The organism is Streptomyces sp. NPDC047880 (genome assembly GCF_040706515.1).
Taxonomy (GTDB): Bacteria; Actinomycetota; Actinomycetes; order Streptomycetales; family Streptomycetaceae; genus Streptomyces.
On record NZ_JBEZOK010000043.1, the window covers coordinates 1 to 43,054 of the forward strand.

Genomic DNA, 43,054 nt, shown 5'->3' on the forward strand with positions numbered 1-43,054 from the left:
GCCGAGTTCGGATTCCCGAACTCGGCCACGGGTGCACACCCCATAGTGTCGGCAGTCGTGCTCTCCGTAACGTACGAGTCATGCACCTCACGGTCCGTCGCAGGCGCGTGCCGTTCCGCGCCGTCGCACTCGTCCTCGCCGCCGCTGCCCTGCCCACGATGACCTGTGGCACCGGGACGCTCGGGAACGCGGCGTCTGCGAACCCGTCGTTGCAGGGACTATGGCAGAGCACCGGATACGGCACCGTCGTCTCGGTCCGCGGACACCACCTTCGCACCTACGAGACGACACGCGTCAGTTGCCTGCCCGGCAGCCTGGAAGCCGAGCAGAGCGGCTCGTCCCGGGCAGGCGGCGCCCTGGATTTCACGCCGGCCGACAGCGAGCAGGCCGGGCGCATCACGCTGGCTCCGGACACCGGTGACAACAGCGACGTCATCAGGCTTCGCTTCGCGGACAACGCGGGGTTCCGCACCCTGCACCGCATCCACGAGCTTCCCGCGAGGTGCGGTCGAAGGCCGCCGACGGACCCTCGCTCCGTCTTCGACACCTTCTGGCAGACGTACGCGGAGAACTACCCCTCATTCACAGCCAAGGGCATCGACTGGACCGCCGTACGTGACCACTACCGCCCCGCCGTCACCGCCGACACCACCGATGCCGAACTGTTCGGCATCCTCAAACGCATGATCGAGCCACTGCATGACGCCCACACCGCGATCGCCTCGGGCAGGCATCAGCACTTCACGGGCCATCAAGCAGGCACGAAGGCGCCCACGTCCGACACCGTCACGAGGATCGAGAAGGCGACGACCGCGAGCGTCGGCACGCCCCAACGACGCTGGGGGCGGGGCGCCATCGGCTACGCCGACCTGCCCCACCGCATCGGCTATCTGCGCATCACCCGTTTCTCCGGCTTCACCGAGAACGGCGACCACGCAAGGGACCGGGCCGAACTCGACAAGGCCCTCGACGCCGTCTTCACCGAAGCGCGCACCCGTGGCCCCCGGGCGCTGCGCGCACTCGTCATCGATCTGCGTTTCAACGGCGGCGGCTCCGACGCTCTCGGGCTGCGCATCGCCTCCCGACTCACCGCCCACCCGTACACCGCCTACACGAAGCGAGCCCGCGACAACACCGTGGGTGCGGAACGGTTCACCTCGGCCCAGCCGATCGGGGTGAGCCCGCGGTCAGGCGGTCCGGTCTACACCGGCCCGCTCGCCGTGCTCACCGGCCGCCTGACCGTCAGCGCGGGCGAGACCTTCACCCAGGCCCTCATGAACCGCACCCCGGCCCCCGTCCGCATCGGTGAGAACACCCAAGGAGCTCTCTCCGACACCATGGACCGTGTCCTGCCCAATGGCTGGTCCTTCACCCTGCCCAATGAGAAGTACCTCGCCTCGATGGGCGAGGCTTTCGACGGGGCCGGTATCCCTCCCACCATCCGCGTGCCCGTTTTCACCGATGCCGATTTCGCGGCCCGCCGCGACAGCGCACTCACCCGGGCGCGCGAACTTCTCGGCTGAGGCAGGCGTGCGCGTCCGGACTGTGCGCCGCATGCTTCGTCCACCTGACGCGCCCGCCTACTCGGGAGGAAGGCACATGTCTTCCAGGCTGTACAAGATCAGGCCGGAGGCAGGCTTCGGGCCGAAGGAGGTCGACTTCCGCGGCATCGTGATGCCTCTGCGCGCCAGGTCGTGAACTACTTCTTCGCGTACCGGATGCATCAGCACAGCGGTCGCGTCATGAAGCTCCGCCTGTTCGACCGCCGACTCCGCGTCGTGGAGGTACGCGATGGAGTCGGCATCGTCGGGGATGCACCACACCTGGGCCAGGAGGGTTTCGTGCAGCACCGCGGCATCCAGGGCGCGCCACTGCGCCGGACGATCCTGTCTCAGCGTACGGGCGAGAAGCGCTGGGTCCGGGCTGTCGAGGAGGTGATAGGAACCATCGCCGGCGAGAAGGAAGGCGTTGCCGGTGGAGGCGGCTTCCTCCAGGGCCGCCATGGCCTGGGCAAGGGACGTGTCCAGGCGTCGGACGCGGAAGGAGTTTCCCACCGCGTCCAGCGCCTCGGAGACCGGAAGCCGATGCAGGAGCCGGTGGATCGCGTTGACCTGAAGGGGGTACAGCGCCGTGTCCACGAGGAGGACAAGCCCGTAGTCCCAAGGGCTGGGCGTCACGGCCTGCTCCCGCTGCAGCCGTAGGTACGTGGCCCATCGGTGGTGGCCGTCGGCGATGAGAGCCTGATGGCCGGCGATGTGATCGGCCACTTCGCCGACATCGGTCTGGTCGGTGATCGACCACAGGCGATGCTGGAAGCCGTCCTCCGTGGTGGTGACCAGCAGGGGAGGACGGGCTGTCGCTCGCTCGACGACGGACGTGGCTCCCGTCGGTCCGGCAGTGCCCCGGTAGCTGAGCAGCAGTGGTTCGAGGTGGGCGGCGGTGGCCCGCACCAGGGCCGCCCGTTCCTCCAGGACGTGCACGATGACGTCCTCGTGGGGAAGGACGATGCCTTCCTCGGGTGGAGAGAGCGCCAGGGCCCCGATCACGCCGCGCTGCACGAAGTCGCCACGCGATTGCTCGTAGACATACAGGGCTGGTTCGGCGTCGGAGGCGAGGATGCCTTCGGCGAGCCACGCACGCAGCGTCCCTGATGCCTGCCGTCGGCGGCCCTCAGCCGTGTCAGCCTGCGGGAGGATCAGCCGGACGATGTGGTGCGGATGCGCGCAGGCTCGCTCGTCACCGCGGACCACGCCGTCGAGCGGTGGCGAGATCACGGCTTCCAGGCCGCCGACTTCCTCCGGGACATAGCGAACTCCGCGCAGCGGGAGCAGCCTCAAGCCGCGGGTCCATGGCGGCGGTGCGGGGTCGTCCTTTCCGGGAAGGAGATCAAGCACGGTCGTTCACCGTGCGCCGGTGAGGTCGCCGGGCGGGCGGCGGGACGGTCTCGTTTGCTCGAAGACGTGCGCCAGGCGGAACAGAACGGGTTCGCTGAACGCTCTTCCCGTGAAGGTGACACCGACGGGCAGGCCCTCCGTCCAGCCCGCCGGCACACTGATTGCGGGGTAGCCGGCCAGACCGGGCGCGAGTGCGGCTCCGTGCGGCTCGGGATCGCCCTCGACGACGTCGATCGGCCACGGCGGCGGGCAGGTGGGCATGACCAGCGCGTCGAGTCGGTGCTCGTCCATGACGGCGTCGATGCCTTCCGCTCGCGCCTTTCGCCGCACGGTGGCCAGCGCGTCGCGGTAGCCCGGGTCGTCCAGGTCCGGGGTGTGCGCGGCCAGCATCTCCAGGATGTCCTGCTCGTACAGCTCCAGCTCGACCGCGGCGTTCGCCCGGTTGGCCTCCACCAGGGCGGCGATGCTACGCGGGTGGCTGCCGGGTGTCCGGGCAAGGTACTGCCCCAGGCCGTGGGCGGTCTCGTTCACCACGACGCAGCCGAAGGACGGGTCGGTGGTGAGCTCGTCCGCCCCGGGAATGTCCGTCCCCTCGACGATGACCGCGCCGGCCCGGCTCAGGGCTTCCAGAGCGGACTCGGCAACCGCGTCGGCCGCTTCGCTGTAGCCGAAGAACATCTTGCGAGGCACACCGACGCGCACACCGCGCAGATCCGTGGCGCCGAGGAAGCTCACATAGTCAAGCGCGGGCACGCCGTCCGTTGCCGGGTCCAGCGGGTCGGGCCCGGCGATCACGGAGAGCACTTCCGCGGCGTCGGCGACCGAACGCGTCAGGGGTCCGATCGAGTCGAAGCTGGGGATGCCGGGGATCATGCCCGCCCGACTGGTGAGTCCGGTGGTCGGCTTCACTCCGACCAGGCAGTTCGCGGCGGCGGGCCCCAGGATCGACCCGATGGTCTCGGTGCCGAGCGCCACCGCGCACAGGTTCGCCGAGGCGCCCACCGCTGAGCCCGAACTCGACCCGTGTGGCGATCGCGTCAGGTCGTACGGATTGCGCGTCTGGCCACCCCGGGCGCTCCAGCCCGCGGGCCCGAGAATCCACGAAGTCTTGTTCGCCTTGCCGAGCAGCACGGCTCCGGCGGCTCGCAGCCGAGCCACGACGGTGGCGTCGCGTTCTGGCCGGGACCCGAGCATGACCGTCGAGCCGCTGGTGGTGTGCATGCGATCGGCGGTGTCCAGGTTGTCCTTGAGGAGGACGGGGATGCCGTGCAGCGGACCGCGGATCGGGCCGGCGTCAAGCCGGGCGGCCTCTGCCTCGGCGTCCGGATTGACCTCGATGACCGCGCACAGTTCGTCATTGAAACGCTGGATGCGGTCCAGGTACCAGCGGGTCAACTCGAGGGCGGTGAGACTCCCGTCGCCGAGCGCCTTCCGCAGTCGCGCCACTGTCGCTTCGGCCAGATCAAGCACGGGACACCGCCGGCAGCGAGGAGAGCTCACGCAGCAGTGCTGCCTCGTGGTCGGCCAGGTAGAAGTGGCCGCCGGGAAAACGGTGCGCCGTAAAGGGGCCTGTGCTGACCTCGGCCCAGGCGTCGACGTCGTGCGCCCGGGTATCGGCATCATCCTCGCCGTAGCAGGCGTGCACCGGGCAGTCGAGCAGGTTCGGACGGCCCGGGCGGTAGGTCCGTACGAGTGTGAAATCCGCCCGGATCGGCGGCAGGACGAGATCACGCAGCTCGGGGTCCTCGAAAAGCTGGGCGTCGTATCCGCCCAGCCGTTTGACCTCCTCGACGAGCACGTCGTCGCTGAACTCACCGCTGTGGTCGCCTCGGCGGGCCGAGCCGGGGCGCGCCGAATTCCTCCGGGAGGGCGGCACTTGGCCCGAGACGATCAACGCACGCACCGGCATCCGCTGCGCCACCTCGTACGCGATCCACGCGCCCATGCTGTGCCCGAACAGGACGAGCGGCCGGTCGAGCAGTGGCGTGAGTGCCTCCGTGACCGCCGCGACCATCGGCTCCATCCGATCGACGGAAGGTTCGGTCACACGGTCCTGACGCCCTGGATAGCGCACCGCGACCACCTCGACGTCGGACGGCAGCGCGGCAGGCCAGGTACGGAAGGCGCTCGGGCCGCCGCCGGCATGCGCGAAGCAGACCAGTCGGACCCGGGGCTGTTCCACCGGTCGGTATCTCCGCAACCAGGTGTTGGCCTGTTGAGCGGCAATCATGGTACGCCTCCGAAGAAGTGTTCGAGTGGGAGGTCGCGGCGTGGCCCGGACGCCCCCGCCGCTCATGAAGACCGGCGTCGCGGTCTGACCGCGGTGTCCGCCGCGCACGGAGGCGCGCCGGACCATCACCGTGGAAACCTGCCGAGTCGCGGGCTCGGCGAGAGGGCGGTCAGTCGACCATACGAAGGGCCGGTATCGCCCTGCTATCGGCCGGGCACTTCACGTGGGAGGAAGCGGCTGCCAGCACTCGGTCGCACGCCGCCTTCCGGACGGGTGCGGCCACCTCCGTATGAGCCGTCTCCTCCGCGTGCAGAGCATGCAGCGTGGGCAGACGGTAGCGGAACCAGCCGTCCGGGCCGGTGTCGGCCACTTCGAGCAACGTGGCGTCCACCAACTCCTCGAGCAGCCGCTGTGCGGCCATCGATCCGACATCGAGCAGGGCTTGGGCCTCCCAGACGGCTATGCACTCGCCATTGATGAGACCGAGCCGGGCGTACAGGCCGGCAGCCGCGGGCGACAGCGTCCGGTACACGCTGTCCAGGACCTGACGGAGAACGGGGGCACCCGTGCTGAGTTCCTCCAGGCGGTGCCGGCGATCGCCGAGCCGTGTCAACAGATGCGGAAAACGCCAGTGGGGCTTGGCGACGAGGCGTGCGGCCGCCGCGGACAGGGCCAGCGGCAAGTGGTCGCACAGCGAGGCGATGCGGTGCGCGGCGGCCGTGTCCTCTTCGGCCCGTCCGTCGTCCACCAGCGTGCCGAGCAGCGTCACGGAGTCCGCCGGGGTCAGTTCTTGCAGGCTCAGCCGGACCTGTGCCGCGGTCGCGAGTACGCGTCGGCTCGTCATCAGGACGCAGCACCTCCCCGCCTTGGGGAGGAAATCATGGGCGATGCTGTCATCGGGCACCCCATCGAGGATGACCAGAGCCCGCAGCTGCCCGATCTGCCGGTGGAACTCCTTGAGCCGGTCCTGGTAGTTGCGAGGTATCTCGGTATCCGACATGCCAAGGGCGCGCAGGAGGGCGGCAGGGGCGTCGGGGGTGCCGGTCCGTTCGAAGTCGACGTAGAGCTGCCCATCGGGAAACGCGTGGGCCGCTCTGCGTGCCCAGTGCAGCACAAGGGCGGTCTTGCCGATTCCGGGGCGACCCACCACCAGGCCCACGGACGATATGCCTTCGCGGGCCCGGCGAAGCAAGGCGTCGAGGGATTGGACATCGCCCTCCCGGCCTATGAACTCCGCTGCACCCAAGGGAAGTTGCGGCAAGGCAGCATGAGCGTTCAGCGATCCGGTCATGTCTGTGGGCGGCATCAGGTCGGAGGCCTCCTGAAGGATGGCCGTGTGCAGATCCTGAAGGACACTGCCGGGTTCGAGGCCGATCTCCTCGCGGAAGACGCGCTGCGCCTGACGGAAGAGAGCAAGAGCCTCGGACCGGTGGCCCGAACGGTAGTGGGCGAGCATGAGCGCGGCTCGCGCCTGCTCCCACAACGGCCGGTCGCGCACGAGGGTCGTCAGCTCGGAGATGACCTCACGATGCCGGCCGAGCTGCAGTTGCAGGGTTGCGTACTGCTCGTAGGCGGTGAGCCTCCGGTGATCCAGGAGTTCCGCCTCCGTCTCCAGGACGGCGCTGGACATGTCGGTCAGAACTGGTCCCCGCCACAGCGCGAGCGCCTGTCCGAGCCGGTCGGTGGCAGCGCCGACGTCCCCGTGACGTGCAAGCGTCTGCGCCGCGTCCACTCCGGCCGCGAACTCCATCGAGTCGATGTGATGTCCGGCCGAGCGCAACAGGTATCCGGGCGCGGAAGTGTCGATCAGCTCCCCTGTGTACCCAGCGGCCCGGAACGCCTTGCGCAGGCTGGCGACGCAGATGGCGATCTGAGTGCGGCATGTGGTCGGCGGCCGCCCGTTCCAGACGGCTTCGACCAGTTGATCGATCGATACGACCCGGTCCGGCGCGAGGAGCAGCATCGCCAGCACGATTCGCTGCCGGGGCCCGCCGATCTCGACCTTTCGCGGCCCCACCCACGCTTCCAGCGCGCCGAGGACCTGGAACGAGATGCTCGGCTCGGCCCGTTGGGCGCTTCTCTGCCGCGCCCGTACACGCGACGGCAATACCTCCGTTTTCGACCGTATCGTCAATGAAGCTGCAGCCACATTATGCACTACTAAAAGTCCCCGTTAAATTACCGAGCTCGAGCTGGTCTTGCTCAAGCTTGATGAATCACACACCTCCGCAAGCCGAAGAGAGCGCCGGACCAGTCCGGCGGCCACGCCGTTCCACCCTCTTCGACCGCTTCCACCCGGCGTCAGAGCGGATCAACAGGAAGAAACCATAACGCTTTCACCTGCTACACATGAAGGATGATGCGGCGGGGCCACCAGGCGTTCCCGAGAATCTCCGGAAGGGCGATTCTTCTGCCGCATTTCCCAGCCACTCCCCTATCTCGCCCGCCCGCTCGAGGCCGCCCCTCACCTGCACCGTCAGGACAACATCCATACCGGAGGGGGTAGTTCAGCATCACAACCTACTCCCACCGGTCGACCTGGTCGGCAGGGAGCAGCCCAAACCTTCGTGATCTTGGTCTCACGCTCCCCCTTCTCGCCGCCGCAGGTCTTTGCAGTTCACGGGCCCGACATTTTCAGTCCACTTCAAGGGCCGCCCGCCCCGGTGACCGTTGCGGCTACCACACGCCCTGGGCACCGGGGAACAAGGAAACGAGGTTCCGGCCGGGCGGCGCGCCCACTTCCGGGTGCGCCCGCCACCGAGACCCAACCACAACGGCACTGCTCGGACAAGTCATTCCACTCCACCGGCCGACTTTCGCACCCTACCCGAATCCGACCAACAGGAAAAAAATAGACCGGACGTCTCCTATCCCTCTTCGGCGACAAATCCGCGGTGTCATCAAAGAGTGAAGAACACCATCGGATTGTGACGACTCTCGCGAACAGGAGTGTCAAGCCGCAATTTCTTCTTCGTCTCGCTGAGGCGCTCGATGACTTCGGGAGCCTTCGCGGCCGAGGGGGTGAAAAAGCTCTTGTTCTTCCCGGCGAGCCACTTTATGAGAACCGAACCCTCGCTGATCGGCTTCGGCCGGCGACCGTGGAATACATCGTGCACACTGGTCGGGGTACCGGGGCGAACCATCGGGAAAACGTTCTCCACGTACCAGCGACCAAATCGAGCACCGTGGTCGGCGTCGATGAAGAGATAGTCCGCGCTGCCGACGACGTCTCCGAGCGTCTCCCGAACATCACCCTTGGTGAATGTCCAGCGGTTGGCAGAAAGATCAGCCGGAACATTACCGACCACGTGGTCGACGATGTCGAACGAATACAGGTGCCCCACGCCGTTGTCTCGCAAAGCACTGAGAATCCACATGGTGGACCAGCCGTAGAACGTGCCGATCTCGACCACCGTCTCAGGCCGGTACTCGCGCAGCAGCAGGTAGGTGATCTCCGCCTCGTAGTCGTCGAGTTGAGCCTTCATCGACTTGCCGCGCTGCCGAAGGAAGTCTCGCTGCTGATCCCTGACGGCACGCAGGTCGTCCTGGTACTTCTCATAGAGTTCTGAAACTGCTTGCACCGTGAGGTCTCGAAGTGAATGCACGGCACTACGCACTGAAGTCGCGTCAGCACTGCTGTCCACTGAGCCCTGAATATTGTTCGAGATGGTCATTAAATCCTCCTGATGCACGCTGCAGCGAATGGAAGTCCAGGAATGCTTGAAACCCTAGGCAAGTGCGGCATTATTCGATTATCGGCCGAATATCGACGGGTCGCCGAGCAGCCTTTTCCACGTCTTTGAAAGCCGCCCAGAAGACAACAAGAACGCATATGAAAACAGGAATCCAGAAAAGACGGAGAACCACCCAGTACGGGTCTTCCGGCGCCGTGTGGAGTCCGGGCCAGCGTTGTCCGAACCCGAGGGAGAACACGGTGGCGGCGAGCATGGACGTCTGGTGCCAGAGGAAGATCGTCATGGCCGAAAGGTTCAGCAACGCCACGGCCGCCCAGCAGAACTGTCCCGCGGTGGCACGTGCCCCTGCCGCGTAGGGCGCGCAGGCGGAGAGCGGCACAGCCGGCTCCGTCGGCTGTCCGGTCAGCCGGCGGAGCGGGCCGCACAACAGCAGTCCGAGACCGCACTGGGCCAGACCGAAGCAGACAGCCGCGAGGCTCGGCGGGTTGAGGTTGGACAGGACCGCCCCGGGAACGCCGACCATGCTGGCCGGATAGTCACACCACAGCACCAGGCCGGTCAGGCCGGCCGCACCACAGACGAGCATGCCGACCGCGTACCTGCGGCGGGCCAGGCCGCCTGCCGCCCAGAACACCCCCAGGGCGTAGGGCACCAGCCAGCCGGTGAAGACGTTCAGCCATCGCAGCGAACCGACCCATGCAAGGTCGCCGGCCAGCCCGCGGACCAGATCCGTGGCCATGACCAGCGCGATGGCCACCAGCACCAGCCGGCCCGCACCACACCGCCTGATGAGCGGAGTGGCCGCCGTGATCACCACGTAGACGCAGAGGAACCAGAGCGGGGACACCGCGAGCCGCAGCAGGGTACGGATCGTCTCGAACGCCACACCTTCAACCGCCAGCCCGATCAGCACCAGCAGCCACACACCCAGCAGAGCCGAGGCCGGACGCACCAACTGGCGTAGGCGCTGGGCCAACCAGGTCCGGTAGCGGGTCCCGGTCGCCACCGCGGAGGAGTAGCTCCGGGATCCGACCCGGCCGCCGACGAAGAAGAACAGAGCGAGCGGCTGCAACAGCCACGTCACCGGCGTGAGAGCCGGCATGTGGCGCAGGGGGCTGTCACCGGCCAGATGACCGCCTGCCCGTAACACCACCGCGCTCACCAGCCAGTGGCCGAGCACCACACCGAGGATGGAGTAGGCACGCAGGACATCGACCGCACGGTCGCGGGAAACCGGAGTTGCCGCATCGATACGCAGCACGGCTCGGTGCAGTCGCTGCACCGGAGTCAGCCGGACAGGCTGTACCGGTGCCAGGTCGCCCCAGACCACCGGAGCGGGGCGCTCGTTTCCCGTACTGACCCGTACATCAGCCACGGGACACCTGCCGGCCTCGGCCCAGGCCGATCAGCGCGATGCTTCGGAGCGAAAGGCTGCCCGGACGCAGGTAGTCGCCGTGCCGGCTCTCGCCGACAGGGAGCCGCCGGGCGCCGAACTCCACGGACGCCGGGTCCGGGCCGAACCCCACTGTCTCGCCGAACAAGCCGTACTGGGCGTGCGGCACGTGCGAGATCCAGTCCCTGCTGCCTCGCCCCGCCCACACCGGGATGCCGGCGCCCAATTCAACGGCCGACTCGACACCCATCCCCGGGCTGCCGAAGACTGCGAGACCCGTCAGCGTGGAGGGCGCGGACCGATTCATGCCGCGCACCGCGTCCCCGCACACCACGGACCCGTACGAATGGCACAACAGAGCCACGGAGGCATCGGGGTTGATTCCCTGTAGCCGGTCGATCTGGCGGCGGAGCAACTGCCCGCCCTCCTGCGCTCGTTCCTGGGTCACGGTGTCACGGCTCTTGGTGCGAGGCGCCCGGTATCCGTACCACCCGATGACGGCAACCCGCGTGTGCGGTGCGAGGGCTCGCATCTGCGCGTACAGCGCCCGGCTGCCGCCGGCCACCGAGCCGTGCCGGGAGCCGAGGTGGTCGAAGGTGTCGACGGTGGTGTCCGAGCCCGGAACCAGAAGGGCGATCCGCCGCGCGTGCGCCAGGTCTCCGAGAACCTCCACCGCCCGGCCGTCACCCTCGGCGGAGACCTCCAGGAAGTCGCGGTCGGGGGAGGCGAGATCGCCCAGGGCCCGGGCCCGCTCACCATCGCCCATCCGGCGTGCCGCATCGGCTGCGCGGGCGAGGTGCCTTCGGTTCTCGCCGTAGAGCTCGGGCAGTTCTTTCGCCGTGACGGCCACATGCCGGGGCGCGGCCGGCAGGTCGAGCACCGCGTTCGCAGTGGCGGCCGTGACGGACGCAACGATGCATCCGGCGACAGTGGCTATCAGCATTCCGAGTCTGATCCGCGCAGCGCGCATGGACAGCTCTCCTTCCTCTGGGCATGGGCCGGCGCGAAGCGTCGGACCGGGGGGAAAGCGGCGTCGAGGACGCCGTGGTGTTGAGGCGGGGTGAATCGGGCCGCGGCGAGACGTGCGCGGCCCGTCGTGCGCGGAAGGTCAGATCCGGACCGGCATCTCAAGCACGACGGTGGTCGGGCCCGCGGGCGGGCTGTCGAGACCGAGGGTGCCGTCGACCGCCGTCAGCCGTTCTCTCAGACCCGACAGGCCGCTGCCCGCACCGATCCTGGCTCCCCCGCCGCCGTCGTCCCGGACCTGGATCCGCAGCACGTTCCCGACGACACGGGCATCCACCGACGCCTTTGTCGCCCCGCTGTGCTTGGCGACGTTGGTGAGCAGCTCGGCGACACAGAAGTACGCCACCCGCTCGATCACCGGGTCCGGCCGCTGTGACATCTCCACCCGCAGATCCACGGGTACTCCGGCCTGGCCGGTCAACTGCGGCAGCGCGTCGGCGAGTCCCCGGTCGAGCGCGGCGGGGTTGATCCCGTCGATGAGACGCCTGAGTTCCGCAATGGCCGTGTCGGTCTGGGTGCGGGCCCGGGCGATGAGGGCGCCGGTACGGCCGGTGGACGATTCGCCTTCCAGAGTGTCGGTGGCCAACGACAGCGTCATGGCGATCGCGACCAGCTGGGCTTGCGTACCGTCGTGCAGGTCGCGCTCGACCTGTCTCAGGTCGCGAGTGCCCTCGGTGAACGCGACGCTGCGCGCCCGTTCCAGGGTCTTGACCCGCAGTTGGGAGGTGCTGGGACCGAGCAGCTTCCGGCCCAGCTGCCGGTGCAGCCGCATCATCGTGCGAGCCGCCACCGGGGCGAAGACCAGGACGATCAAGCCGCCCAGGACCGAAACAGCCGCCAGCCAGAGCTCCTGGCTTCCGATCACCGCCCATACGATCGACCACACACCGAAGGCGGGCAGCGCGAACGTCACCACGAAGGCGATCAGGTCGAGTGGGAGCCGCAGCATCAGGTAGAGCACGCTGCGCCAGGCGGTCACATCACTCAGATTGCTCCGGATCCAGCCCAGCGCGCCGGATGCCACCGCCGGTGGCACGGGGGGATCGATGTCCTCACCGAGCAGTGTTCTCATCAACCGGGCATGAGCCCGGCCGAGGTGGCGGGCCCCCCACAGCCCGAGCGCGAGTACCGGCAGCCCGATCACGGTCAGCGAGAGCAAGCCGCCGACGTAGAGGACCGCGAGGACGTAGACCATGCCCAAGAGGGAGAGCGGCACTCCGGTGATGGCGAAGACGATCGCTCCCGCCCGCGGCGTCCGTCGTCCGTCGCGGGCCTCGTCCGCAACGCGGGGCGCGGTCACTGCGCGGCCACAGCGGTGACCGCCGGCTCCGAGGTGGCCCGCGCACCGGTGAACAGGATCGTCAGCACAGTCAGCGCCACAGGTCCCAGCACCAGAGGGGCATACGTGTGGAACGCGATCGTGGGAAGCAACTCGCCCGTCGCCGCCCTCGCGAACGCCATGCTCATGGGCGCGGCGACCAGAATTCCGAGCACCACTCCGGCCAGGGCGGTCAGTGTCGCCTCCGTGCCGAGCATGCGCATCAGCTGACGCCGGGTCGCGCCGGTCAGGGCGAGCAGCGCGTACTCGCGCCGTCGCGCCGTGGTCAGTGAGGCGAGGGTGTTCACCGTGGCCACCGCTCCGAAGCCGGCCAGCATGGCGAGTTCCACCCCGCGGAGCCAGATGTCGCTCTCGGCATAGGCGCCGGGCGGAGCAACCTCCTCAAGGGTGCCGCTGACCGAGGCGAATGTGGTCGAGAGTCCGACCAGCAGCGCGATCGGCACCACCGCGGAAGACAAACGGTAGGCGTGCCCGCGCAGGTTGTCGGCGGCGAGAGCACCCCCGGCGTCTCCCCTGTGCCTGCGGCCCATCAGCCTGAACGGCACACCGAGCAGCACGATGGACAGCCGTGCCAGCAAGGGCCCGAGCAGTCCGGCAGCGACCAGGAAGAGCAGCGATCCGAGCAGCGCCAGTTGTGCGGACTTGTCGGCCGGTTGCCCGGAGGTGAACACCACGAGGGGCACCGAGCCCGCGATCACGAGCAGACCGGCAATGCCTCGAAGCCAGCCCATCTTCGTCTGCTCGGCCGTCTGCGCGAGCGCAGTGGACGGCCTGCCGCGGACGATCCGGCGTGCGGCGATCTTCGACGCACCGACTCCGACCAGCAGTGTCACCACCGTAGCGATCATCAGAGGCCAGGGAGCCCACACCGGGGCCGCGTCCGCCGGGACGATGTCCCTGGCGGCAAGCTCTTCCAGGAACCGGTCGGCACCCCACGATCCGAGCAACCACGCCGGCGGTGAGACGAAGAGGGTCAGCCAGAGCACCTGGCACCTGATCAGGCGCTTGATCTGGGCCGGCGTCGCCCCGCTCGAACGCAGCAGAGCCATGTCCCGGGCCTGCCCGCGCACGGAGAACGAGAGCGTGTTGGTGACCGTGAACAGCGCCATCAGCATGGCGATCTCGCCGAACGCCCCGCCGATCATTCCGAGCCGCGAGCCTGTGTGGCCACCGATCGCCGTGGCGATGAGGGATCCGAACATGGTGATCACGGCGACAGCCATCAGGAGGGCCGTGGCCGGTCCCGCGAACAGGGAGGGCCTGACCCGCAGCAGTCCGAGGGCGAGCCTCAGCATGCGAGCTCACTCAGCTTCTCGGAGATCTGCGCGGCGGACGGGCGTGTCAGTTCGTCGACCAGGACGCCATCGGCGAGAACGACCACGCGGTCCGCGAAACTCGCCGCGACCGGATCGTGCGTGACCATGACGCATGTGCGGCCTTCGTTCTCGACGCCCTCACGCAGGAGCCACAGCACCTCGCGCCCGGTCGCACGGTCGAGCGCGCCGGTCGGCTCATCGGCGAACAGGACGCGCGGCCGGGCGAACAATGCACGTGCCACGGCAACGCGTTGCTGCTGGCCACCGGAGAGACGGCCGGGCCGTTCCTTCCTCCGGTCGGCAAGACCCACCCGCTCGAGGCATTCGGTGACCGCTGCCCAATCCACCCGGTCGCCCGCCAGCCGAGAGGTCAGGGCGACGTTCTGCTCGACCGTCATGGCAGGCATCAGGTTGTACGACTGGAAGATGAATCCCGCCTCTGCGCGCCGCAGCTGAGCCAGGCGGCGTTCGGGCAGCGCGGTGATCTCGGTCGTGCCCCAGTGGACTGTTCCGGACGTCTGCCGGTCCATGCCCGCCACGCACTGCAGCAGAGTCGACTTGCCCGATCCGGACGGGCCCATCACCGCGGTGAAGGTGCCCGGCGCGAAGCCGATGTCCACCCCGCGCAGCGCGTGAACCGCGGCACGGCCACGGCCGTACGAGCGGTGCAGGTTCTGCGCGTGAATTCCCAGACCGCTTTCGGTGACTGGGCGGGCTTGGGCCCCGGTGCTCAGTGACATGCCTTCATTCTCGGCAACACGGCTGCTGAGGGCCATCGTGCTACCTCCCGACTACGGGGTTCGGATATCCGCCCCCCTCGCCGGCGTCCATGGCCGCACTCCTGGCCGGAGGTCAGGTCCTGGACTCCTGCAAGTACGCCACAACTGCCTTGACACGGCGGTTGTCCGCAGCCGTAGGAGGAAGATCGAACTTGGCGAAGATGGATGCCGCGTGCTTCTCCACCGCACGTTCGGAAATGACGAGCAGTTCGGCGATGGAGCGGTTCGAGTGGCCCTGGGCCATCAGGTCCAGGGCCACTCGTTCGCGCTCGGTCAGCCGGTCGAGGGGGCGGCTGCCGGTGTTGAGCATGCGGCTGACGATCTCCGGGTCGAGGGCCACCCCGCCGGCCGCGACCCTGCGCAACGCCTCGATGAAGTCGGCGGTGGCCGCGACGCGTTCCTTGAGCAGGTACCCGATGCCCGACGCCTCGCCGGCGAGCAGCCGGGCCGCCAAGGACGGCTCGGCATGCTGGGAGAAGACGAGAACGCCCACATCGGGGTGGTCCGCGCGGAGCTGGACGGCCGCTCGGATGCCCTCGTCCGTGTGGGTGGGCGGCATGCGGATGTCGACCACGGCGACATCCGGGGCGTGCGTGGCCACCGCGGTCAGCAGTCCGTCGGCGTCGTCCACGGTCGCGAGAACTTCACAGCCTCGGGCGGTCAGCAGTTCCACCATGCCCTCACGGAGAATGACCGAGTCCTCGGCGATGACCACTCGCACTGCGCACTCCCTCGTCGACGGCCGATCCCTCGCGCCGGCCTCATTTCATTCAACCAGCACGTAACCGTCGTCCGGACGCTGGCCCCGCGAGCGTCGAAGAGCCGTCAGCGCGAAGGTGCGCTGCAGCCAACGGTCCCGGCCGTCGTAACGAGGGGTGAACGCGGTGCGGCCGTGCGCGGTGACGTGGTTGTCGACGATGACCAGGTCGCCGGGGAGCAGTTGCGACGTCGTCGACACCTGCTCGAAGAGCGCGCCCAGTTCGGTGAGGGCGGTGGCCCCCTCCTCCGTGGTGGCCCGGGTGGCGGCGAAGTCGACGCGCAGATCCGGATCGGTCCACGAGCCACCCAGCACCGGGTGGTGGAACGCCCCCTGGCGACCGGATCCGAAGGACGGTGGAGCCTCGGTGGTGAATTCGGGGAGGCTCAGCGTCTTCCTGGCTGCCGGGCTGAGCAGGTCCAGGACCTCACGGACGCAGGCGGTACGCGTCCCCGCGACACCCTCGTGGTCGGTGCGCAGACACAGCAGCATGACGTAGTCCGGGCGGTGTTCGTGAAACGCGTTCTCCGTGTGGAAGGACAGGAGGACAGATCCCGCGTTTCCCTGGAATTCCTCACTGCCCGGGACGGGCACGACGTCCTGCACCAGGGCTCCGGACTTTTCCTGGAGATACGCGGCGGGGTCGCCGAGGCCACACGCCGCCATGAGGAGGATCGCGGCGGCGACTGAGGATTCCCTCTGGACCGAGTCCGCGGCCGACGGGGTGGGCCGCGATTCCTCGCCCACCGGAAGCCCCCGGATCAACAGGCGTCCGCGGAGGCCGGAGTGGCGGCGGAACCGGCGGATCTCCCGGCGAAGCGTGGCAGGGAGGCTGTCCCAGGCGTCCCTGGCGGCTGCCACGAACTCAGGTGAGTCGACCCGGCCGTCGGCGGCGCGGAGTATCTCCCGTGCGACAGCCTCCACGGTGGCGGCCTCGCCGCCGAGTGTGAAGGCGGCGTCGTCGCGGACACCGTTTTCCAGCAGCTCTGCCATCAGACAACACCTGTGGTGGACATCGTCGGAACTTCCTCGAGCTCTTCGGCTTCGTCGGCGAGCGCTGCTCTGCCGTAGATTTCCTCGACCCAGCCTGTGTGATAGACCGAGTCCAGATATCTGTCGCCCATGTCCGGTGCGACAGCCACGGCGGTGACGTCCGCACCTGGTGCGTACTCGTCGAGCCAGCGCAGGGCGCCGCTGATCACCGTCCCCGTGGATCCTCCGAAGAGGAAGCCGCGTCTGGCCAGTCGTCGGCAGGCTCGTATGGTGTCCACCTCGTGCACGTGGACCACGTCGTCGACGTAGGACCGGTCGAGCAACGGTGGGCGGACACCCGTGCCGAGGCCGGGGATCTGCCGCGGCAGGGCCGGCCCTCCGAAGGTCACCGAGCCGACTGCGTCGACCGCGACGACCTTGACATCAGGACGCTTTTCCTTGAAGTAGCGGGCGCACCCCATGAGCGTGCCGGTAGTGCCCGCACCGATGAAGGCCACGTGCAGGTCGGGGAAGCTCTCGACGATCGCCGGCGCCGTCGCCCAGTAGTGTGCGAGCGCGTTGTTCGGGTTCGCGTACTGATTGAGCCAGACATGGCGGTCGTCCGACTCGCACAGCTCCTTCACCAGGTGCAGCCTCGCGCCGAGAAAGCCGCCGTCAGCCGCAGGTTCCGTAACGGTGTGGACCGTACCGCCCATGGCCTCGATGAGTTGCTTCGTGGCCAGATTGCATCTGCTGTCCGTGACGCAGACGAAGCCGTAGCCCTTGCTGGCGGCGAGAATGCTCAGCGCGACGCCGAGGTTGCCCGACGACGACTCCACCAGAACCGAGCCGGGTCGCAGCACCCCGCCGGCCTCCGCCGCCTCGACCATCGCCCGAGCGGCCTTGAGCTTGATCGAACCCGCGAAGTTGAACCCTTCGCACTTCAGGTAGAGCCTGCGTCCGAAGGTCCGATGGAGGTCGACGAACAGATCGTTTTCGTGGTACTGCTGCGGCTCTGAAATTATTGGCACAGCTCTCTCCCGTTCCGGGCAGTCGCCCCTAGCCGCCGTACCGGTTCATCTCGTGGAAGAAGTCCTCGACCACGTGCAGGTCACCGCTTCGCGACACCTGGTCGTAGACGTGGGCGCTGACCGCCAGGTCGAGCACACCCAGGCCGAACGGGGAGAACACCACCGTGCGATCCGTCGGCACCTCGGAGCGACCCGTCATGACGTCGTAGAGGGTGCCGTCGAGGAAGTCCCTGTTGCCGGAGAGCTGTTCGGCCAGGTGCGGCGACGTGTCGGCCTTCAAGCAGTGCTCGACGTCGTCGACATAGTTGGCCGATTCGAGGATGATCTCCGGTGCCAGATCACGCAGCGAGACATGGAGCACGAGCGGGTGATGGGCGAACAGCCGCGGGTCGGTGACGTGCGGAGCACCCGCCACCGTGGCGAAGACGACCAGGTCGCTGGCGCGGATCAGATCATCCACTGAGTCGTACACGCTCACCCGGCCGTTCTCGTCCGAGCGGTCCAGGTAGTCGGCGAATCCGGCAGCGTGATCGTCGGACAGGTCGTGCACACCGACCTCGTCGAAGCTCCATCCCGTGCCTGCCAGATACGTGTGCAGATAGCGGGCGATCAGACCGGTTCCGACAAAACCCACCCGGGTGGGGCGGGCACGTCCGCGGGTGAGCCGATCGGCGGCCAGTGCGGCTGAGGCGGCCGTCCTGCTCGCGCTGATGATCGAGCTCTCCAGGCAGGCGTACGGATAGCCGGTGCGCGGGTCGTTGAGGATCAGGACGGCGGAAGCACGCGGCAGCCCTGACCCCACGTTCTCCGGGAAACTGGAGATCCACTTGAGTCCGTCCACGGCGTCGTCGCCGCCGAGCGACGCCGGAAGAGCGATGATCCGGGCCGTGGGCCGATCGGGGAATCGGAGGAAGTACGACGGCGGGTTGACCGTCTTCCCCGTGCCGTGCGCGATGTAGGCCGCTTCGACGATCTCTGTGACCAGCTTCTCCTGCCCGCTCAGTGCATGCTGCACCTGCCGGCCGGAGATCACTGCGAAATCTGGGCTGTGCTTGGTCATGTGGCTGCTGAACCTCTATACGGAACGGGTGGTGGGATTCGCCATGGCGACGAGCACCTCGCGGGCTCCGTCGTAGGGCAGCCGGCTGTGCGCCGTGCGGAGGTTGTCGACGAGCATCACGTCGCCCGGGCGCCACGGCTCGGCGACGGTGACGGAGTCGTACACCTTGTTGATGAGCGCGACGACATCCTCGGTGACCTCGCCACCGTCGCCGAAACTCGTGTTGAACGGCAGGCCTTCCGGGCCGTAGACGTCGACCAGGTACTCGCGTACCTCGGGCGCCATCGTCCACTGGTTGAGGAAGGCGATCTGGTTGAACCAGAGCCGCCGGCCGTCGGCAGGATGCTGAAGCACCGCCGGCCGGCGCTGGCTGGTGCGCAGTTCCTCGCCGCGCCACTCGAAGGAAATGTCGTTGGCCGCGCAGTACCTCTCGACCTCGGAGCGATCGGTGGTGCCGAACGCCTCCGACCACGGAACACCGATGTCCTCGTTGTAGCTGCGGGTGAGCAGCCACCCCTCCCGCTCGAAGCGCTCGACGAGATCGGTGGGCAGCTGCTGCAGGACCCGACCGGCGTCGGCCAGGGCGGTGGCCCCGCCGGCGATGGGTGCGCTGAGGCAGGCGAAGACCATGGTGGCCGGGAACTCGACGGCGTAGCTCAGCTCGTGGTGCATGCACATCGGCTGGTTCGGCGGCCACTTGGAGGATGAGTAGATGCGGTCGTCATACGTCCAGCGGGGCGCGAACGCCTCGCGTTCGGACATCAGGTCGTTGCCCAGGACTTTGAGAACCGCAGCGGCGCCGGCGGCGTCGGTCAGTCCCAGACCGCGCACGAGTACGGCGCCTTGTGAGGCGACGATTCGGTACAGCGCTTCCTGGTGCTGGGCGGCCCAGGCCGCCGGGTCCGACGCGTCGGCAACCGTGACGATGGCCGGACGGCCTTCGGCACAGTGCCCGTCGAGTCCGGCGAAGAGATCCGTATCAGTCGGCGGCACTTTCACACTCGCTCTCGTTGGTGCATGTCGTGGACGGCCCGCACGACGGCGGCGGTCTGCGCCGGCCTGGTGCGGAAGAAGTGGTGACCGCCATCGGGCAGCTCGCGGACCTGAACGGTCCGGGCGATGCCGCGCCAGGCGGGAAGGTCGCCCTCGTGGCCCTGGGTGGCGGGATCGTCGGCTGCGATGACGAGGGTCAGCGGGGCCTCGATGAGCGCGAGCGGGGGGTTCTCCACAGCGTCGGCGAAGAACGTGTTCGCTTCCAGGACGTCGTGCCGGTATGCCGCGCCGACCAGCGCAGCTCGGGTCGTGTCCGTCCCGGCGAGTTCGGCGTAGCCGCTGTCGCCGCTGAGCCGCGCCGCGACCTCCAGGGGCGTGAGCGCTTCGATCTCGGCGCTGGACCTCCGCCGCACGTCAGGGGCTCCGACGAGTTGGGCACCGATCAGGACGGCCCGCACGTCATGGCCCATCTGCTCGAGAAGGCGCGCGGTCACCACGGCCAGGGCCGCCCCGGATGAATGTCCCCACAACAGGATCGGGCCGGCGGCACATCGGTCGATCTCACTCGCCGTGGTCTTGGCGATCTGCTCCAGGGAGACGAACGGCTCGGCTTCGACCGTGAGGTCGTGTCCTGGCAGCTCCACTCCGTGCACGGCCAGCCCGCTGTCCGCCAACTCGCCTGCCAGATGATGGAAGTTGATGGCATTGCCGCCCGCATAGGGGAAGCAGACGAGAGTGCCGGCCGGGGAGGGAGGCAGGAGGAGTGGGTTCAGCACGCCCGTTGCGGAACCTGCCTGCTCGGGCTTGCCGGTCTGGTCGATGAACGCGGCCAGGTCACTCAGTCGCGGGTACCGGGTGAGATCTTTCAGCGACACGGCCCGATCGAGCTTCACGACGAGGCGTACGGCGGAGAGGGAGGTGCCGCCCGAGTCGAAGAAGTGGCTGTCGCGGCCGACCCGTTCGGGCGCCAGGCCGAGCACGGCCGCCCAGGCGTCGGCGATCCGCTGTTCCGTCGGGGTGACCGGCGGCTCCGGGCCGTCCTCGTCCGCCGCAGCGAGCTGCGCCAGCCGCTTCCTGTCGATCTTGCTGTTGGCGGTGAGCGGCAGGGCGTCAAGGCGATGGAAACGGCTCGGCACCATGTACTCCGGCAGCGCGGCTGCCAGCCACGTCCGCAGCTCGTCGACCGGCACGTCGGCGGTGGCGGCGTAGAACGCCGCCAGGCTCTCACCGACGACGACCACGGCGGTGTCACGGATCCCGGCGACGCCGAGCAGCCGGTTCTCGATCTCGCCGAGCTCGATGCGGAAGCCGCGCAGCTTCACCTGTGCGTCGCGGCGGCCCAGGAACTCCAGCTTGCCGTCGGGACGCCAGCGGCCGAAGTCGCCGGAGCGGTAGAGCCGTTCTCCCGGCCGGTGCGGATCGCTGCCGTACGCGGCGGCCGTGCGCTCCGGGTCGTTGATGTAGCCGCGGCCGACGCAGATTCCGGCGAACACGATCTCGCCGGGCGAGCCGAGCGGCACCGGTTCGAGGTCGGGATCGACGACATAGACCCGCACGTTGGCGACGGCCGGCCCGAGGGGGACCCGGTCACCGTGCGGCGGCTCGGTCATGACCTCGTGGTTGGTGTCGTCGGAGGTCTCGGTGAGCCCGTACGCGTTGACGAGCGCGGTGCCGGGGAAGGCGGCGAACCAACGTTCGACGAGCTCCTTCTTGAGCGCCTCACCGGTGGCCGAGAGGCAGCGGATCCGGCCGAGGCCGCCGCCGTGCTCCTCCAGGTGCGACAGCACCACTTCGAGGTAGGAGGGGACCAGCTGGGCCACGTCCGCGCCGCGAACGACCTCCACGAACCTCTCCACGTCGAGGATCGCCTCCTGCGGCACGATGAGTGTCGTGCCGCCGACCAGCAGGGCCGCGACGAGCTGCCAGAGCGAGATGTCGAAGCACTGCGGAGCGACCTGCGCGACGACGTCGTCCTCCCCCACCCCGAGGTCGTCGGTCTTCGCGTAGAGGTGGTTGAGCATTCCCTCGTGCTCGCACATCACCCCCTTGGGCTTACCGGTGGAGCCGGAGGTGAAGTAGACATAGGCCAGCCGGTCGGGGCGGATGTCGATCCCGAGGTCCGTCGAGTCGGCCCCGTCGCTCTCGTCGACGCGGAGCACGGTGACGGACGGGCGGTGGTACAACGCCTCGTCGAGGGTGGCGGTGCTTCCGGGTTCCGTGAGGACGAGGGTGCATCCCGCGCGGTCGAGGGTGGTGCCGATGCGGTCCGCCGGGAAGTGCGGCTCGATCGGCACGTAGACACCGCCGGCCTTGAACACGGCGAGGACGCAGGCCATCCAGTCCAGGTTGCGCTCGGTCACGACGGCAACGGAACTCTCGGCGGTCAGGCCGCGGGCAAGGAGGGTCCGGGCGATCCGGTTCGCGTGGGCGTTCAGTTCGGCGTAAGTGATCCGGCGCTCGCCCATGATCGCGGCGGTCTTCCCGGGGTGCAGGCGCACGCGGTCCTCGAAGAGCTCGTGGAAGCGGCGGTCCGGAAGCTGTCGCGCCGGACCGGCCATGCCGACGAGCTGGAGGTGCCGTTCCTCGGCGGAGAGCAGGCTGCGGCCCTCGTGCGGAGCGTCCGGTTCAGTGGCGATGCGGTGGAGAGCCGTGTGGTGATAGCCGGCGACCCGGGTCGCATGGTCGGCGTCGAAGTCTTCGGTGCGGTACGTCAGCACCAGTTCGCCGCCGGTGACGGACACCCCGAACACCACGCCGTCGGGCAGGGTGCCCGGCGTCCCGCCGGCCACGGTCTCGAAGCCGTGGCGGGGTACCGCGGCCGCGTCGCGGACGCGGTCCACCAGGCCGGCCCAGGTGGTGCCGGCCACCGGCACGAGGTGGGGCACGGGGCCGAAGACCACCTCGTCCTCACCGCTGAGAACGGCGACGACCTTGGCGTGGGCGGCGGACAGTTCTGCCGGTGTCGGTTCGCACGCCAGCGGAATGCCAACGGTCGCCGTGCCCGGTGCCGAACCGATTTTCGCCTGCCACCTCGGAACGGTGGTATGACCGGACCTCATGAGAGGGCTCCTCCACTCGCGGAGTTGGAATGAGATGAATGTATGAGTGAGGGTTTCCCTCCCGTTATCAGGAGGGTTTCCCTCTCGTTATCGATCACATTTCAGCGACGTCGATAGCGGGATATCGCCAGTGGAACCGCAAAGCACATGAGGCCCACGCTCCACAGCACGGTGCCGAGGACAGGGCCGGCGATCGGCCCCCCGGCCAGCAGGTTGCGGCACGCGTCCGTGACCAGGGTCGTGGGGTTGGCCTCGGCGAAGGCCCGCAGCCAGCCCGGCATCGTGCTGGTCGGCACCAGCATGGAGCTGCCGAACTGGAACGGGATCATCCAGAGGAAGCCCACCGACTGCACGGTGTTGGGGCTGCGGAGCGTCAGGCCGATGAAGGCCGACACCCAGGCCAGCGCGGTGCCGTACAGCAGCGTGAGCAGCAAGGCGGCCACCGCGAACAGGAAGTTGGTCTCCACCCGGAAGCCGATGGCGAGCGCGAACAGGAGCATGATGACCTGGCCCAGCAGGAGCCGGCTCATGTCTGCGACGATCCGGCCGGTCAGGACCGCCGAGCGGGCGATGGGCAGGGACCGGAACCGGTCCATCACACCGCTGTCGAAGTCGACGGCGAGCAGATAACCGGTGGAACGGGACGCGAACATGAGCGTCTGCACCATGATGCCCGGCAGGAGGAACTGCCGGTAGTCTCCCGGCCGGTCTCCCCAGATGGCCCCGCCGAAGACGTACAGGAAGATGAGGGTGAAGACCATCGGCATCACCACGGAGTCGAGGAGCTGTCCGGGGTCGCCGCGCAACTGGAGCATGTTGCGCCGGGCGAGGGCCAGCGACTGCCTGACGATGTCCCGCGGCCCGTTCCGGGCGGAGCCGACGAGGGGGGGTACCTCGACGGTCGGCGCGATGTCGGTGGTCGGGGTCACGCGGTGCTCCTGGTCAGTTCGATGAAGGCCTCGTCGAGGCTGGCGACCCGGGTGTCCACGGCCAGGACCTCCACCGCCGAGGCGGTGACGGCCCGCACGGCGCGGGTCAGTTCGTCCGGTTCCACGAGCGGCAGCCGGACCACGCAGGCCTCCTGGTCGATCTGCCCGTCCAGCCCTTCCAGAGCCAGGCTTCCGGCGAGGGCTGCCAGATCCCGGGGGTGGGCGGGCCGTATCTCCAGGGTCCGGCCTCCCACCCGGGCCCGGAGCTCCGCGGCCGTGCCGGCGGCGGTCACCCGTCCCTTGTCCACGACGACCACCGAGTCGGCAAGCGCCTCGGCCTCTTCCATGTACTGGGTGGTGAGCAGGACGGTCGCGCCGGCCTGGGCGCGTTCCTTCACCGTGGCCCACAGCTCGTTGCGGCTGTGCGGGTCCAGTCCGGTGGTCGGCTCGTCGAGGTAGATGAGCCTCGGCTCGCCCATGAGCGATGCGGCGAGGTCGAGACGCCGGCGCATTCCGCCGGAGTACTCGCGGGCGGGCTTGCCTCCCGCTTCGGCGAGCCGGAACCGCTCCAGCATCCCGTTCGCCTCCGACCGGGCCCGCCGGGCGGGCACGCCCAGGAGGCGGGCGATGAGATACAGGTTCTCCCTGCCGGAAATGTTGCCGTCGACCGAGGCGAACTGCCCGGTCAGCGCGATGCAGCGGCGGACCTGATGGGGCTCTTTCGCCACGTCGTACCCGAAGATCCGGGCCCGCCCGGCATCGGGTTGCAGCAGGGTCGCCAGGACACGCACCGTCGTGGTCTTCCCCGCCCCGTTCGGGCCGAGAAGGCCCAGGATCTGACCGGCCGGCACCGCGAGGTCGAGTCCGTCGAGGGCCCGGTGGGCGCCGAAGCGCTTCACCAGGCCCTCGACCTCGATAGCCAGAGTCATGGCTTTACTGCGCGTCCATCGCGGTGACGAGGCTGCGCGGACGCATGTCGGTCCAGTTGGCCTCGATGTAGGCGAGGCAGGCGTCGCGGGTGTCGGCCGGGTGGGCGGTCAGCCAGCCGGCGGGCACGTCGACGAACGTCGGCCAGAGGGAGTGCTGTCCCTCGTCGTTGACGAGCACCACGTAGGTGCCGTCCGCGTCCTCGAACGGATTGGTCATCCTCGTTCTCCTTCCAATTGCGGGGAAAGCACTGCGGCGAGAGAGCCGACAGTGGGGTGTTCGTAGAGCTGGTGCACCGACAGCCGGGCGGTCAGCGCGCTGTTGATGCGGTTCACGAGCTGCGCGGCGCGCAGCGAACTGCCGCCGAGGTCGAAGAAGCGGTCGTCGCGGCCGACATCGCCGCCGAGGACGTCGGTCCAGAGGGCGGCGAGGGCCTGTTCCAGCTCGGTGGCCGGCGGTACGAACTGCCGCCCGCCCCGTTCCAGCGCTGCGACCGCGACGGCGAGCAGCTGGTCCCGGTCGGCGGGCAACCTCTCGACGCGCAGACAGCGCATGGGGTGGTCGAGCTCCCTCGCCACCGGTGCCACGGCCGCCCGGACGTCGGCCTCGGAGGCCGGCCCGGTGTACACGACGATCGCCTCAGCGACGTGCAGGCTGTCCGGGGCGAGGACTCGCGCGATGTGCTCGTTGCGGCCGTCGAGGCCGACCAGCACGGTGGCCCGGTCCTGTCCCAGCACGGTGAGCAGCGAGTCGAGGCCCTCGTCGGGGTCGAGGGCGCGGAAGCCGCGCGCCTCGGCGGCGCCCTCGGGCGCGCCCCGGTTCATGCCCAGTCCGCTCCAGGTGCTCCATGCCAGGCAGTGCACCGGCCGGCCGCGTTCGCGGCCCCAGTGGTCGGCGAATCCATGCAGGAAGCTGTTGGCCGACGAGTAGGCCGCGAAGGAGCTTCCGCCGAATTCGCCGTTGACCGACGAGAAGAGCACGAGGGGCGTGTCAGGCCGGTCCTCCAGCAGTTCGGCGAGCGCCAGCGTGCCGGTCACCTTCGCGCGGTAGGCGTCGTGGAAGGCCCGGGGGGACTCACGGGCGACCTGGTGGAGTTCCAGTTGTGCCCACTGGCGGGAGACGTCGGCGCCGGCCAGGTGCAGCACACCGTCGAGCGGCGCTCCCCAGCGTGCCTCCGCCTCGCGCACCGCGGCCCGCAACGCGACCGGATCGGCCACGTCGAGCGCGCGGTAGGCCACGTCGCCCAGGACACTCAGGTCGTCCAGACGTTCGGCGCGCTCGCCCCGGTCGGCCGGGCTCCGTCCCACCAGCAGCAGCTTCGCGCCGTGGGCGGCCAGGAGGTATTCCGCGACCGGATGGGCGACGCCGCCGAGACCACCGGTGACGAGGTAGCGGCCGCCGGTGACGAACGCGTCCCTCCCCCGTTCCTCGAGAGCCATCGGCCGCAGCCGGGGCACCAGGCGTCGTGTGCCACGGTGGGCCACGAGGTCGGCGGCGTCGTGGCCGGCGAGTTCCGTGACGATCGCGGTGGCCCGGTCGGAGGGGTCACCCACGTCGAGCTGCCGGACGGACGCCAGCACCCGCTCCGCCGCGGCCGTCCGCAGGAGACCGGGCAGACCCGCGGTGGCGAGGTCGAGCGTGTCGCCCGCCGCCGTCCACAGACCACCGCTCGTGACCACCAGGAGCGGGGGCGCGGGATCGTGGGCGGCCAGGTCCTGGACCAGCCGCAGCACGTCGAGAGTCACGCTCTCCGCGTCGGGGCCCTGAGCCAGGTGGACAACGGCGCCGACGGGTCCGGCCGTGGAGGCACCGCCGGCCGGGGAGGTGACGAGCTCGGGGACGCCGGGTACGGCGGCGAGCTCTTCCCGGAGGGCCTCGGAGACCAGCCACGGGCCGGGGGGCAGTGCGCCGCGTTCGGCGGGAAGGTCGGTCCAGGTCCGCTCGAAGTACCAGGGGCCGTCCGGCTCGTCGCACCACTCGGCGTACTTGCCTGCGTCGAGGTCGGCGATGAGCTGGGCTCGCTGGATCTTGCCGCTGCCCGTCTTGGGGAAGTCGTCCCGCTCGACCGGGATCACCAGGTCGGGCTGCAGGCCCAGGGCCTCGGCCACCCGCGACTTGATCGCGGCGATGGTGTCGTGGACCGAGGTCCGGTCGCCGGAGGCCGGGACGAAGAAGATCACCAGTTTGTCGGTGCTGTCGCCCGCGCCGGACCAGCCGCAGGCGGCGACGTACGTGACCTCGGCGCCCTCCACTTGCTCCGCGATGGACTCCACGTCGTAGCTCAGGATGTTGGCACCCTGGACGATGATGAGGTCCTTCTCCCGGCCGGTGATGGTGAGCCGGCCCTCGTGCAGGAACGCGAGGTCGCCGGTGCTGAACCAGCCGTCTGCGGTGAACGCCTCCGCGTTCGCCTCCTCGTTGCGGAAGTAGCCCTCCATGATCGTCGGTCCCGTGATCTGGAGCCGCCCCACGTGGTCCTCGGGCAGCACATTGTCGTTCGGATCGACGATGCGCAGCCGCACGCCTGGGATCGGCGGGCCGACCTCCGTGAACGTGACGGCGTCGGGGCCGGTGGACCAGCGCAGCGCCCCGCCGAGCGAGCTCTTGTCCACCCGCAGCCGGCCTGCGTCCGGAATACCGGCGTGCAGCGTCGAGCACGTCACGCCCGAGCTGGTCTCCGACATCCCCCAGGACGGGCGCATCGCGTCGGCCGGCATTCCGTGCGCCGTGAGCAGCTCGATGAACCGGTCCGCGGTGCGGCTGACGACGGCCTCTCCGCCGTTGAGGAGATGCCTCAGCGTCGACAGGTCCCAGGACCGGCCGGTCATCGCGGCGGCACGCTCGTTGACGAGCGCGAAGGCGAAGTTGGGGGCCCAGGTGTTGGTGACGCCGTACCGGTCGATCCAGTCGAGCCAGCGCAGCGGTTCGGCGAGGAAGGCGTCGATGGTGGCGTTGACGTGCCGGCAGCGCAGCACCACGTCCCGCACGCTCCACATGATGATGCCGCCGACGTGGTCGAGCGGCATCCAGTTCAGCGCGACCTCGCCGGAATCGAACCCGCTCACCGCCGCGACGGCCCGGGTGCGGGCCAGGATGCTGCGGCTGGCGTGCCGGACCACCTTCGGCACCCCGGTGCTGCCGGAGGTGAGCAGGTGCACGACCGGGCTGTCCGGGGTCGCCGGGAACCAGTCCGTGCTCTGCGGACCGTCGCTCAGTTCCTCGACGACGGCCACCCGCAGGTCGTCCACGCCCCACAGGGCCGGCAGCTTGGCCACCGCGGGGGCGAGGGAGGCGTCGGTGAGGACGAGCGGCCGGTCCAGCAGCTGCCAGGCGTTGCGGAGCTTGGTGGTGACGGCGTTCTCACGGTCGTAACCGGGTGCGGTACCGACCGGGGTGGGCAGGTATCCGCCCAGGACGCACGCCCAGAACGCGGTGACGAAGGCACGGTTGTCGCCGAACTGGAACAGCACGGACTCGCCGGGGGCGATGCCGGTGGAGCGCAGTCCGGTGAGCAGCCGCTGTGCGTCGGCCAGCAGCCGGGAGTAGCTCTGGACGTGCTCGTCGTCACCCGTCAGATAGACGATGCCCTGGTCCGGGGCGAGTTCGGCGGCCAGCCGAAGGGCTTCCTGCAAGGTGGTGGGGAAGCCGGGGTCGGCCGGCAGGTCTCCGCCGTACGCGACGGCCGGCGGCCCCGCCGCCGCGGGCGGCGTGTCCGCAGTGCGGGGTGCGGCCGGGCGCACCCGGTCGAGCCGGGCCTCACTGCGCAGCACGGGCGCGGCCTCGTCCACCCCCGTGACGGATTCGGCCGCCGCCCGCAGCAGCGCAACGGCGTCGTGTCCGGGCATCGTCATCGGTTCCGCCCCCCATGGCCGCTGTACGCGGGTTCACGGCCCAGCAGCGTGCTGCCCAGGACCGCGGCGAGCTCCGCCTCGGAGTCGTTGAGATAGAAGTGGCCGCCGGGGAAGACCTCGACGGAGAACGCCCCGGTGGTCTGCTCCTCCCACGCCCGAAGACCACTGACGGGGGCGCGCGGGTCGGTGTCCCCGCCGAGTGCGGTGACCGGTATGGAAAGCGGCTGGTCGGGGCGGTGCCGGTGGTTCTCCCAGAGGGTGAAGTCGGCACGCAGCGTCGGCAGCAGCAGCTTCATCAGCTCCGGGTCGGTGAACACCCCGTCCGACGTGCCGTCCAGGCTCCGCAGAGCGGCGCTGAAGTCGTCATCGGGCAGCCGGTGCAGCTGCGGCGCGGCGACGTCGTGTCCCGGGGCCGACTGCCCGGACAGGAACAGGTGCCCGGGCTGGGTGCCGCGCTTGCGCAGTGCCCTGGCCAGTTCGAACGCCAGCAGCGCACCGCCGCTGTGGCCGAAGAACGCATACGGGCCCTGGAGATAGGGCCGCAGCGCCACGGCGACCATGCGGACCGCCACGTCGACGGACGCGGGGTGCGGTTCGCCGACGCGGTCCTCGCGGCCGGGCAGTTGCACGGCCACGATTTCCACTTCCGCCGGGAAAAGGTCCGGCCACGCGGCGAAGGCGCTCGCCCCTGCTCCCGCGTGCGGAAAGCAGAACAGACGGACCCTCCGGTTCGACCGCCGGGCACGGCGGACGAATGGAGTTTCTGCTATGAGCCTGTCAGGCATGACCGAGCCGCCTCGAAATCTGCGGGACAACAGGAATACGTCGCACGGTATGGAGCCGCCTTATCGGTCCTCTATTACGGTCATTTCCGGGCCGCATTCGAAGGACTGGGCGATACGTGTGGCCACGTCGCGCAGCAGGGCCGGCTCCAGGAGATCGTCGTGCCCGCACATGAACGGGGTGACCTTCAGCTCCCCGTCCACGTAGGGAGCCCAGGCGGAGGCCAGCTTCGCGGCCCCCTCCTCCCCGCCCGAGGTGAACAGGGCGACCTCCCCCTTGTACGCGACGGGCCGGTGCGCCGTGACCACCATGATCGTGTTGACCATGACGTCGAAGAGCCGCTCGTCGGCCGCGCCGCCGAGGACCTCTCCGACCAGGCCCAGTCCCCGCGCCCGCTGTTCCGCCTCGTCGCCCCGGTCTTCAGGGTCACCGCCCGCGTCGTCGCTCAGGACGGCGAGCACGTCGGCGGCAGTGAGCAGCCGCTGTTCCTCCACCGGGCCCTCCTGTGCGGGGTCGCCCGGCCGGGAGTCCATGACGGCCAGCAGGGCCACCTGCTCGCCCTGCTCCTGCAGGGTGGTGGCGATGGCGTGCGCGATGTTGCCACCGGTCGAGTACCCCAGCAGGTGGTACGGGCCCTGCGGCTGGACGGTGCGTATCTGCTCGACGGCTTCGAGCGCCCACGCGGCCAGCGAGTCCGGCAGCGGTCCCGGGCCGTCGAGTCCCCACGCCTGCAGGCCGTACAGGCCCACGTCCTCGGGCAGCCCGCGCAGGAGTCCTGCGTAGCACCAGCTCAGGCCGAGCGACGGCGGAGCGCAGAACAGGGAGGGGCGGTCGCCACCACGGCGCAGCACCACCATGGGGCCGGTGTCGTCGGCGGTGTCCAGGCGCGCGGCGAGCAGGGCCGGGGTGGGCGCCTCGAAGAGCGTCCGGACGTCCGCCACGACGTCGAGCGCGGTGCTGATCCGGGTGGCGAGACGCATCGCGAGCAGCGAGTGGCCACCGAGCTCGAAGAAGTTCGCGTCGACGCCGACCCGGGGCAGTTCGAGGGCTTCCGCGAAGAGGCCGCAGAGCAGTTCCTCGCGCAGGCTGCGCGGATCGCGCCCGGCCGTCGCCGCACTCACCTCCGGTACGGGCAGGGCCTTGCGGTCGAGCTTGTTGCTGGGACTCAGCGGCAGGCCTTCCAGCACCATGACCACACCGGGCACCATGTGTGCCGGCAGCTCCACGGCGAGCCGACTGCGCAGTTCCCCCGGGTCCAGCCGTACCCCGGGGGCCGGTACGGCGTAGCCGACGAGCCGGTCGGCGTGGACGGCCGCGGCGGCATGGGTGACACCGGGCTGCTCGGCGAGCGCGGACTCGATCTCGCCCAGCTCGATCCGCAGGCCGCGAAGCTTCACCTGCGTGTCGGCCCGGCCGACGAACACCAGCCGGCCGTCGCGGTCCCACCGGACGAGGTCGCCGGTGCGGTACATCCGGGCGCCGGGTGCGAACGGGTTCGCGACGAACCTCTCGGCGGTCAGGGCGGGGCGGTGGAGGTAGCCGCGGGCCAGGCCGGGGCCGGTCGTGTACAGCTCTCCCGCCACTCCGGGCGGGACGGGCCGCAGGTGCCGGTCGAGCACGTACACACCGGCGTTGGCGATGGGCCGGCCGATCGGGACCGGCTGCCGGCCGGGAGCGTCGTACACCCAGGACGCGACGTCGACGGTCGCCTCGGTCGGGCCGTACGCGTTGACGAGCCTGCGGCCTTGGGACCAGTGCGCGATCACATCCGCCGCAGGCACGTCGCCGCCGGTGATGATCACCCGCAGGGCGGGCAGCGCGATCCGCGGCAGGCCGGACATCACGGCCGGGGTGAGGTGCGCCTGCGTGATGCGCCGGTCGGCGAGGAACGCGGCGAGTTCGTCGCCGGCCAGGAGGCCCGGGGGGATCACGAGGCAGGAGCCGGTGAGCAGGGCGAGGCACAGCTCGGAGACGCTCGCGTCGAAGCTCGGGGAGATGAGCTGTGCGACGCGGTTGCCCGTCCCGGCTTCATAGCGCTCGGCCTGGTTGGCGACCAGGCCCGCGATACCGAGGTGCGACACCACGACGCCCTTGGGGCGGCCCGTCGATCCGGAGGTGTAGATGACGTACGCGGCGTCGTCGAGGTGCCGGGCGACGACCGGTTCCGTGCCGGGGAGCCCGTCCGGGACCGGGAAGGAAGCGGGCGAGAGCTCGCACACCGGCCGGGCGTCGTCGAGCATGAACGCGATCCGCTCGGCCGGGTAGTCCGGGTCGACCGGCAGGTACGCGGCTCCCGCCTTCAGCGTCGCCAGCACGGCGATCACCAGGTCGGCCGATCGGGGCAGCCGCAGCGCGACGACCTCCCCCGGTCCCGCGCCCCGCTCGCGCAGCAGGTGCGCGAGCCGGTTGGCGCGCAGGTCCAGCTCGGCATAGCTGAGCGTCTCGGCACCGTGCTGTACGGCCGGATGGTCCGGCGTACGGGCCACCTGCCGTGCGAAGAGCTCCGGCCAGGTGAGCGCGGGCACGTCGCGGGCGGTGTCGTTCCACCCCTCGAGGATCTGCCGGCCCAGCTCCGGACCGAGGATCTCCAGCCTGTCCAACGGCGCATCCGGCTCGGCCACGGCCGCGGCGAGCAGCCGGACCAGGGAGTCGGCCAGGCCCCGGGCGGTCTCCGGGTCGAACAGGTCGGTGGCGTACCGCACGATCCCGTTCAGCCCGGAGGTCTCGTCCTCCTCCAGGACGAACGCCAGGTCCACCTTGGCGGATTCCGAGTCGACCGGCTCCCCGCGGACCACCAGGCCCGGGAGTTCCGGCTCCGAGACATCGAGGTTCTGCAGGGTGAGCATCACCTGGAACAGGGGGTGGTGGGCCAGCGAGCGGGCCGGGTTGAGCACCTCGACGAGCCGCTCGAACGGCACATCCTGGTGGGCGAACGCGGCCAGGTCGGTCTCCCGCACACGGTCGAGGAGCTCGTGCAAGGTGGGGCTGCCGGAGACGTCGGTGCGCAGCACGACCGTGTTGACGAAGAAGCCGACCAGCTCACGGGCCGCCTCCTCGTCGCGTCCGGCGACCGCGCAGCCGAGCGGGATGTCCGTGCCGCTGCCGTACCGGGTGAGCAGGGCGGCGAGGGCGGCCTGCAGCACCATGAACACGCTGGCGTGCCGACGGCGGGCCAGGTCCGCGACGGCGCGGTACAGGTCGGGGCCGATCGTCAGCGGCACCGAGCCGCCACGGTGGCTGAGTGCGGCCGGCCGGGGCCGGTCGACGGGCAGGTCCAGCAGGTCGGGCGCACCCGCGAGGGTGTCGCGCCAGAACGCGGTCTGGCGGGCCAGCACGCTGTCCGGGTCGCCCTCCTCTCCGAGGATCTCCTGCTGCCAGACGGCGTAGTCGGCGTACTGCACCGCGAGCGGAGTCCACTGCGGGGCGTGCCCGGCGCGGCGGGCCTCGTACGCAGTGGCCAGGTCGCGCAGCAGCGGTCCCATCGACCAGCCGTCGCTGACGATGTGGTGGACGAGCACGAGCAAGACGTGTTCGTCGCCGCTCCGGGAGAAGAGCCAGCAGCGGATGGGGAGTTCGCGGTCGAGCTCGAAGGCGTACCCGGCAGCGGCGGCGATGCCGTCGCCTGCCACCTCCTCCAGGACCGGTTCTCCGGTCACGATCCGCTGGTACGGCACGCCCGACTCGTCACCGAAGACGGTGCGCAGGCTCTCGTGCCGTCCCACCACGTCGGCGAGGGCGGCTCGCAGCGCGGCCCGGTCGACCCGACCGGTGAGCCGCAGCGCCAGCGGGACGTTGTACGTGGGCGACGGGCCCTCGAAGCGGTACATGAACCACAGACGGCGCTGGGCTGCCGACAAGGGCACCCGCTCAGGCCGCGGGCGCGGGGTGAGCGCGGGGCGGGGCCGCCCGGCGGCCGGCCCCGGCTCGGCGATCCGCGCGGCGAACCCGGCGACGGTGGGTGCCTCGAAGAGGGTTCGGATGCCGACGTCGACGCCGAGCTCGTCACGGACGCGGGCGACGACCCGGGCGGCGAGCAGCGAGTGCCCGCCGAGGTCGAAGAAGACGTCGTCGACGCCGACCGAGGGCACGCCCAGGCTCTCGGCGAAGATCGTGCAGAGGGCTTCCTCGCGGGCGTCCCGGGGGCCCTGGACGGACGTGACCGCCGCTTCGGGTTCGGGCAGCGCGTCCCGGTCCAGCTTTCCGTTTGCGGTGAAGGGCAGTCGGTCCATCGCCACGTACGCGGACGGCGCCATGTACTCGGGAAGCTGCTCGGCGGCGTACGCCCGCACGGCCGCCAGGTCGAGCCCGGCGGGCGTCACGTACGCGACGAGGCGCTTGTCACCCGGCCTGTCCTCGCGCAGCACGACGGCGGCGTGCGACACGTCCGGGTGCTTGCCGACGGCCGACTCGACTTCGCCGAGCTCGATCCGGAAGCCCCGCAGCTTCACCTGGTGGTCGACACGAGCGACGAACTCCAGTTCGCCGTGCCGGTTCCACCGGCCGAGGTCGCCGGAGCGGTACATCCGCGACCCCGGAGGGCCGTACGGGTCGGCGACGAACTTGGCCGCGGTGAGGCCGAGCCGGTTGAGGTAGCCGCGGGTGACCAGGTCGCCCGCGATGTAGAGCTCGCCCGTCACTCCGACGGGCAACGGCCGCAGCCGCGCGTCGAGCACGTACATCCGGGTGTTCCAGACCGGCCGGCCGATGGTGATGACACCACTGGGAACGGCGTGGCCGGGGGCGATGCGGAATTGGGTGCAGCCCACGGTCGTCTCCGTGGGCCCGTACTCGTTGACCACGGTCACGCCGGGGTGCCGACTGCGCCACTCGTCGAGCAGCTCACCCATCAACGACTCGCCTCCGAGAACCAGTTGCTCGGTCGGGGAGAACGAGTCCGGCAGGTTCAGCAGCAACGAGAGGTGGCTCGGCGTGGCCTTGACGAAGGCGGGGCGCGTGCCCGGGGCGTCGCCGTTCAGGTCGACGAGGTCCACGGCACCACCCGCGGTCAGGGGCGCGAAGACGCCGGTGACGGTGAGGTCGAAGGAGATCGGCGAGTGCACGAGCGCGCCGCGCTCGACGGAGTCGTAGGCGTTCCGGGCCCATGCCAGGTACGAGTTGAGCGACCGGTGCTCGACCACGACGCCCTTCGGCCTGCCGGTGGAACCGGAGGTGAAGATCACGTACGCGGCGGCGCTGTCCGGTACGAACCCCGGCAGTGGCTGCGTCCGCGCGGCGTCGCCGCCGGCGTCCGGGGAGAGGTCCGCATCCAGGTGGAGGCGCGGACGCGCACCGGGAAGCTCGGTCGTCGTGGTGGTCAGCACCAGCACCGGATCGACGTCGTCGAGCACGAAGTCGAGCCGGTCGGCCGGGTGCTCCGGGTCCAGCGGCAGGTAGGCCGCCCCGGCCCGGAAGACGGCGAGCACCGCCACCACGAGGTCGACGGACTTCGGCAGGGCGATCGCCACGAAGGTCTCCGGGCGGGCACCCCGTGCGACCAGGAGCCGGGCGAGGCGTTCGACGCGGTCGGCCAATTCGGCGTAGGTGACGCGGTCGTCCCCGCACACCACGGCGACGGCTTCGGGGGTCCGGGCCGCCTGCGCGGCGAACAGCTCCGGCACGGTCGTCCGGGGTACGTCGTGCCCCGGCTCGTTCCAGCCGGTCAGAACACTGTGGCGTTCTTCGTCGGACAGGATCGGCAGATCGCCGACCGGCAGGTCCGGGTCGGCCGCGGCCGCGGTGAGCAGACGGACCAGACGGTCGGCCATCGCCTGCACGGTCTCGGCCTCGAACAAGTCGGTGGCGTACTGGATCGCACCGTGCAGGCCGTCCGGACGGCCGTCCCCGGTGTGCTCCTCGGCGAGGAAGAAGGACAGGTCGAGCTTGGCGGTGTCCGCGCCGACCTGCTCGCGGACCACGTCGAGGCCGGCCATGTCGAAGTCTCCGCCGGCGGTGTTGGCGAACGTCAGCATGACCTGGAACAACGGGTGGTGGGCGAGCGACCTGGCCGGATTGAGCACCTCGACCAGCCGCTCGAACGGCACGTCCTGGTGGGAGTACGCGGCGAGATCCGCGGTGCGGACGCGGCCCAGCAGTTCGGCGAAGGACGGGTCGCCCGAGACGTCGGTGCGCAGCACCAGGGTGTTGACGAAGAATCCGACGAGATCGTCCAGCGTCTCGTCCGTGCGGCCGGCGATCGCAGTGCCCAGGGGGATGTCGGTGCCCGCTCCCATGCGGGTCAGCAGGGTCGCGATACCTGCCTGGACCACCATGAACAGGCTCGCCTGGTGGGCCCTGGCCAGTGCCACGAGCGACGCGTGGGTGTCGGCGGGCACGGTCAGCTCCACGACACCGCCGCCGTTCCCGGCGACCGCGGGACGCGGGTGGTCGGTGGGCAGTTCGAGCAGTTCGGGGGCGCCGGCCAGCGTCGTCCGCCAGTACGCGAGCTGACGGGCGATCAGGCTGTCCGGGTCCTCCTCACCGGCGAGGAGTTCGTGCTGCCACAGGGCGAAGTCCGCGTACTGCACGCGCAGTGCCGGCCAGGCGGGGCTCTCGCCGGCGCAGCGGGCCGCGTACGCGGTGGCGAGGTCGGTCGCGAGCGGGGCCGCGGACCAGCCGTCACCGGCGATGTGGTGCAGGAGCAGCAGCAGGGTGTGCTCGTCGGGGCCGGACTCGAAGAGCGTGACGCGCAGTGGGGCCTCCCGCTCGAGGTGGAAGCTGTACCCGGCCGCCGCGTCGAGCGCCTCCGGGGAGAAGCGTTCCACCCGCAGGTCGACTTCGGCGGGCAGGACGCGCTGGTAGGGCGTGCCCGCGAAGTCGGGGAAGGCTGTCCGCAGGGCCTCGTGCCGCTCGACCACGTCGGTGATCGCGGCCTGCAGCGCGGACCGGTCCAGCCGGCCGGTCAGGCGCAGCGCGATCGGCAGGTTGTACGTGGCGGCGGGCCCCTCCAGCCGGTACAGGAACCAAAGGCGTCGCTGCGCGTACGACAGCGGCGGGTGCTCCGGCCGCGCACCGACGCGGATCGGCGGGCGGGCGGTGGCCGCTGTGTCGAGGCGGGCGGCTATCCCGGCCGGGGTCGGCGCCTCGAACAGCGCGCGGATCGGCAGCTCGACGGCGAACGTGGAGCGAATGCGGCTGACCAGCCGGGTGGCGAGCAGGGAGTGCCCGCCGAGCGCGAAGAAGTCGTCGTCGACGCCGGTCCGCCGCAGGCCGAGCACCTCGGCGAACAGGCCGCAGAGGATCTCCTGCTGCGGCGTCGCCGCGGCTCGGGCCGCGGGGGCGGTCCCGAACTCGGGGGCGGGCAGCGCGGCGGTGTCGAGCTTGCCGCTGGGGGTCAGCGGCAGGGCGTCGAGGAGCACGATCGCGCCGGGCACGAGCACCTCGGGCAGCCTCGCGGCGAGGTGCTCCCGGACCGTGCGGATCAGGTCGTCGCCGGCTCGGTCGTCCCCGGCGGGGACGACGTACGCGACGAGACGCTCGTCGCACACGGTGACGACGGCCTGGCCCACCTCGGGCAGTTCGGCCGCGGTGGCCCGGATCTCGTCGAGCTCGATCCGGACGCCGCGCACCTTGACCTGGCGGTCGGCGCGGCCGGCGAACTGGAGGGAACCGTCGGGGTTCCACCGCCCCAGGTCGCCGGAGCGGTACATCCGCGACCCTGCCGGGCCGAACGGGTCGGCCACGAACCGCTCCGCGCTGAGGCCCGGCCGGTTCAGGTAGCCGTGCGCGAGCTGGACGCCCGCAAGGTAGAGCTCTCCCACGACGCCGGGCGGAACCGGGCGCAGCGCCCGGTCGAGAACGTAGACGCGGGTGTTCCACACGGGAAAGCCGATCGGCGCGTTGCCCGGGCCTGTCTCCTGGCCGCCGTCCCACGCCGTGACGTCGACGGTGGCCTCGGTCGGGCCGTACAGATGGTGCAGCGGGACGCCGAGCAGGTCGCGGAAGCTGCGGCGCAGGTCCGCGGGCAGGGCCTCGCCGCCGCAGAACACGCGGCGCAGGCTGGTGCAGCCGGCGGTCTGCGGTGTCTGCACGAAGGCCGAGAGCATCGCGGGGATGAAGTGGACCGTCGTCACGCGTTCGGCCTGGATCAGCTCGGCGAGGTACTCGGGGTCCCGGTGCCCGTCCGGCTTGGCCATCACCATCGTGGCGCCCTGCAGCAGCGGCCAGAAGAACTCCCAGACCGACACGTCGAAGCTGGTGGCGGTCTTCTGCAGCACCCGGTCGTCGGCGGCCAGGGGGTAGGCGCGCTGCATGCCGTCGAGCCGGTTCACGACCGCGGCGTGCGGGATGACGACGCCCTTGGGGCGGCCCGTCGAGCCGGAGGTGTACATGACGTACGCCGGGTCGGACGGGTGCAGCGGACGCAGCCGGTCGGCGTCGGTGAGCGGGGTGTCCTCGTACCCCTCCGTGTCCGTGCCGGCCAGGTACGCGCTGTCCAGCACGCAGATCGGGGCGGCGTCGGCGAGCATGTAGGCGATGCGGTCGGCCGGGTAGCCGACGTCCACCGGCAGGTACGCCGCACCCGTCTTCACGATGGCGAGCAGCCCGACGAGGAGGTCCACCGAGCGGGGCGCGGCAAGGGCCACGAGCTCGCCCGGACCCGCGCCCCGCTCGACGAGGTGGCGGGCCAGCCGGTTGGCCCGCGCGTGCAGTTCCCCGTACGCGACCTCCTCGCCCTCCACGATGAGGGCGACCCGGTCGGGCGTGCGGACCGCCTGGGCGTCGAGAAGCCCGGGCAGGACCGCGGCGGGCAGTTCGAGACCCGTGGCATTCCACGTCTCGACGACCTGTTCCCGCTCGGCGGGCAGGGTCACGTCGATGCGGCCGACGAGAAGGTCGGGGTCGGTGGCGACGGTTTCCAGGATCTGGAGGAACCGGGCGGCGATGGCGGTGCCCTGCGCCCTGTCGAACTGCTCGGGACGGATGTCGAGCCGGACGACGAGACGATCTCCCGCGATGCCGGTGATGAGGCTGAGCGGGTAATGGGTCGCGCCGCCGCCGTCGACGTCGGCGATCTTGAGCTTCCCCGACGGGCTCTCCTCCGAGTCCTCGAAGGGGTAGTTCTCGAAGACGAGGATCGAGTCGAAGAGCTCTCCCAATCCTGCCGCCCGCTGGATCTCGGCGAGGCTGACGTGATGGTGGTCGAGCAGGTTGCCCTGCCGGCGCTGGAGGTCACCGACGACCTCGGCGAACGTCGCGGCGGGGTCCAGCCCGACGCGTACCGGGAGCGTGTTGATGAAGGAGCCGATCATGGCCTCCACGCCGGGCAGATCGGCCGGGCGACCGGAGACCGTGGCGCCGAAGACCACGTCGCTGCGGCCGGTGAGCTGCCCGAGCACCATCGCCCAGGCGCCCTGAACCAGGTTGTTCACGGTCAGGCCGCGGTCTGCCGCCATCCGGACCAGGCGGGCCGTGGTCCCGGGCGAGAGCTCGGCGGCGATCCGCTCGGGCAGCACCTTGCCCGCGGGAGCGCCGGGAGCCACCGCGGTCGGCCCGTCCAGGCCGGCGAGGGCCGTCCGCCACGCCTCCGCGCCGGCGTCCGCGTCCTGCCGGGCGAGCCAGCCCAGGTAGTCCCGGTACGGGGTGACCCGGGCCAGCCCGTCGGTGCTGCCCCCCGACTCGTAGACCTCGAAGAGCTCGTTGACCAGCAGGGGCGCCGACCAGCCGTCGAGCAGGATGTGGTGGTTGGTCACCACGAGCCGGTGCTCTTCCGGACCGAGGTGGACCAGGCTGAACCGGATCAGCGGCGGCCGGCCGAGGTCGAACCGGGTGGCTCGTTCGGTCGTCAGGAACGCGTCCAGTTCCTCGGCCCGAAGGGTCGACTCGGACCAGCCGGGCTTCACGTCCCGGGGGATGATCTGCATCGGCCGGCCGTTCGCCCGCATCCGGAAACCGGCCCTGAGGTTGGCGTGCCGCTGCAGGACTGCTTCGGCGCTGTGGCGCAGCAGGGCCCCGTCCACCTCACCGGACAGCGCCAGCACGAGCTGGGTGTTGTAGACGTCGACGGCCTCGTCGTCATAGAGGGAGTGGAAGAGCAGACCCTCCTGCAAAGGTGTCAGCGGCAGTACGTCTTCGAGGCGCGAGCGCTTCATTACCAATCCCCCAGTTCAGCCTCGAGGCTGTCGATCTCGCTCTGTGTCAGGTCGTCGCTCAGGTCGGACGGCGTCAGTCCGACCGCGTCCGGCCGCTCGTCCGCGAGTGCGGTGAGCGCGTCGAACCATGCGTGTGCAAGCCGCCGTACCTCGGACTCGGCAAGCAGTCCGGATGCCCAGGTCCAGGTGGCGACGAGGTGCGGACGGCCCTCGTGGTTCTCGGTGACTGCGGTGATCTCCACCGCGTGTGTCATCGGCATCTCGGGCGACCGCGGCGCGGGCGTCGGCCCGTCGACGGTCTGCCAGTCACCCGCGTCGTCGCCGTCGGTGTACCGGCCCAGGTAGTTGAAGCCGATCTGCGGCGCGACGGCCAGGCCTGGCTCGCCCTTCAGATGGCGCAGGATGCCGTATCCGACGCCGTTGTCCGGGAACAGGCGCATCTGCTCCTTGACCTGCTTGAGCCGGTCGGTGGGCGTGCGGCCCTCCGGGTCGAGCCGGACGGGGTAGAGGCTGGTGAACCAGCCGACCGTCCGGGAGGTGTCCACCCCGTCGGCGACGTGTTCCCGTCCGTGCCCCTCGAGGTCGACGAGGACCGGTCCCGCGCCGCGTCCTGCCACGACCGCCGTCGCCAGCCCGCACAGCAGTGCGTCGGTGACGTTGCCGTTGACGCTCGCCGGGATCCTGGTGAGCAGCGCCTCGGTGACGTCCGGTGCGAGGGTGAGCTCGATCTCCCGGGCGGTGGCGGCGGTGTCGACCGCCGGGTCCAGCCGGCGGGTGCCGAGGAGCGGCTCCGCCGTCGCGGCGATCTCCTGCCACACCGGAAGCTCGGCCCGCCGGTCCGCCGCCTGCAGGTGCCCGGCCCAGGTCCGGTACGACGTGGCGACGGGGGCGAGTTCGGGAGCCCGGCCCGCTGCGGCCGCCTCGTACGCGGCGGCGAGGTCGGGCAGCAGTATCTGCCACGACACCGCGTCGACGACGAGGTGGTGCAGGACGATCAGCAGCGTGCCCGGCTCGTCGGGTCCGGCATCGAACCAGACGAACCGTGAGACCTCACCGGCTGCCGGGGACAGTTCCCGGCGGGCCGTCTCCGCGGCCCGGCCGTCGCCCCGGCCGACGCGCCTGACCGAGACCGGTACGGTGCCGCGCTCGCGCACCTCGTACGTGCCGTGGTGGTGGCGCAGGCGCAGGACGTCGTGGTGGTCGATCAGGGCCTGGGCGGCCCGGACCAGTGCCTGCTCGTCGAGGCCTGCCGGGACGCGTACGGTCATCGACTGGTTGAAACCGTCGGTGGCCTCGTACTGCTCCAGCCAGCGCATGATCGGTGTGGGCGCGAACGTGCCCGTGCCGGCCTCCCGGTCTTCCGTCGTGGTCGGAACCGCTGTGGCCACCCGGGCCAGAAGGGCGGGAGTCCGCTCCCTGAAGACGTCGCGGGCCGAGACGAGCAGCCCGCCCGCGCGGGCGCGGCTGACCACCTGGATCGACATGATGCTGTCGCCCCCGAGGTCGAAGAAGCTTTCGTCGGGGTCGACTCGGGGCAGGTCGAGGACGTCGGCGAAGATCCGGCAGAGCAGTTCCTCGCGGGCGTCGGCGGGCCGGCGGCCGCTGCCGCCGGTGGTGGCCCACCGCGGTGCGGGGAGCGCTGCCCGGTCGACCTTGCCGTTGGGCGTCAGCGGGACCTCGTCCAGGACCACCAGGGCGGCCGGGACCATGTAGTCCGGCAGTCCGGTGGCGATCTGTGCCCGCACGGCCACCGGGTCCGCGTCGCCGACGTAGTAGGCCACCAGACGCCGGTCACCCGGACGATCCTCACGCACCACCGCGGTCGCCCGGCCCACACCAGCCACCGCGTTGAGGGCGGACTCCACCTCACCGAGCTCGATGCGGAAGCCGCGCAGCTTCACCTGCGTGTCCGCCCGGCTCTGGTACTCCAGCTCTCCGTCGGCGGTCCACCGCACGAGGTCGCCGGTGCGGTACATCCGCGAGCCCGCGGGGCCGAACGGATCGGCGAGGAACCGCCCGGCCGTCAGCGACGGGCGGCCCAGGTAGCCACGGGCCAGACCCGCACCCGCCACGTACAGCTCGCCGGTGACGCCGGGAGCCACCGGACGCAGAGCCGCGTCCAGCACGTACACCCGGGTCCCCACGATCGGACGGCCGATCGGTGGCACGATCTCGCCCGACAGCGGCGCGCTCATGGTGGCGCACACGGTCGTCTCGGTCGGACCGTAGGCGTTGATCATGCGGCGCCCCTCGGACCAGCGGGCCACCAGCTCCGGCGGGCACGCCTCGCCCGCCACGACGACCGTCGCGCCGGCCGGCAGCGCGTCGTCCGGCAGCACCGCCAGCGCCGTCGGCGGCAGGGTCACGTGCGTCACGTCCTGCCCGGCGCAGAGTGCGGCCAGGTCGGGTCCCGGCATCAGCCGCTCCGCCGGGGCGACCACCAGGGTCGCTCCGGACAGCAGCCCCATCACGATCTCCCAGGCCGCCGCGTCGAAGCTCAGTGCCGCGAACTGCAGCACCCGGCTGCCCGGGCCCACACCGAACGCGTCCTGCTGGGCACGGGCCAGGGAGGCGATGCCGCCGTGCGGCACGACCACGCCCTTGGGCCGGCCCGTCGACCCCGACGTGTAGATCACATAGGCCGGGTGGTCCGCACGCAGCTCCACCTGCGGAGCCACGGGCGGCTTCGGTTCGCCGACGAGTCCGTCCACCAGCACCACCGGCACCCCGCACTCACCGAGCCCCGGCAGCGTCGCGCTGTCGGTGACCAGCAGTGCCGGCCGGGAGTCCGACAGCATGTACGCCACCCGGTCCGCCGGGTAGTCCGGGTCCACCGGCACGTACGCGCCACCGGCCCGCAGCACCGCCAGCAGCGACACCACCAGGTCCACCGAGCGCGGCAGCGCCACGGCCACCACGGACTCCGGCCCCACACCGCACGAGGCGAGGTGCCCGGCGAATGCGTCCACACGCGCCGCCAGCTCGCCGTACGTCAACGCGACCTCTTCGAACGCCAGCGCGGGCGCCGAGGGGTCCGCCGCGACCCGAGCCGCGAACAGCTCCGGGAACGCCAGGCCGTCACTCGCCTCACCGCAGGACGCGGGACCTGCCCACTCCTCCAGGACCCGGCCGCGCTCGGCGGCCGACAGCACGTCGACCGCCGCGACCGGGCCGTCCACATCCGCGAGCAGCCCCTCCAGCACCCGGACGAACCGCTCGCCCAGACCGTGCGCGCTCGCCTCGTCGAACAGGTCCGAGGCGTACTGGACCTCTCCACTGAGCCCGTCGGGGGTTTCCTCCAGGTGGAAGGTCAGGTCGAACTTGGCCACGCCGAGGTCGGCGCCCTCGAAGGCGGCGTCCAGGCCGGGAAGGCCGAAGGCTGCCTCGGCGTTGTTGTCGAAGACCACCATGACCTGGAACAGCGGGTGGTGGGCCAGCGAGCGCTGCGGGCTGACGACCTCGACCAGGCGCTCGAACGGCACGTCCTGGTGCGCGTACGCGGCCAGGTCCGTCTCACGCACCCGGGCCAGCAGCTCTCGCACCGACGGGTCGCCCGACACATCCGTGCGCAGCACCAGCGTGTTCACGAAGAACCCGATCAGACCGTCCAGAGCCTGGTCGGACCGGCCCGCCACGACGGTGCCCAGCGGCACGTCCGTACCCGCGCCCATGCGTGACAGCAGCACCGCGACAGCGGCCTGCACCACCATGAACGGCGTCACCCCGCACTCACGGGCCACCGCCAGCAGACGACCGTGCAACTCGGCGCCCGTCTCGAAGCGGGCCACCCCGCCGCGGTACGAGGGAGTCTGCGGGCGCGGCCGGTCGAGGGGAAGTTCGATCAGTTCGGGTGCGCCGGCGAGTGCGGTGCGCCAGTACTCGATCTGCCGGCCCGCCGTGCTCGTCGGGTCACTCTCGTCACCCAGTACCTC

At 70.4% G+C, this 43,054-nt stretch carries 24 protein-coding genes; 1 reads left to right on the forward strand and 23 read right to left on the reverse strand.

Features of this window, described 5'->3' with window-relative positions; genetic code table 11:
- The first annotated feature begins 80 nt into the window (after positions 1–80).
- Positions 81–1,523 (forward strand): S41 family peptidase, encoded by a 1,443-nt coding sequence (locus AB0937_RS37510; RefSeq protein WP_366718534.1) that lies wholly within the window; start codon positions 81–83, stop codon positions 1,521–1,523.
- 57 nt (positions 1,524–1,580) lie between these two features.
- On the opposite strand, the gene AB0937_RS37515 is transcribed toward AB0937_RS37510, so the two are convergent.
- The 23 genes from AB0937_RS37515 to AB0937_RS37625 all read right to left on the reverse strand — a co-directional run.
- A complete protein-coding gene (locus AB0937_RS37515; protein WP_366718536.1) occupies positions 1,581–2,837 on the reverse strand; it encodes a DUF1015 domain-containing protein in 1,257 nt (418 codons plus the stop codon).
- A 63-nt stretch (positions 2,838–2,900) separates the two neighbouring features.
- On the reverse strand, positions 2,901–4,340 hold the full coding sequence (locus AB0937_RS37520) for an amidase family protein (RefSeq protein WP_366718538.1): 1,440 nt from the start codon (positions 4,338–4,340) through the stop codon (positions 2,901–2,903).
- Between the two features lie 16 nt (positions 4,341–4,356).
- Positions 4,357–5,250: an alpha/beta fold hydrolase gene (locus AB0937_RS37525; protein ID WP_366718574.1), complete on the reverse strand. Its 894-nt coding sequence runs from the start codon at positions 5,248–5,250 to the stop codon at positions 4,357–4,359.
- A 43-nt stretch (positions 5,251–5,293) separates the two neighbouring features.
- A complete protein-coding gene (locus tag AB0937_RS37530) occupies positions 5,294–7,282 on the reverse strand; it encodes a BTAD domain-containing putative transcriptional regulator (RefSeq protein ID WP_366718540.1) in 1,989 nt (662 codons plus the stop codon).
- A gap of 742 nt (positions 7,283–8,024) precedes the next feature.
- The gene (locus tag AB0937_RS37535; RefSeq protein WP_366718542.1) at positions 8,025–8,798 is read right to left on the reverse strand and encodes a class I SAM-dependent methyltransferase; all 774 of its coding nucleotides are present in this window, start codon (positions 8,796–8,798) and stop codon (positions 8,025–8,027) included.
- Between the two features lie 70 nt (positions 8,799–8,868).
- The gene (locus tag AB0937_RS37540; protein WP_366718543.1) at positions 8,869–10,194 is read right to left on the reverse strand and encodes an acyltransferase; all 1,326 of its coding nucleotides are present in this window, start codon (positions 10,192–10,194) and stop codon (positions 8,869–8,871) included.
- Positions 10,187–11,182 (reverse strand): alpha/beta hydrolase, encoded by a 996-nt coding sequence (locus tag AB0937_RS37545; RefSeq protein ID WP_366718545.1) that lies wholly within the window; start codon positions 11,180–11,182, stop codon positions 10,187–10,189. Before AB0937_RS37545 ends, AB0937_RS37540 begins: the two co-directional genes overlap by 8 nt.
- A 138-nt stretch (positions 11,183–11,320) precedes the next feature.
- On the reverse strand, positions 11,321–12,538 hold the full coding sequence (locus tag AB0937_RS37550; RefSeq protein ID WP_366718547.1) for a sensor domain-containing protein: 1,218 nt from the start codon (positions 12,536–12,538) through the stop codon (positions 11,321–11,323).
- Positions 12,535–13,872 (reverse strand): FtsX-like permease family protein, encoded by a 1,338-nt coding sequence (locus AB0937_RS37555; RefSeq protein WP_366718549.1) that lies wholly within the window; start codon positions 13,870–13,872, stop codon positions 12,535–12,537. Before AB0937_RS37555 ends, AB0937_RS37550 begins: the two co-directional genes overlap by 4 nt.
- Complete coding sequence (locus tag AB0937_RS37560; protein WP_366718576.1) at positions 13,866–14,633, reverse strand: ABC transporter ATP-binding protein; 768 nt, start codon at positions 14,631–14,633, stop codon at positions 13,866–13,868. Before AB0937_RS37560 ends, AB0937_RS37555 begins: the two co-directional genes overlap by 7 nt.
- A 112-nt stretch (positions 14,634–14,745) precedes the next feature.
- On the reverse strand, positions 14,746–15,393 hold the full coding sequence (locus AB0937_RS37565; protein ID WP_366718551.1) for a response regulator transcription factor: 648 nt from the start codon (positions 15,391–15,393) through the stop codon (positions 14,746–14,748).
- Positions 15,394–15,438: 45 nt separating this feature from the next.
- Positions 15,439–16,422, reverse strand: coding sequence for a TauD/TfdA family dioxygenase (locus AB0937_RS37570; RefSeq protein WP_366718553.1), 984 nt, complete (start codon positions 16,420–16,422; stop codon positions 15,439–15,441).
- Positions 16,422–17,432 (reverse strand): 2,3-diaminopropionate biosynthesis protein SbnA, encoded by a 1,011-nt coding sequence (gene sbnA / locus AB0937_RS37575; protein WP_366718555.1) that lies wholly within the window; start codon positions 17,430–17,432, stop codon positions 16,422–16,424. The genes AB0937_RS37570 and sbnA overlap by 1 nt, the downstream gene beginning before the upstream one ends.
- A gap of 28 nt (positions 17,433–17,460) precedes the next feature.
- Positions 17,461–18,492, reverse strand: coding sequence for a 2,3-diaminopropionate biosynthesis protein SbnB (sbnB, locus tag AB0937_RS37580; RefSeq protein ID WP_366718557.1), 1,032 nt, complete (start codon positions 18,490–18,492; stop codon positions 17,461–17,463).
- Positions 18,493–18,507: 15 nt separating this feature from the next.
- The gene (locus AB0937_RS37585) at positions 18,508–19,419 is read right to left on the reverse strand and encodes a TauD/TfdA family dioxygenase (RefSeq protein WP_366718578.1); all 912 of its coding nucleotides are present in this window, start codon (positions 19,417–19,419) and stop codon (positions 18,508–18,510) included.
- Between the two features lie 68 nt (positions 19,420–19,487).
- Positions 19,488–22,544, reverse strand: coding sequence for an amino acid adenylation domain-containing protein (locus AB0937_RS37590; RefSeq protein WP_366718559.1), 3,057 nt, complete (start codon positions 22,542–22,544; stop codon positions 19,488–19,490).
- A 101-nt stretch (positions 22,545–22,645) separates the two neighbouring features.
- Entirely contained in the window at positions 22,646–23,473 is an 828-nt protein-coding gene (locus AB0937_RS37595) for an ABC transporter permease (RefSeq protein WP_366718561.1), read from the reverse strand.
- The gene (locus AB0937_RS37600; RefSeq protein ID WP_366718562.1) at positions 23,470–24,402 is read right to left on the reverse strand and encodes an ATP-binding cassette domain-containing protein; all 933 of its coding nucleotides are present in this window, start codon (positions 24,400–24,402) and stop codon (positions 23,470–23,472) included. The genes AB0937_RS37595 and AB0937_RS37600 overlap by 4 nt, the downstream gene beginning before the upstream one ends.
- A gap of 4 nt (positions 24,403–24,406) precedes the next feature.
- Positions 24,407–24,619, reverse strand: coding sequence for an MbtH family protein (locus AB0937_RS37605; protein ID WP_366718564.1), 213 nt, complete (start codon positions 24,617–24,619; stop codon positions 24,407–24,409).
- Complete coding sequence (locus AB0937_RS37610) at positions 24,616–28,251, reverse strand: SDR family NAD(P)-dependent oxidoreductase (protein WP_366718566.1); 3,636 nt, start codon at positions 28,249–28,251, stop codon at positions 24,616–24,618. Before AB0937_RS37610 ends, AB0937_RS37605 begins: the two co-directional genes overlap by 4 nt.
- The gene (locus AB0937_RS37615) at positions 28,248–29,036 is read right to left on the reverse strand and encodes an alpha/beta fold hydrolase (protein WP_366718568.1); all 789 of its coding nucleotides are present in this window, start codon (positions 29,034–29,036) and stop codon (positions 28,248–28,250) included. Before AB0937_RS37615 ends, AB0937_RS37610 begins: the two co-directional genes overlap by 4 nt.
- Before the next feature lie 60 nt (positions 29,037–29,096).
- Positions 29,097–39,122: an amino acid adenylation domain-containing protein gene (locus tag AB0937_RS37620; RefSeq protein ID WP_366718570.1), complete on the reverse strand. Its 10,026-nt coding sequence runs from the start codon at positions 39,120–39,122 to the stop codon at positions 29,097–29,099.
- The coding region (locus AB0937_RS37625) for an amino acid adenylation domain-containing protein (RefSeq protein WP_366718572.1) at positions 39,122–43,054 on the reverse strand (3,933 nt) is incomplete at its 5' end. The genes AB0937_RS37620 and AB0937_RS37625, both read right to left, overlap by 1 nt.

Coding starts and splice junctions, on each gene's coding strand:
- AB0937_RS37525 (WP_366718574.1), bottom strand. CDS start 5,250: ATGGTCCGGCGCGCCTCCGTGCGCGGCGGACACCGCGGTCAGACCGCG.
- AB0937_RS37510 (WP_366718534.1), top strand. CDS start 81: ATGCACCTCACGGTCCGTCGCAGGCGCGTGCCGTTCCGCGCCGTCGCA.
- AB0937_RS37600 (WP_366718562.1), bottom strand. CDS start 24,402: ATGACTCTGGCTATCGAGGTCGAGGGCCTGGTGAAGCGCTTCGGCGCC.
- sbnB (WP_366718557.1), bottom strand. CDS start 18,492: ATGACCAAGCACAGCCCAGATTTCGCAGTGATCTCCGGCCGGCAGGTG.
- AB0937_RS37590 (WP_366718559.1), bottom strand. CDS start 22,544: ATGAGGTCCGGTCATACCACCGTTCCGAGGTGGCAGGCGAAAATCGGT.
- AB0937_RS37610 (WP_366718566.1), bottom strand. CDS start 28,251: ATGACGATGCCCGGACACGACGCCGTTGCGCTGCTGCGGGCGGCGGCC.
- AB0937_RS37570 (WP_366718553.1), bottom strand. CDS start 16,422: ATGGCAGAGCTGCTGGAAAACGGTGTCCGCGACGACGCCGCCTTCACA.
- AB0937_RS37560 (WP_366718576.1), bottom strand. CDS start 14,633: ATGTCACTGAGCACCGGGGCCCAAGCCCGCCCAGTCACCGAAAGCGGT.
- AB0937_RS37545 (WP_366718545.1), bottom strand. CDS start 11,182: ATGCGCGCTGCGCGGATCAGACTCGGAATGCTGATAGCCACTGTCGCC.
- AB0937_RS37620 (WP_366718570.1), bottom strand. CDS start 39,122: ATGAAGCGCTCGCGCCTCGAAGACGTACTGCCGCTGACACCTTTGCAG.
- AB0937_RS37535 (WP_366718542.1), bottom strand. CDS start 8,798: ATGACCATCTCGAACAATATTCAGGGCTCAGTGGACAGCAGTGCTGAC.
- AB0937_RS37615 (WP_366718568.1), bottom strand. CDS start 29,036: ATGCCTGACAGGCTCATAGCAGAAACTCCATTCGTCCGCCGTGCCCGG.
- AB0937_RS37605 (WP_366718564.1), bottom strand. CDS start 24,619: ATGACCAATCCGTTCGAGGACGCGGACGGCACCTACGTGGTGCTCGTC.
- AB0937_RS37555 (WP_366718549.1), bottom strand. CDS start 13,872: ATGCTGAGGCTCGCCCTCGGACTGCTGCGGGTCAGGCCCTCCCTGTTC.